Source organism: Micromonospora sp. NPDC023633 (genome assembly GCF_040640035.1).
In the GTDB taxonomy this organism is placed as follows: domain Bacteria; phylum Actinomycetota; class Actinomycetes; order Mycobacteriales; family Micromonosporaceae; genus Micromonospora.
This window is the reverse complement of record NZ_JBFABB010000043.1, coordinates 1-52,133: the sequence shown is the minus strand read 5'-3', so window position 1 is coordinate 52,133 and position 52,133 is coordinate 1. Positions and strand designations below refer to the sequence as shown.

Sequence of the window (52,133 nt, the reverse complement as noted above, 5' to 3'; positions counted from 1 at the left end):
CGCCGTGCTGGTCGTCGACAGCCGGGCCCCGCACCGGCACGCCGACGGCGAGTACGCCGCCCGCCGCGCATCCTGCGAGCCGGCCGACCCGCCGCCCCGCCCGGCCGCGCCGCCCGGCCACGGCCAGGGCGCGCTCTTCGACGCCCTGCCCGGCCCGCCCGGCCCCGGCATCGAGGCACTGACCCGCGTCTACGCCGACCAGCTCGCCCGGATCGCCGCGACCGAGCATCCCGGCCGGTTCCGGCTGCTGGTCGCCGCCGAGTCGGCCGGCGCGCTGATCGCGGTGGAGATGGGTGCCGCCGGGCTGCCCTGGCGGGCCGACGTGCACGACCAGCTCCTCGCCGAGCTGCTCGGCGAGCCGTCGCCGGTGGGCGGCCCGCCCCGCCGGCTGGCGGAGCTGGCCGCGCGGATCGCCGATGCGTTCGGCGTACGCCAGCTGCACGCCGACTCCCCGGCGGAGCTGTTGCGGGCGTTCGCCCGGGCCGGCGTGGAACTGCCCAACACCCGGGCCTGGGTGCTGCGCGGGGTGGACCACCCGGCGGTGCCGCTGGTCCTGGAATACAAGGAGCTCTACCGGATCTGGACGGCGCACGGCTGGGCCTGGCGCGACGCCTGGGTGCGCGACGGCCGGTTCCAGCCGGAGTACGTCCCGGGCGGGGTCGTCTCCGGCCGCTGGGCGACCCGGGGCGGCGGCGCGTTGCAGATCCCCAAGGTGATCCGCCGGGCGGTGGTGGCCGATCCGGGCTGGCGGTTCGTGGTCGCCGACGCCGGCCAGCTGGAGCCGAGGGTGCTCGCCGCGGTCTCCGGCGACGCCCGGCTCGCCGCCGCCGGTGGTGCCGGCGACCTCTACGCCGCCCTCGCCCAGGACGCCTTCGGCGGCGACCGGCCCCGGGCCAAGGTGGCGCTGCTCGGCGCGATGTACGGGCAGACCGGCGGGGCGGCCGTGCCGGCGCTGGCGGTGCTGCGGCGCAACTACCCGACGGCCTTCGGCTACGTGGAGGCGGCCGCCCGCACGGGGGAGGCCGGCGGGCTGGTGCGTTCCTGGCTGGGGCGCACCTGCCCGCCCGGCACCGCCGGGTTCGGCGACGCCGACGCCGACCTCCCCGACGGCGGCGGCGATCCGCAGTCGCCGCGGGCGCGGGCGGCCCGGTCCCGGGGGCGGTTCACCCGCAACTTCGTCATCCAGGCCACCGCCGCCGAGTGGGCCTCGACCCTGCTGGCGACGCTGCGCGGCCGGCTCGCCGGCACCGGCGGCGAGCTGGTCTTCTTCCAGCACGACGAGGTGGTCGTGCACTGCCCGGCGGAGCGGGCCGACGCGGTCGCCGACGCGGTCACCCGGTGCGGCGAGCAGGCCGCCGCGCTGATCTTCGGCGACACCCCGGTCCGCTTCCCGCTGGACCTGTCCGTCGTCGACTGCTACGCCGACGCGGCGTGACGGCTCCCGCCCGGGTCAGGAGACGCCGGCTCCGGGGTTGGCGGCGTCCCACGCGCGCCGCGACTCGGCGATGGCGTCCTTGTGCGCCAGCGACCAGTCGGCCAGCTGCCGGACCAGGTGGGTCAGGCTCCTGCCGCGCGCGGTCAGCTCGTAGGTGACGGTCACCGGGACGGTCGGGTACGCGGTGCGCAGCACCAGGCCGTCGCGCTCCAGGCGGCGCAGGGTCAGGGTGAGCATCCGCTGCGAGATGCCGTCGATGGCCCTTTGCAGCTCCCGGAACCGCCGGACGCCGGAGGAAAGCTCGACGATCGCGAGCACCGACCACTTGTCGCCGATGCGGTCGAGCACGTCGCGGATGCCGCAGTCCGGGTGCTCGGGCAGCCCGCACGGTTCGAGCGCGTCGGTTACCGCCGTGTGCCCTACCGACATCGAAGTGCCTCCTTGTGGCCGCTGCCGTGGTTCCCGACGATGAGGCTAGTTCCGATTCGGTACCACCGAAAGGCTCACCTGATGCTGCTCGTCACCGGCGCCTCCGGGCACCTGGGCTCCCTCATCCACGCCGGGCTGGTCGAGCGGGGCCTGGCTCCGCTCGCCGGCACCCGTACCCCCGGTCGCTTCGGCGCCGCCGGGCGGGTGGTGGACTTCGACGACCCGGCGGGGCCGGACCTGGCGGGCGTACGCGTGCTGGTGCTGGTCTCCGCCGGCTACGGCGAGGACGACGTCGTCCTCGCCCGCCACGACCGGGTGATCGCGGCCGCGGAGCGGCACGGCGTGGCGCACGTGGTCTACACGAGCCTGGTCGGCGCCGGCGACCACCTGGCCTTCGCGCTCGCGCACCGGTGGACGGAGCGTCGGCTGCGGGAGAGCCGGCTGGGTTGGACGATCCTGCGCAACGGGCTCTACGCCGAACTGTTCGGTCAGCTGGCCGCCCCGGTCGGCGGGGCGGTCACGGCCCCGTTCGGCACGGGGGCGCTGGCGGCGGTGGCCCGGCAGGACCTGGCCGACGCCGCCGTACGGGTCGCCGCCGACCCCGCCGCGCACCGCGGCCGCACGTACGAGCTGACGGGGCCCGTCGCGCTCACCGCGGCCGGTCTCGCCGCTGAGCTGGGGGTGCCCTACCGCCCGGTGTCGCTGGGCGAGCGGCGTTCCGCGCTGGCCGGCCCGGGACTGCTGCCGTTCCAGCCGGCCATGCTCATGTCCATCTACTCCGCCACGGCCGCCGGGTTCCTCGCGCAGACCCACGGCGACCTGGCGCGCCTGCTGTCGCGTCCGCCCCGCGACCCGATGCCGGCCGCGGTCGCCGCCGCCGGGGCGCCGTCCTGACCGTCCGCCCAGCCTCCCACGCGCGGCCCGGGGAGGTTCCGCCCCGGTAACAGTTGCACTATTTTCCCTTTTCGCCCCGCTACCCGGTCCGCCTTGTCCTCGTTGCTCCCGATGTCCGTACGACGGAGCGGGCCGTGCCCTCGCGCCACGGCCCGCTCCACGGTGGAGGGGGCCCAGCTGAACCGGATCGCAGGAATGATCATCGCCGCGGGCGGGGGGCGTCGCATCGGCGGCCCGGAGGCGCTGCTGCACCAGGGAAAGAAGCCCCTGGTGAACCAGATGATCGACACGATGACCGAGGCGGGCTGCGAGCGGATCGTGGTCGTGCTCGGCGCCGCGGCCGACCAGGTCCGCGAGACGGCGGACCTGAGCCGGGCCACGGTGGTGATCAACAGGGCGTGGGGGACCGGCGTCGGCTCGTCCATCCGGGCCGGCCTGGCCGCGCTCGACGACGAGGGCATCGAGGCGGTCGTGGTGGTGCCGGTCGACATGCCCGGCCTGACCGCCGCCGCCGTGCGTCGGGTGGTCGCGCTGCCGTACCCCGACGTGCTGGTGTGCGCGACCTACGACGGGCTGCGCGGCTACCCGATGCTGTTCGGGCGTCGACACTGGTCCGGCATCGCCACCCTGGCCAGCGCGGACGTCGGCGCCCGGCCGTACCTGCTGGCGCACAAGGACCAGATCGTCGACATCTCCTGTGACTCGGTGGCCGACGGCAGCCGGGTCGACACCCCGGAACTGATGGCGCTCTACGGGCTGACCGTCCCGCCCCAGCGCGTCGGCGTCTGACCCGCCCCCACGGCGGCTGGTCCCTCCGCTAGCGTCGGCGGGGCGCGGCACCCGTCGCCGCGCGCGACGCCGGCCGGCTGGTGGCCCGCCGGCCCCGGGGAGGCCCGCCGATGATCGGAACGTTGACCCGGCACGTCGCCGGGGCGGTCGCCGCCTGGCTGGTGTACGTCGCCGAGGGGTGGGTCGGCCTCTTGGCGCGGCTCGCGTTGGCCCTGGTCGCCGACGCCGGCCCGGGCGGGCCACTGGCCAGGCCCTTCATGGTGCTGGACGCCGCCCTGCCGGGTGCCGTCCTGGTGCTGCTCGTGGTGGTGCCGGCGGTCGTCATCGGCGACGTCGCCCTCGCCCGCCGTGGCGCGTTCGCCCGCACGCTGGCGGCCTGCGGGGTGGCCGTGTTCCTCGTCGGCCTGTACGTCGCCGGCATCGCGGCCGTCACCGGGGCGGTCGTCGCCGACGCGGCGCTGGCCTGGTCTCTTACGACGGCGGTCGTGCTCTGCCCGGTGGTGGTCCACGCGGCCGTGGTGCGGGGGTCGCGGGCGGCGACCGGGTGGCTGGCCCGCTGGCGCCGCCCCGGCCCGCCGGCCACGATCGCCCCGGCCGCGTCCCCGGTGGACCGTCCCGGCGGTGCCACGACCCCGTGACCGCGTCCCGCCCGCCGACCGACCTCGTCCCCGCCGACGTCCCGGCCGAGCAGCTCACCCACAACACGCTCAACGGGGTGACCGGCGGCATCTGGCGCACCCGCCGCGACGGCCGGCCGGCCGTGCTGAAGCTGGTCACCCCGCCGGGCCGCCCCGGGCCGGCGCACTGGGCCGGCAGCGACGAGCCGGGGCACTGGAACTACTGGCGCCGCGAGGTCGAGGCGTACCGCAGCGGCCTGGCCGCCGCCGCGTACGCCGACGCCGGGCTGGCCGCGCCGACGCCGCTGGCGGTCGACGAGCGGCCGGACGGCTCGGTGGCGCTGTGGCTGTCCGAGGCGGTCGGCCGGCCGGGCGTCGCCTGCACGCCCGCCGACCTCGGCGAGGTGGCCGTCCGGCTCGGCGCCGGGCACGCCCGCCGGCTCGGCGACCCCGAGGCGCGGGACCTGCTGCCCGGCGGTCGCCCGCCGGGCTGGTTGGCGCGCGACTGGCTGCGCGACTACACGCTGAGCCGGCCGGTGGCCGCGCCGGTGCCGTGGGAGCACCCGGTCGCCGTCGCCGCCTGGCCGCGCCCCCTGCGCGACGTGCTGCGGGCGCTGTGGGAGCGGCGGCACGAGGTGCTGGCCGCCACCGACCGGCTGCCCCGTACGCTCTGTCACCACGACTGCTGGCCGATGAACCTGGTGTTCGCCGCCGGCGGCCCGGTGCTGCTGGACTGGTCCGGCGTCGGCCCGGGGCCGGTCGGCGAGGACGCGGCCAACCTGGTGCTGGACACCTTCCTCGACGGGCTGGTCGACGTCGCGCTGCTCGACGAGGTGGCCGCCACCGTGGTCGACCGCTACGCCGAGGGGCTGCGCGGCGCCGTCGCGTCGGAGGCGGTGGCCCGGGCCGTCCGGCTCACCGGTGCGGCCAAGTACTTCTGGCTGGCGCCCCTGATGCTCGGCCGGCTCGGCCGCTCCGCCATCAGCGCCAACTACGACGCGCGCGACGAGGCCGGCATGATGGCGGGCCGCCGGCCCGTGCTGGAGCTGCTGGCCCGCTGGGCCGCCGAGGCGTGGGACTGACCGGCCGGGGAGAGCCGTCAGACGTCGATGTTGAAGCGTTGCAGCACCGACGGGGCGACCAGCCCGGCCGCCGCGAGCACCGAGATCGCGGTCAGTACGGCCCGGACGACCACCACCTCGGTCTTGCTGCCGGCCCGCAGTGCGATCTTGTTCGGCAGCCCGATCGGCGTCCACATCCGGCGCTTGATCGGGATGGGCCAGAGGATGGGCACCCCGGCCCGGGTGATCATGTCGCCGAGGATATGTACGAAGCAGCCCACCCCGACGGCGGTGCCGATCAGCGGATAGCCCCGGCCGCCGGGCAGGTTGGCGAAGGTGTACCAGGCGGCGGCGGCCGACGCGAGGGTCACGATGACCCAGCCGGCGCGTTCCGCCCACTTGTCGAACAGGCCCCGCAGCGCCAGCCCGAACATGAAGAACAGGATGCCGATGACCGCCCACTTGCCGTACGCGGCGCAGAGCGTGGTGGTGCCCCAGCCGACCAGCAGGGTGAACGGGATGGTGTGGGTCAGCGTCCGGTGGCCGTTGTTGCGGCGCGGATCCTTGCTGAGCTTCGTCGCGTAGTAGACCCCGAGCGAGATTTTCTCCATCACCTCGGCGATGAAGAGCGAGAACACGCCGAAGGTGCGGGCGACCGTCGCCCCGCCCTGGTTGCGGGTCACCTTGCCGGACAGGTCGAGGTCGGGGAAGAGCGCCCCACCGGCACAGACCGCGGTGCCGACGGCGAGCTCCAGCGGGGACTGGTGGTAGTCGGCGAAGTGCTGCAGCGCCCAGGACCCGGCCAGCCACACCGCCGCGCCGGACAGCGCGTGGGACGGTCCCATCATGTCGGCTCACCCTCCCCAGGGATCTTGAGCGCCAAAACTACGCCACTGTAGTTCGCCGGTGCGGCGCAGGGGCATCGCCCGGACGGTCCACGAGGGACGGTGGCGGGGAGGGGGTGGGTGGCTCCGCCGCACCGGCAGGAAGTATGCCGTGCCGGGCGGCGGACGGGGCCGGTCTGTCGGCCACCGGACTGCGGAGGCGGCGCGGGCCGCTCAGCAGGCGCCGCCGACGGCGAGCAGGTTGCCCTCGGGGATGGTGATCTTCTGACGGGCCCCGCCGAGCCGGGCGGCGGCGCGTCGGGCCTGCGTCGGGCCGTGCTCGCGGCACGCCGTCGCGTACGTGCCGGCGGTCCGGGCGGCGATCGTCGCCCAGCCGTACCGCTGGCCGACCATGGTGCGCGCCCGCCGCGCCACCCGCCTGGCGAAGACCTCGTCGCCGAGGAGCTGGTCGACCGCCTCGCCGAGGGCGCCCGGATCGCTGTGCGGGAAGGTCACCCCGGTCACGCCCGGTTCGACGATCTCCGCGAGGCCGCCGGTGCGGGCCACGGCCAGCGGCGCGCCGGCCGCCGCGGCCTCCAGGGCCACCATCCCGAACGGCTCGTAGAGGCTCGGCACCACGGTCGCGTCGGTGGCGCCGAGCAGCGCCGGGAGCCGGGTCGAGTCCAGGAAGCCCGCGAAGCGTACGGTCTGCCCGAGCGCGAGGCGGCGGGTCTCCTCCTCCAACTCGGCGCGGTAGGGGCCGTCGCCCGCGATCACCACCCGCAGCCCGGGGTGCCGGTCGCGCAGGTACGGCACGGCGCGCACCAGGTGCTGCACGCCCTTCTCGTAGACCAGCCGGCCGGCGTACCCGACGAGCGGGCCGTCGCCGGCGAACCGGGCCCGGGCGGCGGTGACCGCCCCCGGCCGGGCGCGCCAGGCCCGGTCGTCGACGCCGTTGGGCACCACGTCGATCTGCCCGGCCGGCACGTCGAAGAGCGTGGTGACCTGGTCGCGCATGTAGCCGGAGCAGGCGATCACCCGGGCGGAGGCGTTGCTCAGCCAGTGTTCGACGCCGTGGATGGTGCGGTTCATCTCCTCCGGCAGCCAGCCCTGGTGCCGGCCGGCCTCGGTGGCGTGGATGGTGGTCACCAGGGGCAGGTCGAGGTGCTCGCGCAGGGTCGTCGCGGTGTGCGCGACGAGCCAGTCGTGGGCGTGGATGACGTCGTAGGAGCCGGCCTCGGTGGCGCGCAACGCGGCGCGGGTGAGGGTGTGGTTGAACGCCATGGTCCAGGCCAGCAGGGAGGAGGTGGCCAGCGGGAAGGTGACCGGGTCCTCGGCGGCCCGCAGGATCCGGACGCCGTCGGCGTACTCCTCCAGGGGTGCGCCCTCGCTGTGCCGGGTGACGACGGTGACCTCGTGCCCGGCGGCGGCGAGGGCGACCGACAGGGCGTGCACGTGCCGGCCGAGGCCGCCGACCAGGACCGGCGGGTACTCCCAGGAGAGCATCAGCACCCGCTGCGGCCGGGCGGGATGGATGTCGATCACGTCGGCGTCAGGTGACATGCGGCCCCCTTTGAGTTGTCCCCGAGTGCGCGCCGACGGCACGGGAGCGGTGCCCGTGACCGGTCGCGACTGGATCGGGACCCATCCTGCTGGTGGCTGGCTAACCAGCGGAGACGACGCCGTTGCGGTCGTGTAAAGCGCTACCGGCCATTCCTGCGGGCGCGCAGCAGCTCGGCGACCGACCACGCCTGGAACGGGCATCCGGTAGCGGCGTGCGGCGCGAGGCCGTCGGCCGTCTCACTCACCGATCCTAGGCCATATTCGGTCAGATGGGCCTCGATGCCGACGAAAAGGTCATCGACCGGCATCTTGGCCCGCCGGGCGGCGTCGGCGTACGGGCCGAGCAGCCAGGGCCAGACGGTGCCCTGGTGGTAGGCGCCGTCCCGCTCCGCCGGACCGCCCCGGTGCCGCCCGACGAACTCGGGCGAGTCGGGGGAGAGGCTGCGCGGGCCCAGCGGGGTGAGCAGCCCGCCGGCGACCCGGCGCAGGGTGGGCTCGTCGGGCTCCAGCGGGGCGTACGGCAGCGACCAGGCCAGCAGCTGGTTGGGGCGGAGCAGGTCGTCGTCGTGGTGCGCGGCCCCACCCAGCGGGTACGCCGGCGCGGGCGCGTCCACCACGTCGTGCAGCCAGCCCGTCGGGGCCGGGAACCGGTCCCGGAAAGCGGCGCGGGCCCGCTCGTGCAGTCGCCACAGGTCGCCCGCGTCCCGCCCCGCGAGTTCGGTCAGCTCGGCCAGGCCGGCCAGCCCGTTGATCCAGAGCGCGTTGACCTCCACGGGCTTGCCCGTGCGCGGAGTCACCGGCACCCCGTACACCCGGGCGTCCATCCAGGTCAGCGCCGTGCCCGGGGTGCCGCCCTGGGTGAGCAGCCCGTCGGCCGGGTCGACGGCGATGCCGAACCGGGTGCCGGCCAGGTGCGCGTCGACCACCCCGTGCAGCGCGGGCAGCAGCTCGTCGCCGAGGTCGGTGTCGCCGGTGACGGTGACGTGCCGGCTGACCGCGTGCAGGAACCACAGGGTCGCGTCGACGGTGTTGTACTCCACCCGCCCGGTGTCGGCGGTGTTGGCGAGCATCCCCTCCGACAGCGTCGCCGCGTACGCCCGCAGCAGCTCCCGGCCCTCGTCGGCCCGGTTCGTGCAGAGGAACAGCCCCTCGTAGGAGATCATCGTGTCCCGCGACCAGGCGCCGAACCACGGGTAGCCGGCCACCACGTCCGGCCCGGTGGCCGTGCCGACCACGAACGCGTCGGCGGCCAGCGCGAGCGTCGCCTCGACCGGGTCGACCGGCTTCGCCGCGGCCACCACCCGCCGGTTGCGGGCCCGGGCCGCCGCGACCACCTCGGTCGCCGGGGGCGGCTTCTCGGTCAGCTCGCCGGCCCAGGCGAGCACCGACACCGTGTCGCCCGGGCGCTCCAGCCCGCCGGAGAACCGGCCCGCGTACCAGAGGTCCTCGTCGGGGTTCAGGCCCCGCGCCGCCTCCTCCCGGTGGTGCGCGCCGAGCCACCACTGGCCCTGCGGGGTCCAGTCCGGCCCGGCGAGCCGGAACGCGCCCTCGACCACCGCCCCGCCCGGCACCGGCTCCACCCGTGGGGCCGGGCCGTCGGCGCGCCGTTCGCCGTGCGCGTCCCGCCAGGTGCAGACCGCCGCCAGGTCGAGGCGCACCGGCCCGCCGGAGACCAGCCGGTGCACCACGGCCACGCAGGAGCGACCGTGCGTCATCGCCAGCTCCCGCTCGATCACCACGTCGCCGATGCGCCAGCGCCACCGGGGCAGGCCGTCGGTCAGCTCGAACCGCTCCAGCAGCTCGAAGCCGCGCGGGTCGACGTCGCCGGAGGCCCACTCGTGCGCGCCCAGGCGCACCCGGGCGCCGGAGGGGAACAGCACGGCCGGGTCCAGGCCGACCAGTCCCACCCGGCGGGACGCCGGCGTCTCGCCGGCCACCACGAGCAGGCCGTGGTACCGGCGGGTGCGCAGCCCGCTCACCGTGCCGGTGGCGTAGCCGCCGAGACCGTCGGTGACCAGCCACTCCCGGGCGGCGCCGCCGCTCAGGTCGCCGCAGACCTGCGGACCGAAGCGAATGTCGATCAACTTTCCTCCACCGGCGGCGGGGTGCAACACGCCACGACGAGAATGGCTCCTGTGGTGAAGTCCCCCGGTGGCGTCGAAGATGTGCGAGTGATCACCGACGTGCCACCCCCCGACGACTCCGCGCCCGACCCCGAACGGCTCCGGCTGACTCAGGCCGACGCCGGGGAGCAGGACTGGCGCGCATGGGGTCCCTATCTGTCCGAGCGGGCGTGGGGGACGGTACGGGAGGACTACAGCGAGCACGGTACGGCCTGGGACTACTTCCCGCACGACCACGCGCGGTCCAGAGCCTACCGGTGGAGCGAGGACGGCATGGCGGGCGTCTGCGACGACCGGCAGACGTTCTGCTTCGCCCTCGCCCTGTGGAACGGGAAGGACCCGATCCTCAAGGAGCGGATGTTCGGCCTCGGCGGCGACGGCGGCAACCACGGCGAGGACGCCAAGGAGTACTGGTGGTACGAGGACTCCACCCCCACCCACTCGTGGATGCGCTGGCGGTACCACTACCCGCAGGCCGCCTTCCCGTACGACGAGCTGGTCGCCGTGAACGCGCTGCGCGGCCGGGACGACACCGAGTACGAGCTGGTCGACACCGGCATCTTCGACGACGACCGGTACTGGGCGGTGACCGTCGACTACGCCAAGGCGACACCGACGGACATGTGCGTCGTCGTCACCGTCGCCAACCGGGGCGACCGGGCGGCCACCCTGCACGTGCTGCCCACCCTGTGGTTCCGCAACACCTGGGCGTGGGGGCTGCCCGGCGGTGAGCGGGTGCCCCGGCTGGTCGGCGAGGGATCGCGGCTCGTCGGCGAGCACCGGGTGCTCGGCCAGCTGCTGCTCGAGGGCGACGGCGAGCCCACGCCGCTGCTCTGCGACAACGACACCAACGCCGAGCGGCTCTGGGGGCTGCCCGGCCGCTCCCCGTACCCGAAGGACGGCATCAACGACCACGTGGTCGACGGGGCCCCGACGGTCAACCCGGCCCGGGAGGGCACCAAGGGCGCGCTGCACTACGTGCTGGACGTGCCGGCCGGGGCGCAGCGGCGCATCCGGCTGCGGCTGACCCGTACCGCCCCGCCGCCCGGCGGCACCCCGCCGCCGCCGGCGGACCTGGGGGACGGCTTCGACGCGGTCCTCTGGGCCCGGCGGGCGGAGGCGAACCGGTTCTTCGCCGGGGTGATCCCGGCCGCCGCGACCCCGGACGAGGCACTCGTCGCCCGGCAGGCGATCGCCGGGCTGATGTGGGGCAAGCAGTTCTACCACTTCGACGTCAAGCGCTGGCTGGAGGGCGATCCCGGCTCCGCGCCCCCGCCCTCCGGCCGCCGGCACGGGCGCAACAGCGCCTGGCGGCACATGACGAGCTTCGACGTGATCTCCATGCCGGACCCCTGGGAATATCCCTGGTACGCGGCCTGGGACCTGGCCTTCCACTGCGTCAGCATCGCCCGGGTCGACCCCGGCTTCGCCAAGGAGCAGCTGCTGCTCCTGCTGCGGGAGTGGTACCTGCACCCCAACGGCCAGATCCCCGCGTACGAGTGGGCGTTCGGCGACGTGAACCCGCCGGTGCACGCGTGGGCGGCGCTGAAGGTCTTCGAGATCGACGGCAGCCGGGACCACGACTTCCTGGCCCGGGTGATGCACAAGCTGCTGCTCAACTTCACCTGGTGGGTCAACCGCAAGGACACCGGCGGCAACAACGTCTTCGAGGGCGGCTTCCTCGGGCTGGACAACGTCGGCCCGTTCGACCGGTCGGCGGCGCTGCCGGTGGCCGGGGTGCTGGAGCAGTCCGACGGCACCGGCTGGATGGCCATGTACGCGCTGAACCTGCTCGACATCGCCGTCGTGCTGGCCGAGCACGACCGCACCTGGGTCGACACCGCCACCAAGTTCTTCGAGCACTTCGCCTACATCGCCGCCGCCGCGTACGAGCAGGGCCTGTGGGACGCCGAGGACGCGTTCTTCTACGACGTGCTGCGGCTCGCCGACGGCACGAAGGTGCCCCTGAAGGTCCGCTCGGTCGTCGGCCTGCTGCCGCTGGCCGCGACGACCCGGCTCACCGCCCGCACCCTGCACCGGCTGCCCGAGCTGCACGCCCGGCTGCGCTGGTTCCTCACCAACCGCCCCGAGTACGCCGACGTCATCGGCGCCCGGCGGCTCGGGCCCGACGGCCGCCAGCACCGGCTGCTGTCCATGGTCGGCCCGGAGCAGATCGTCCGGCTGCTCGCCCGGATGCTCGACACCGACGAGTTCCTCTCCGAGTACGGCCTGCGCACGCTGTCCCGGGCCCACCTCGACAAGCCGTTCTCGGTGACCCTCGGCGGCCAGGAGTTCAGCGTCGGCTACGAGCCGGCCGAGTCGACCAGCGGCCTGTTCGGGGGCAACTCGAACTGGCGCGGCCCGATCTGGATGCCGACCAACTTCCTGCTGATCAGCGCGCTGCGCGACTACGCCGCCTTCTTCGGCGACGACCTCCAGGTGGAGTATCCGACCCGCTCCGGGGTGAAGCGGACCCTCGACGAGATCGCCGACGACCTCTCCGCGCGGCTGATCTCGCTGTTCACCCGCGACGGCTGGGGCCGTCGGCCGATCTACGGCGCCGCCCAGCTCTTCCAGACCCACCCGGACTGGCGGGACCTGATCTGCTTCCCCGAGTACTTCCACGGTGACAACGGCGCCGGGCTGGGCGCCTGGCACCAGACCGGCTGGACGGCCCTGGTCGCCGACCTGATCCTCACCCTGCGCCGCTGAGGCCGGGACGCCCCCGACGGCGGGCGGCCCCGGCCGGGGCCGCCCGCCGTCGGGCCGGAGCCGTCGTGTCCGAGAAGCACCTGCCGGAGAGTCGCCAATCCGTCGCGAGCCCGGCACGGGCGGTGACGCTCACTAGCATCGGCGGGGTGTCGCCAGCAGACGGAGCAGACGCCGAAGCGGCCGAGCGTGAGCGCGTCGTCCTCGCCGCCCGGGAGCTGGCCGAGGCCGAGGGGTGGGCGGCGGCGACCCACCGCCGGCTGGCCGAGCGGACCGGCGTCGACATCGAGGCCCTCTACCGCCGTTTCCCGGACCCGGCCGCGCTCATGTCCGCCGTGGCGGTGCGCGGCTTCGCCGACCTGGCCGCCGCGCTCGCCGCCGCCCGGGCCACCACCACCGGCGGGGCGGACGGCGGCGACTGGCCGGCCGTGGTGGCGGCCTACCTAGACTTCGCGTACGCCAATCCCGAGGTCTACGACGCGATGCTCGCCCACACCTCGGACCTCACCCTGGGCCGCGACCCGGGGCCGGGCGCGCCCGGGGCCGCCTTCGCCGAGCTGCGCGCCGCCCTGGCGCCGCTGGCCGCCGGCCGCGATCCCGACACGCTCGCCGAACTCGGCTGGGCGCTGCTGCACGGCACGGTCATGCTCACCCGGGGCGGGCGGCTGCGCCCGGACAAGCAGGAGCAGCGCGAGGACATGATCATGGCCAGGCTGCTCGCCGGCCCGTGAGCCCGGACATCCGGCGGCTCGCCACCGGCGCCCCGCCAGCCGACCCCGACGACCCGCCGCCGCCCGCTCGGACGGCGCCTGTCGTCACCGTGCTGCCGGCCACTCGGTCGGCGTCCGACGCGGCCGGCAGGGGCGTGCGGGCGGCCGCGGCGAGCGGAGGCGCGGCCCCCGCCGAAACCCGGCTGACCGGGCCGGCGGGGCCGCAGTACCGTGGCCCCCGGCCACCACGGGGAGGACAAGTCATGGGGAACACGACCCGTCGCCGCGACGGGCAGGTGCTCGTCTTCGACGCCGACGACACGCTCTGGGAGAACAACGTCCTGTTCGAGCGGGTGATCGACGACTTCCTGGAGTGGCTGGACCATCCGACCCTCGACCGGGCCGAGACCCGGGCCATCCTGGACGACATCGAGCGGGCCAACGCGGTGGCGCACGGCTACGGCAGCAAGGTGTTCCTGCGCAGCCTGGGGGAGTGCCTGGAGCGGCTTCGGCAGCGGCCCGCCACCGAGGCGGAGCGGCGCGAGATCGAGGACCTGGCGGCGGCCCTGGTCGCGCACCAGGTGGAGCTGATGCCCGGGGTGGCCGAGGCGCTGGACGCCCTGGCCACCCGACACGAGCTGTTGCTGCTGACCAAGGGCGACCGCGAGGAGCAGCAGCGCAAGCTCGACGCCTCCGGGCTGCTGCACCACTTCCGGGCCGCGCACATCGTGCGGGAGAAGGACGTCGACACCTACCGGTGGCTGACCCGGGAGCACGGCGTCGACCCCGCCGTCACCTGGATGATCGGCAACTCGCCGAAGTCCGACATCCGGCCCGCCCGCGCCGCCGGGCTGAACGCCGTGTTCATCCCCAACGAGAACACCTGGGTGTTGGAGCACGACGAGCTGGATCCGGCCGACCCGGGGGTGCTGCGGCTGTCCGCCTTCCCCGATCTGCTGCGCCACTTCTGAGCCCGTGCCCGCGCGTGGGGGAGCGGCGCGGGGCGCACCGAACACAGTGGCCGCCTCGACCGGAAACAGCGCTTCTCCACAGGGCCGCGTTACGTCGACATGCCGCTTTTTCACCTTGACATCAATCACCCTGGGTCGGCCCCGGTCGTCCTTGTCGGGGCCCCGGCGGCACGCCTAGCCTGATTCGGCGCTCACGGCTCTTCGGGGTGAGTCGGGAGCGTGCCGAAGTCCGGCAGGTGGGCACCATGGAGCTGAGTGCAGGCGGCAGGCTCGCCGCGTTGAGCCCGGCGTGGGCGGCGTGCCACGCCCACGCGCTCATCCGGTGCGTCCGCTACCACGCCGGACGGCTGGGGGCAGGACCGGGGAGTTGCGGCCCCGGTCCTGACACCCTCGGCGGATCGCCCCTCCGCCACGCCGCCTGACGGCGGAACACCTGCTGCCACCGGAGCGCGCGCCGGCCGCCCGCTGGCCGGAGAACCTCCGGCCCGCCGACCTGGTGATGCCAACCGTCGATGCCCCGGCGACGCGTGACCGGGGAGGCCGCGGAGCGCCCACCGCGGGCGTCGCCACTTCGTTCCGGCGGTCGTGGACCGACCGATCCTCCCGGTAGCCGGACGATAGCTTTTGGTATGCGCGGCCCTCCTAGCTTCTACCCGTCGTATTGGCCCCCGACCGGAGGGTGACGGGTGAAGAGGAAACTGCGAGGGCCGCTGATCGCGGGCCTGGTGGTGGCGTTGGCCGCCACCGTGGGCGGGACCCAGGTCCTGTCGGACCGGAAACCGGAGAAGGCCGCGACCGCGGCGAAGGACGACGGCCTGCTGTCCCGGCTCGGCGGCGCGGCGAAGGGGCTGGTCGACAGCGGCTCGCGCCCGGCGAGGCCGGAGGTGGGCGGCGCCGGCCTGGCGGTGCAGGAGAAGGCGCCGCAGGCGAAGGTCTGACCCCGCAGAAGCGGGTCAGGGAGCTCCCCGGCAAGCGCTCTAAATGGACAGGATGTACGTCCGGGCTACAACTTCTTCAGTCAGGTGGCGGCCTACGGGATGTCCCTTGGTCCGGCGAGGCCCTGCTCCGGATGCCTGATCATGTGAGGGCGCTGTCGGGATGGCGGGTCATCTCGGCATCGCTGCTGGTGACGTCGTTGGGGTTGGCGGCCTGTCAGGCCGCCACCCGCCCCAGCGAGAGCGTGCAGCGGTGTGCCCGAGGGCTCACCATCGACGAATATGCCCAGACGCAGCAGTACGAGGACCGGACCTGGTTGGAAGTGGGATTCGTTGTCCGGCATCGACAGGCGGAGCGGAGAAGGTGAGGCTCGATCCGGCCGGGGAACTGTCACTGGCGCCGGTTCCGCAGCGGCCGAGTGGCCCCTATGTGGTGATTGCCGAAGGCGAGGTGCGGTTGGCGGCCGACACTTGCTCGGTCACCGTGAAGAAGTTGAAGCAGGGTCTCGAACCGCCGGGACACCTGGGTCTCTCACCGGCGCAGTCGGCTGCCGTGGCTGGCGGGGAGAGCGAGATGATCATCTTGATGATCGGCCCGGAGACGACCTGACGAGATGACCTCTCGAAGTGCTCTGGAGTTGGTCGGTCGGGTGGTGGCGTACATCTTCGTACGCCACTACCCGCTCCATAGGATGCGACCCCGGGGCCCACGTTCTGACGTGTAGCAGGAAGGAGGGCCCATGGGCGAGGGCGAGGGTTCGGCGGCCGGGTACCCCGGTTTCGTCGTGATGCGACCGGCTCGCCTTCTGCCGAACGTCGGCACGCTCAAGCGCATCGCCGTGGCAAAGCTGGCCGGCATTCGGATGGTCAGCGCCTCCTTCTCGGGGGACCGACTCCTGTTCCAGCCCTGGCTGACGGCCATGATCGATGAGGGCCCGCGTGTTTCCGTCACGGGGGTCTACCGGACCGACTCCCTGCCGGGACAGGAGTCGGAAGAGACCGGACCGACCTTCTGCTTGAGAAAGTCCACCTGGCTGCGCGACGCCGACCTCGCCTCGGCGAGGAAGGCAGCCGACCTCAGGTCGTATCTGTCGAGCGATGGGCAGGTGGAGGACGTCTTCACATTTGTCAACCGCAGTGCCGGTCTCGAGGTGATCCGTGACACGGAAGCATTCATCGCTGCCGTGAATGAGGCGGAGTTGACCCTGCGTGCCGTCGACCGGGCCGATGCCCGGTGGGAGTTCGTCGGCATCAAGGTGGCTGGCGAGGTTCGTGCCCTCGGCGTCGAGTACTCGCCGCTGACGACATCCATCGATCTGATCGAGTCGGCGCTTCCGGGATGGTTGGCGTCGGTCGACCGGGCTGTGGGTGTTCCGGGATTCGAGCCGGACGGTCCGCTCACGATCAGCATCGACCGATCGGTGCCGGAGCTCGTGGGCCAGACAGGATGACCGGACCGTTGTGACCCAGAGGGTGGGCTCGCCGCTGCGGTGGGCCCACCCTCATGTTTCGTCGTCGGACGGTTCCTGGCGTGACAGGCTGAGCGGGGTCGAGGCACCTCCATCCAGCGGACGGCTGTTCCCCGAACGACTGCCGGTGACCCGCCGGGGCCGGTGGGTCACCGGCGGTCCTTCAACATAACTGTAAACAACGTTCCCGGAAGCCAGGTGGCCTGTTGAGTTTGCGAGAATTGGAAGAAGCTCTCCCGGCCTTGCAGTGTATCCGGACAGATGGCCGTCGGTTCATTGACTGGGAGTTCATCCGACGCGAGGTGGGTGCTATTTTCCCCTCGGACTTCGTTGCCCTCGCGGAGGCCTACCCGTCCTTCACGGTAGACGACTTCCTGGGCCTGCACATACCGTCCCCCGGAGAGGAGAGATACTTTATTCGCGGCATGCAGGAACTGCTACGTAACCTGGCTGGCTTGCATGACGCCGGGATGTCGCACGGGTATGTTCCATTCCCCGCTCCCAATGGTCTTATCCCATGGGGCGACTCGGCAGAAGGTGACGTCTTCTACTGGCGGACAGTAGGCATCGACCCAGAGTTGTGGACTGTCCTCGTCAGCGGCCATAACGATGACTGGAATGAATACAATGGGAGCCTGACCCGCTATCTCGCAGGGAAGATACGCGGGGACATTCCCCCGGAGGCGGACGGTCTACCGCCAAATTTTCCCAACCCATCGCCGGTCATCGAGGCTGACGCATAATTGGCTTCAACGGGTCGAGTCGGCGTGCACTCGTCGTAGTTCGGGCCGTAAGGCAATGGTCAGTCGGAGAAATGCCGGCGGTTCACAAGTCGCTAGTGCCTCGTCATGCAGCCTTGAACGGGTAATCTGGGTGGCGGATCTTGGAGCCGGTGGCGAATCCGGATTTCGGTTTGGCGCGGTGGTTGCGCCAGCGGATGTAGTCGCCGATGGCGAGATGACGCCGGGTGAGGTGCTGGCCCGGGTGCTGCGCGCGATCGGGGTCACCCGCGCCGCCCAGGTCCTCCCGCTGCTGCCGGCCGGGCCCGGACCGGGCCTGGTCGTGGTCGGACAGCGCCGGCTGGGCAGCCTGGACGGCGTACGGCGGGTGACGCTGCGCCCGCTCGCCGCCCCCGGCGCGCGCGAGCTGCTGGCGGCGCTCGCCGCAGCGGAGCGGCTGGCCGTCGACCCGGCCGCCACCGGCGAGCTGGTCCGTCTCTGCGCCGGATCGGTGCTCGCGCTGCGCGTCGCCGGCACGCGCCTGGCGGCCCGACCGGGCATGTCGGTGGACGCCCTGGTCGGTCAGCTCGCCGACGGGCGGGAGCGGCTGGACCTGCTGGACTACGAGGACCTGTCGGTGCGGGCCAGCCTGACCACCGTCGTCGCCGCTGTCCGCGCCGACGACGAGGTGGCCGGCCGCATTCTCGCCCTGCTCGGTGCGACGCCCGACGCCCTGCTCCAGCCCGAGCGGGTCGCCCGGCAGCTCGGGATCTCCGCCGCGCGGCTGCACCGTACCCTCGACGACCTGGCCGACGCGCACCTGGCCAGCCGGGACGAGCACGGGGTCCACCGGCTGCCGGCGCTGGTCCGGGAGTACGCCGCCGAACTGGCCGGCGAGCCGGCCCTCCCGGCGCACCCGCTGACGGCGTGGCGGGGCGACCCGGTCGCCGCCTGAGGGGCCGCCGGAGAGTCCTGGCGCCCGTGCCTCAGGAGACCTCGCCGCGCACGATCGCCACGGCCACCCGGCAGAACTCGTCCATGTCCGGGTTGAAGCCGGCGGCGATGTCGGGGTGCAGCCCCGAGCGCGTCTCGTCGAGCAGCCGCTGGCAGATCTGCTCCACCGGCTCGCCGGCGTAGCTGGCGCTGATCCGCTCCGTGGCGGCCTGCAGCGCCGAGGTCAGCTGGTCCTCCAGCGGGCCCTGCAGCTTCTGCTGCACGGGATCGAGCCCGCGAGGGTTCAGCGTGACATGTGGCTCCGACATCGGCGCTCCCTTCGTCGGCGTCCGCGGTACCCCACCGCGGCCGTCGGTCAAACCACGTGCGGTACGGCGGCCACCCGGACCTGGTACGAGAAGTCCTCCGCCGGCTTCTCCGCGTACGACAGCCGGCGGATCTGCCGGTCGTCGTCGTAGAGGGCGACGTCCACCAGGACGCCGAGGTGCGCCAGGCCGATGCTGGCCACCCGCTTCTTGTCCTGGAGCACCGCGCACACCCCGCCGAGCAGGCTGCTGGCGTCGGAGGTGCGGTGCCCCGGCGGGCAGCGCAGCACGAGGTCCACCTCGACCGGCCCGGACAGCGGGGTCCAGCCGGCGCGCTGGGCCGCGGCGCAGGCCGCCTGGAGCAGGGCGCGGACCCTCGTCGCCTGCCGGTGCCCGGCGGCGAAGATGGACAGCGCCTCGGTCCTGACCGGCGGCAGGCCGCCCACCTCGAACGTCAGGGCGAGAGCGCGGGTGTCCTGCACGACGGCACCTCCTCGTTGGGGACGATCCTGCCCAACCGGTCCGGCGGCGGAGGGGGATTCCCGCGAGAACCCACCGATCGGGGCGCTCCGCCCGCCCCTGGGTGGCCGCCCGCCCACCCCCGTTGTCGATCATGAGGTTGGCCGGGACGAAACGGACGAGACGCACCGCCAACCTCATGATCAACGAGGTGGGGCGCGATCTTGTTACGGTGGGGCCGTGGCGGATGGGGCGACCAACTGGGCGATGAGGTTCCTGCTCTGGCTGGGGCTTCCCCTCCTCGCACTCCTCGGGCTGGCCCTCGGCGTGCCCGACGTCGCCCCGGCCTGGCAGGCGAAGTCCGGTGGCGGCACGGCGGGCACCTTCACCGCGCTGCACGAGAGGTGCGGCCGCAACTGCGTCTGGCACGGCGACTTCGTCCCGGACGGGGGCGGGACGCCGCGGCACGACGTCGTCGTCTACGACGGGCCGGAGAGGCTGACCCCGGGGGCCACCGTCGCGGCCCGCGACACCGGCGCCCGCAGGGGCGTCTTCGCCGCCCGGGGCGGCGACACCTGGTTGCTCTTCACCGGGCTCGCGGCGGCCGGCGCGCTCGCCCCGATCGGCTGGGTGGTCCTGCTGGTACGCGCCATGACCAACCGGCGCCGGGTCAGGCCCGGGCCGGGGGCAGCCGGTCACCCCGTCTCGCGCGGGTAGGGCGCCCCCGACCGGGGATGGCCACGACGGTGTCGGCGAAGGGTCAGTGGCGGGCGCGCTTGACCTCGTGGAAGGCGGGCATCCGGATGAGGGGGAGCAGCGAGTCCCAGATCGTCAGGGCGTCGTCGGTGCCGGGGACCTCGGTCAGGATCGGGCCGTGGATGCCCCGCTCGGCGCCCGGCACCATGAGCACCGGCGCGCCGATGTCCGGGCCGGCCGAGGCGTACGCCAGGGCGTGCGACTCGCGTACCGCCTCGTCCCAGCGGTCGTCGTCGAGTGCCGGCGCGGCGGCACCCAGGCCCGCCGCCTCGACGGCCGCGTCCACGATCGCCGCCGACAGCGGATTGCCCGCGTCGTGGCTGCGGGCGCCGATCTCGGCGTAGAACCGCGCGGCGTCGTCGTTGCGGCCCTCGGCGCGCAGCGCCTCCACCAGGCGCAGCGCCCGGCTGGAGGCGGCCATCGCCTCGGCGTGCTCCGGCGGCACCCGCCCCGAGTTCAGGATGGCCAGGCTGAACGCCCGCCACTCGATGTGCAGGCCCCGGGCGTCGGCGACGGCGACGAGCCAGCGGGAGGTGCGCCAGGTCCACGGGCAGGCGGGGTCGAGGAAGAAGGTGGCGTCCATCGGCCGAGCCTACGGTCGGCCGGGCCGGCCCGCACGGCGTGATCCGCGCCACACCCGGCGATGTCGGCGCCGTCCCACCAGCGTCAGGTTTCGCAACTTCGCAGGTCGGGCAGTGTGTGGCCACGAAACGTCCGGGGCGACGGAACCGCTGGTCAGACGGCCCGAACGGCTTGCCGTGCGCCGGGGCGCGGAGCCTCACCCCGGCCTTTGGCCGACACGAGGGGAGGGGTGATGAGCGACCCTGACAAGGCCCGACGCCGACGGCGGCCGCGCGTGCGCGCGGTGGCCGCCGCCGCGGCGTTGACGCTGGTGGCGCCGATGGCGGCCGCCTGCGGTTCCGGCGGGGACGGCGGTACGCCCACGATCAACCTGTACTACCCGCCGGAGCAGAACCTGCAGAAGGTCGTCAACGACTGCAACGCGCAGGCCCGGGGGCGCTACGAGATCGTCTACCGGGTGCTGCCCCGGCAGGCCGACGACCAGCGGGTGCAGCTGGTCCGCCGGCTGGCCGCGCAGGACAGCGGGATGGACGTCCTCGGCCTCGACGTCACCTGGACCCAGGAGTTCGCCAGCGCCGACTGGATCAGGGAGTGGACCGGGCAGGACCGGGCCGAGGTCGAGCAGGGCACCCTCGCCGGCCCGCTGGAGACCGCCCGGTACGCCGACAAGCTCTACGGCGCCCCGAAGAACACCAACGTCCAACTGCTCTGGTACCGCAAGGACCTGGTGCCGCAGCCGCCGAAGACGTGGGACCAGATGATCTCCATCGCCCAGGAGCTGAAGCAGCAGGGCAAGCCGTACCAGGTGCTCACGATGGGCGCCCAGTACGAGGGGCTGGTCGTCCTCTACAACACCCTCGCCGAGAGCGCCGGCGGCAAGATCCTCAGCGACGACGGCAAGCAGGCCGTGATGGACGCGGGCACCGTGCGGGCGCTGGAGCAGCTCCAGCGCTTCGCCACGTCGGGCGTGACGTCGCCGTCGTTCAGCAACGCCACCGAGGACCCGGTCCGGCTGGAGTTCCAGTCCGGCGACGGCGCGTTCCAGGTCAACTGGCCGTTCGTCTACCCGGCCATGCAGGAGGCCAACCCGGAGCTGGCGAAGCAGGTCGGCTGGGCCCGGATCCCGGGCGTCGACGAGAACACCCCGAGCAAGGTCACCATCGGCGGCATCAACATGGCGGTCAGCGCCTACTCCAAGCACCCCGAGGAGTCCTTCGAGGCGGCCCGGTGCATCCGCAGCGAGAAGAACCAGAAGTTCTCCGCCGTCAAGGACGGGGTGCCGCCGACCATCGAGAAGGTCTACGACGACCCGGAGATGGCCGAGGCGTACCCGATGAAGGACACCATCCTCGAGGAGCTCAAGGAGCCGGCCGTCCGGCCGCTGACCCCGGCGTACCAGAGCATCTCCACCGTCATGTCGGCGATCCTGTCGCCGCCGTCGGCGATCCGGCCCGAGCAGACCGCCGACGAGCTGCGCGACGCCATCGCCGACGCCCTCGAATCGAAGGGGGTCCTGCCGTGAGCGAGCGCACCCCGCGCCTCGACGCCGACCGCCGGGAGGTGGCGGCATGAGCGTGAACGCCACGCCGGCGGGCGCCGACGTGACCGCCGACGAGACCGCCGCCCGGTCCGGCCAAGAGGCCAGGGTGCCGGCGCAGCGCGCCGGTCGGGGCGGCAAGGCGCCGCTGAGCGAGAACAAGAAGGCCGAGCGCCGGCTGGGCTGGCTGCTCTGCGCGCCCGCCGCGCTGGTCATGGTGCTGGTGACCGCGTACCCGATCATCTACTCGGTCTGGCTGTCGCTCCAGCGCTACGACCTGCGCTTCCCCGCCGAGCGCGAGTTCGTCGGGCTGGAGAACTACGTCACCGTGCTGACGAACGAGTTCTGGTGGACGGCTTTCGGGGTCACCGCGCTGATCACGGTGGTCACCGTCGCCGTCGAGCTGGTGCTCGGCATGGGACTGGCGCTGATCATGCACCGCACGCTGGTCGGCCGGGGCATCGTGCGCACCGCCGCGCTGATCCCGTACGGCATCGTCACGGTCGTCGCGGCCTTCTCCTGGCGGTACGCGTGGACGCCGGGCACCGGCTACCTGGCCAACCTGTTCAGCGACGGCGCGCCGTTGACCGAGCGGGCCAGCTCGCTGGCGATCATCATGCTGGCCGAGATCTGGAAGACCACGCCGTTCATGGCGCTGCTGCTCATGGCCGGCCTGGCCCTGGTGCCGGAGGACCTGCTCAAGGCCGCCTCCACCGACGGCGCCACCTCCTGGCAGCGGTTCACCAAGGTGATGCTGCCGGTGATGAAGCCGGCGATCCTGGTCGCGCTGCTGTTCCGCACCCTGGACGCGTTCCGGGTGTTCGACAACATCTTCGTGCTGACCGCGGGCGGCAACGAGACCTCCTCGGTGTCGATGCTCGCCTACAACAACCTGATCCGGGGCCTGAACCTCGGCATCGGGTCGACGATGTCGGTGCTGATCTTCCTCACCGTGGCGGTCATCGCCTTCGTCTTCGTGAAGCTGTTCGGTACCGCTGCCCCCGGCAGCGACGACGGGGAGAGGCGTTGAGATGGCTGACACCACCACCCGGGCCAAGCTGCGCTGGGGCCTGCTGGACGCCATCGTGGTCGTCTTCGCGCTGGTGCCGGTGCTCTGGATCATGTCGTTGTCGTTCAAGACCCCGGCGACCCTGACCGACGGGAAGTTCATCCCGCAGGAGTGGACGCTGGACAACTACCGGACGATCTTCTCCACCGACCAGTTCGTCCGGGCCCTGGCCAACTCGATCGGCATCGCGCTGATCGCCACCGTCATCGCCGTGGTGCTCGGCGCCATGGCCGCGTACGCGATCTCCCGGCTGGACTTCCCCGGTAAGCGGCTGCTGGTCGGGGTCTCCCTGCTGATCGCGATGTTCCCGCAGGTGTCCCTGGTGTCGCCGCTGTTCGAGATCGAGCGGCAGCTCGGCCTCTTCGACACCTGGCCGGGCCTGATCCTGCCCTACATCACCTTCGCGCTGCCGCTGGCGATCTACACGCTGTCGGCGTTCTTCAAGCAGATCCCGTGGGACCTGGAGAAGGCGGCGAAGATGGACGGCGCGACGCAGGCCCAGGCGTTCCGGCGGGTCATCGCCCCGCTGGCCGCGCCGGGGCTGTTCACCACGGCGATCCTGGTCTTCATCTTCTGCTGGAACGACTTCCTCTTCGCCATCACGCTGACCTCCACCGAGCGGGCCCGCACGGTGCCGGTGGCGCTGTCGTTCTTCACCGGCGAGTCGCAGTTCGAGGACCCGACCGGGGCGATCTGCGCCGCCGCCGTGGTGATCACCGTTCCGATCATCCTGTTCGTCCTCTTCTTCCAGCGCCGCATCGTCTCCGGCCTGACCTCCGGCGCAGTCAAGGGATAGGTGGTACTCATGGCTGACATCGTGCTCGACAAGGTGAGCAAGAAGTTCCCGGACGGGACCGTCGCGGTGGCCGACGTCGACCTGGAGATCGCCGACGGCGAGTTCGTCATCCTGGTCGGCCCGTCCGGCTGCGGGAAGTCCACCACCCTGAACATGATCGCGGGTCTGGAGGACATCAGCTCGGGCGAGCTGCGCATCGGCGGCCAGCGGGTCAACGACAAGGCCCCCCGGGACCGGGACATCGCGATGGTGTTCCAGTCCTACGCCCTCTACCCGAACATGACCGTCCGGGAGAACATGGCGTTCCCGCTGCGGCTGGCGAAGCTGGACAAGGAGACGATCCACCGGAAGGTGGAGGAGGCGGCGAAGGTCCTGGAGCTCTCCGCGCTGCTGGACCGCAAGCCGGCCAACCTCTCCGGCGGCCAGCGCCAGCGGGTCGCGATGGGCCGCGCGATCGTCCGGCAGCCCAAGGCGTTCCTGATGGACGAGCCGCTGTCCAACCTGGACGCCAAGCTGCGGGTGCAGATGCGCACCGTGGTGTCGCGCCTGCAGAAGAAGCTCGGCACCACCACCGTCTACGTGACCCACGACCAGACCGAGGCGATGACCCTCGGCGACCGCGTCGTGATCATGCGGGGCGGCGCGGTGCAGCAGGTCGGTCCGCCGCAGGAGCTGTACGACCACCCCCGCAACCTCTTCGTCGCCGGCTTCATCGGCTCGCCGTCGATGAACTTCCTGCACGCCGCGGTCGAGGACGGCCGGCTGCGTACGGCGCTGGGCGACGTGCCGATCGGCGAGCGGATCCGGCGTGAGCTGGAGGGGGCCGACGCCCCGCGCGAGTTGATCCTCGGCATCCGGCCGGAGCACTTCGAGGACGCCGCGCTGATCGACGACGACACCCGCGGCCGGGGTCTGGAGTTCGACGCGCCGGTCGACATCGTCGAGTCCATGGGCTCCGACAAGTACGTCTACTTCAGCGTCGAGGGGGAGCGGGCCAGCGCCGCCGAGCTGGAGGAGCTGGCGGCCGACGCGGGAGCCGACTTCAGCGGCGGTGGCGCCAGCCTGGTGACCCGGCTGTCGGCCGAGTCTCCGGTCGAGGAGGGGCAGACCCGGCGGGTCTGGTTCAACCTGGAGAAGATCCACCTGTTCGACCCGACCAACGGGCGCAACCTGACCCTGCACGAGGGCCGGGCGGCCGGCGCACTCGGCGACTGAGGTACGACGGAACGGGTGGGTGGGTCGTACCGACCCACCCGCCCGTCTGCCGTCTCAGCGGTCAGCGACGGCGCCGGCTCCGCTCCGGGATGTCGGCGTCGACCCGCTCCCGGCGGATCTGGTCGTCGATGGCCTGCTGCTCGACGACCTCGTCCTTGGCCAGGTGGACCCGCTCGACGGGCACCGTCTCCTTGCCGACCACCGGCCGCTCGGCCCGCAGGGTCATCTCCTGCTCGGCCTCGCCGATGTCGGCGCGGACGCCACGCGCGTCACGGGCGGCGATGGGCTCCCGCTCCACGTACACCTCGTCGTGCTCGACCGGCACGGTGGTGTGCACGTCCTCGGTGACGACGTACTTGCGCAGCCGTGCCGTACCGGCGGGCTGGCTCTCCGTGCCGACCCGCATCCGCTCCTCGGACCGGATCAGGTCCTCGCCGGCGGCCGGCGCCCGTCCCCGACCGGCGGTCGGCGGGGGCTGCGGAGCCCGCGGGGCCTGCGGCGTCAGGCGGTAGTGGGCGTAGAGCTGCTCGATCTGCGCCGTGTCCAGCGGCTGGTCGGTGCCGGCGTCCACGGCAGGAGCGTCCTTCACGGTGGACTTGTCGTAGTCGACCGCGAGCCCACTGTCGGTGATCCGGGCCTTCTCCAGCGGAGCCATCGACTCCTTGTGGCCCATCAGACCGGTCTTCACACTGACCCAGGTCGGCTCACCGGCGGCGTCGGCCCAGATCTGGCCCACGCTCCCGATCTTCGACCCCGAGCGGTCCTTGACGTCCTGTCCGTACAGCGAGTTGGCCTGCTGTTCACTGAGCCTCATGGTCGTCTACCTCCCTCTCGGTTCACGGCCCGGATACCCGTCCGGCCGGGACGGATTCGTCGACGGCCCGCCGAATAGGAGCAGCACCGGGAGCCGAGCGGACGCGGTGGGGCGACTGGGACCGGCGGGATCCGTGGGACCACTGGGACGGCCCCGCGGCCGGCCGGTCAGCCCGCCCAGTCGACCTGGGGCGGCAGGCCCAGGAAGCCGGCGTAACGGCCCAGCGCGCCCGCCACGCGGGCCCGGGTGCGCTCGTCGAGGGGCGCCAGCGGGAACACCGTGACCGTCACCCGGGTCCTGCCGACCACGCGCTTCCAGGTGCCCACGACCCGCCCGTCGCGCACGACCGTGGCCTGGAAGACGCCGTTGCGGCCCGGCACGATCGCGTCGGCGTGGTCGGGATCCAGCATCAGCGAGCGGTCCTTGAAGCCCAGCAGGTACTCGTCGAAGCCGGGCAGGACCAGCAGGTCGTCGACCGGCTCGCGGGGCGCGTCCAGCAGGGCGGCGTCGACCAGCGCCTCCTCCCCGTCGACGCGCACCGCCGTCAGGGCGTCGCCGGCCGCCGCGAAGCCCCGGCGCGCGTCGGTGAGGGTGAGCCCCGTCCAGCCCGCGAACTCCCGGGCGGTGACCGGCCCGTGGGAGCGCACGTAGCGGTGGGCGAGGATCGCGAGGGCCTCGTCGCGCTCCGGCCGGTGCGGGTCGGGCACCCACTCGTCGAGCAGGGCGAAGGTCTGCTCGGTGCCGACGTTGGGCGCGAGACAGGTGACGCCGCGGACGCTGGCGTACCAGAGCAGGTGGTAGCCGCGCTGGTCGCCGGTGTCGAGGCCGGCCGCCCGCAGCGCGGCCAGGCACCGCGCCCGGGTGAGCCGGCCGCCGCCGGCCAGCGCGGCGCCGAGCACGTCGACCGCGCGGTCCGCGTCGGCCTCGGTCAGCCCGAGCTGCGCGCGTCGGGTGGCGCCGCCGGCCAGCGAGCGTACGCCGGTCAGCTCCAGCATCCACCGGGCGTCGCGGGGCGGCACGAGGTGCACGGTGCCCCGCATCGGCCAGGTGCGCAGCGCCTCCCGGCGTTCCAGCGCGGCGTGCACGTCGGCGTGGCCGAGCGCGGGCAGCCGCACCCCGAGCGACCACATGCCGCTGGCCAGGTCCTGCGCCTGCATGGCCCCGAACCACTCCACCACGCCGGCCACCCCGCCCGGGCGCACCGTGGGGTGCGGGCGGAGCAGCAGGCTGGTCATCCGCAGCGCGAGCGCCTCGCGTCGGCCGAGGTCCACCGTCATCGGGTTCCCTTCACAAGAGGTCGGCGCCAGCCTAGGACCGCCCACCGACCCGTCGACGCGCATAGGGGCGGCCACAGTGGGAAAGCGGTCGGCCGAGATACGCGCAACGGTGCGCGTGGAGGGAGCGACATGACTGCGTCCAGTGAGCCGTCCCGGCGCGGCGCCGTACCGCTGCATCCCGGCGAGGGTCGGGCCGGCACATCTGCCAAGACCAGCGCCGCCGCCGCCTTCGCCCTGGTCTTCGGAGTGGCCGCGCTGATCAGCGTGCTGACCGTGATCCTGTCCTGGATCGGCCTGCTGCTCGGCATCATCGGCGTGATCCTGGGCATCGTCGGGCTCAAGATGGCCGGTCGGCCCGGGGTGACCGGCCGGGGCGTGGCGATCGGCGGCCTGGTGCTCAGCGCCCTGGCGGTGCTGATCGGGCTCGCCTTCGCCGCCGGGATCACCACCTTCCTCAACGACGAGGGCGGCGTGGACCGGATCCAGCAGGAGGTCGACGACCTGCGCGACCGCCTCGACAACTGACCCGGCGCCCACTGCCGCCAGCCGGGTCGCCCGGCCCGGGCCGCGCCCGCCCGACTAGGGTGGGCGCGTGCTCCGAGAGGTCTGCGGGATCCGGTACGTCACCCCGCTGCGCGAGGGCGGCTCGCTGCCCGGCGTGGTGGAGGCCGACGACCTCGGCACGTACGTGGCGAAGTTCCGGGGCGCCGGGCAGGGCCCCAAGGCGCTGGTCGCCGAGGTGATCTGCGGCGAGTTGGCCCGCCGGCTGGGCTTGGCGGTACCGCCCCTGGTGGTGCTCGAGATCGACCCGGTGATCGGGCGGGCCGAGCCCGACCAGGAGGTGCAGGAGTTGCTGCGCAACAGCGGCGGCGCCAACCTGGGCATGGACTTCCTGCCCGGGGCGCTGGGCTACGACCCGGTCGCCCACCCCGTCGAGCCGGCGCTCGCCTCCCGGGTGCTCTGGTTCGACGCCTACGTGGAGAACGTCGACCGCAGCTGGCGCAACCCCAACCTGCTCGTCTGGCACCGCGAACTCTGGCTGATCGACCACGGGGCGTCGCTGTACTTCCACCACAACTGGCCGCGCGCCCAGGCGGCGGTGCACCGGCCGTACCGGGCCGACGACCACGTGCTGGCGTCCTACGCCACCAGGGTGGCCGAGGCGGACGCCGAGTTGGCCCCCCGGGTGACCCGGGACCTGCTCGGCGAGGTGCTGGCCCTGGTGCCCGACGGCTGGCTGACCGGCGCCGATTTCGACTCCGCCGACGCGGCCCGCGCGGCGTACGTGGACCATCTGGCCCGCCGGGTCGCGCGCACCGCCGACTGGCTGCCGCAGGGGGGCGCGGCGTGAGGGAACCCTTCGAGTACGCCGTCGTCCGGCTGGTGCCCCGGGTGGAACGGGGCGAACAGGTCAACGTCGGCGTGCTGCTCTACTGCCAGCGGCGGGACTTCCTCGGCGTGCGTACCCATCTGGACGCCGGCCGGGTGCGGGCGCTGGCCCCGGAGGTCGACCTGGCCGCGGTGGCCGCCGTGCTGGATTCCTGGGACCGGACGTGCGCCGGCGACGGCCCGTCGGGCGGGATGCGGCTGGGGGAGCGGTTCCGCTGGCTGGCCGCTCCGCGCAGCACGATGATCCAGACCGGGCCGGTGCACACCGGCCTGACCGCCGACCCGCCGGCCGAGTTGGAGCGGCTGATGGACGCGCTGGTGCGCTGAGCCCCTGATCGCGCTTCGCCGGCGACGCTGCCGGCCGGAGCGCGATCCCCCGTTCAGGGTGACCGGTGCCGGTCGGCTGCCGGTCCGCCGGCACCGGTGCGACCAGCATCGCCGGCCGGCGGTCGGACCGGCCACGGAACGCATCGAAACTTGCGGACATCTTGAGCTACCGCCGGCAGCGGGATCCCTACAGCCGGCGGTGCATGACGAGCAGGTCCACGAAGCCCCGGACCGGGTGCCGGAATCCCTCCGGCACCCGCCCGACCACCTCGAAGCCGAGGGACCGCCAGAGCGCCACCGCCCGGGTGTTGGTCGCCACGACGGCGTTGAACTGCATGGCCCGGTAGCCCTCGGCGCGGGCGAGCCCCAGCACGTGCTCGCCGAGGGCGCGCCCCACCCCGCGCCCGCCAGCCGCCGGGGCGACCATGAAGCTGGCGTTGGCGACGTGGTCTCCCGGCCCGAGCTGGTTGGGCGCCAGCTTCGCCGAGCCGAGCACCGTGCCGTCCGGGTCGACCGCGACGACGGTGCGGCCCGGCGGCGGCACCAGCCACATCGTCCGGGCCCGCCCCTCGTCGACGTCCCGGGGCCAGGTGTACGTCTCCCCGGCGGCCACGATCTCCCGTAGGAAGGGCCAGATCAGCGGCCAGTCGTCGGCCGTGGCGGCTCTGATCTCCATGTCCCCAGCATCGCTCGCGGCGGGTGGTCCGGGGCACGCAACCCCGGATGACCGTTTGACGGCGCAAACGTCGGGTAGTCGCCGGAGCTGACCGACATGAGGAGGGAACACCCGATGGCTGCCCAGACCAAGGTCGCGGTGATCTACTACAGCGCCACCGGCATCACGTACCAGATGGCGCAGGCGGCGTGCGAGGCCGCCGGTGAGGCGGGTGCCGAGGTACGGCTGCGCAAGGTGCACGAGCTGGCGCCGGACGAGGCGATCCGCTCCAACTCCGGCTGGGCGGCGCACGCCCTGGAGACCCAGGACGTGCCCGAGGCGCAGCTGGACGACCTGTCCTGGGCCGACGTGGTGGTCTTCGGGACCCCCACCCGGTACGGCGTGATGGCCGCCCAGCTCAAGCAGTTCATGGACACCACCGGGCCGCTGTGGTCGCAGGGCGCGCTGGCGAACAAGGTCTATTCCGCGTTCTGCTCGACGGCCACCTCCCACGGCGGGCAGGAGGCGACCCTGCTGTCGATGTTCAACGTCTTCTACCACTGGGGCGGGGTCGTGGTGACCCCCGGCTACACCGACCCGAGCCAGTTCGTCGCCGGCAACCCCTACGGCGCCTCGCACACCAGCAACAACGGCGAGACGGCGCCGGACCACGTCGCGCTCGGCGCCACCGCGTTGACCGTCAAGCGGGCCGTGCAGATCGGTGCGGCGCTCAAGGCGGGCCTGGCCGGCTGAACCGGCGGTGCCGGCTGAACCGGCGCTGCCGGTTGGTGGCTGAGTCGCCGCGACCGGCGGCCCGGGCGGGGGCTCTCGACCCGTCCGGACCGCCGGTCGCAGCACCCCTACCCCCGATCGGGTCGACTATGCACGCTCGGTCGCCCCCGAGAACCTCCCGGCCGCCGTCGACGCAGCCCCGCCCGAGGCCGGCAGCAGCCCGCCCAGCAGGTCCGCGAGGACGGCCACGCCGTCGGGGCTGAGCACCGACTCCGGGTGGAACTGCACCCCCGCGAAGCCCCGCCCGCGCAGCGCGTGCACCGCGCCGTCCGCCTCGTCCCGGGCCAGCTCCACCGGGCCGTACGGGGTGGCCAGCCGGTCGGCCTCGGCGCGCGCCGTGAAGGTGGAGTAGAAGCCGACCCGGCGGCGCGTGCCGAAGACGTCCACCTCCCGCTGGAGCCCCTGGTAGGGCGCGTCCCGGCGGTGCGGCGCCAGCCCGAGCAGGCCGGCGAGCAGCTGGTGGCCCAGGCAGACGGCCAGGGTCGGCCGGCCCTCGGCGAGCAGCCCGGCGAGCAGCCCGCGCATCGTCCGCATCTTCGGCTCGGTGGCGCTGCCCGGGTCGCCCGGACCGGGGCCGACCACCACCAGGTCGTGGGCGTCCACCGGGCCGGCGGCGTGCCACGGCCGCAGCGTCACGGCCAGGCCGAGCGCGCCCAGCTGGTGGGCCAGCATGCCGGTGAAGGTGTCCTCCCCGTCGACGATCATTGCCCGCCGGCCGGTCAGGCCGGGCAGGCCGCCGGCTCCCGGCGACCGCTGGTCGAGCCAGAACCGGGCCAGCGGCGCGTTGCGCGCGGCCAGCGCGGCCCGGACCTCCGGGTCGTCGGCGAGGCGTACGGCGGGCTCCGGGCCGCCTGCGGGCGCCTGCGGGCCGAGGCCCAGCGCGGCCAGCACGCCGGCGGCCTTGGCGTGCGTCTCGGCCACCTCGCCCTCGGCCGTCGAGTGCCGCACCAGGGTGGCCCCGACCGGCACCCGCAGCTCGCCGCCGGGAGAGATCTCGGCGGTCCGGATCAGGATCGGCGCGTCCAGGGTCTGCCGGCCGGCGTCGTCGCGCCCCAGCAGCGCCAGCACCCCGGCGTAGTAGCGCCGCCCGGTGCGCTCGTGTCGGGCGATGACCCGGCAGGCGTTCTCCATCGGACTGCCGGTGACGGTGGGCGCGAACATGGTCTCCCGCAGCACCTCCCGCACGTCCTTCGTGCCCCGGCCGGCGAGCAGGTACTCCGTGTGGGCCAGGTGGGACATCTCCTTGAGGTACGGCCCGACCACCTGACCGCCGTGCTCGGCGACGGTGGCCATCATCTTCAGCTCCTCGTCGAGCACCATGTACAGCTCCTCGACCTCCTTGGGGTCGGCGAGGAAGCGCAGCAGCGCGGCCCGGTCGGCGTCCCCGCCGGTGTGCCGGAAGGTGCCGCTGATCGGGTTCATCATGACCAGGCCGTCGTCGACGCTGACGTGCCGCTCCGGGCTGGCCCCGACCAGGATCCGGGTGCCGGTGTGCACCAGGAACGTCCAGTACGCCCCGCGCTCGCCCCGCAGCAGCCGACGCAGCGCGGCGAGCGCGGCGACCAGCGGCGGGCCCTGCACGGTGGCGCGCAGGCAGCGGTGGATGACGAAGTTGGCGCCCTCGCCGCGCCCGATCTCCTCGGCGAGCACCCGGCCGACGGTGGCGGCGTACTCGTCGTCGCTGACGTCGAAGCCGGCGTCGGCGGTGCGCACGGGCACGTCGGGCAGCGCGGCGAGCGCCTCGGCCAGGTCGATCCGCTCGTGCTGGGCGATCCGGAGGAACTCCAGCGGGACGCCGTCGTCGACGCAGGCGAAGCCCCGCTCGGTGACCTGCCGGTAGGGCACCAGCGCCAGGGTGCGGGGGCCGGGCGGCCCGTCGGGCAGCGGGAGGTCGGCGAGCCGGTCCGCCGTGCGTACCGTGCCGGTGAACAGCTCCAGGTGGGCGGCGCCCTCGCGGCGGACGAGCGCGAACGGGCCGGGGTCGCCGCCGCCGGCGACGGCGGCGAGCAGCTCGGTCAGGTGGGTCATGGGGTCTCCTCGGGCCGGGCGGCGCCCGGTGGGGGCGGCCGGGAGGGCCGGGGAGAGACCGGCGGCCGCCTCGTCGGGCGGCCGCGTGGGAAGCTACGCGCGGGGGATGGCCGCCGGGTCGGCGGGCCACCAGCAGGACAGGTGCGCGAGCATGTGGTCACCCTACGGTCCCCGCGCGGGGCCCGGAAAGCCGATCGGGCGTACGGCCCACCCGCTGGGACGCCGGAGCGCGGCACAGCGGGTAACTTGACCCGCGATGAACATTCTCGCGCTCGACCTGGGCACCTCCTCGGTACGCGGACTAGTGCTGGACACGGACGCCCGCCCGCTGCCCGGCGCGCTGGCCCGGCGCAGGGTGAGCCTCGTCGTGCGCGACGACGGCACCGGCACCCTGGACGGCCCCGGCTACCTGGCCTGCCTCGCGCAGTGCCTGGACGAGCTGGCCGCCGGCGGGCACCTGCGCGACGTGTCGTTGGTGGCGACGTCCGCGCAGTGGCACTCGGTGCTCCCGCTCGGCGCCGACGGCGCGCCCCTCGGGCCGGTGCTGACCTGGCTGGACACCCGCCCCGAGGTGCCCGCCGGGGCGGGCGGCCCGGCCGACCCGGTGGACTTCCACCGGCGCACCGGCACGTGGTGGCACCGCTGCTACTGGTCGGTGCGGCTGCCCTGGCTGCGGGAGCACACCGGCGGCCGGGTCGCCCGGTTCGCCGGCCTGGCCGAGTACGTGCTGGGCGAGCTGCTCGGCTCGGCACCCATGTCGATCTCCCAGGCCTCCGGCACCGGCCTGCTGGACCTGCGGACGCTGGACTGGGACGCCGAGGCGTGCGCGCTGGCCGGCAGCCGCGCCGACGAGCTGCCCGAGCTGGCCCCGACACAGTGGCGGGGTCGGCTGCGGCCCGCGTACGCGCGGCGCTGGCCGCAGCTCACCGACGCGCCCTGGGCCGGCCCCGTGGGCGACGGCGCGGCGTCGAACGTCGGCTCGGGCTGCGTCGAGCCGGGCCGGGTCGCGGTGACGGTCGGCACGTCGGCGGCGGTCCGGCTGGTGCAGCGCGTCCCGGCGGGGCAGGCCATGCCGCCGCTGCCCGAGGAGCTCTGGCGCTACCGGGTCGACCACGACCACGTGGTGACCGGCGCCGCGTACTCCTCCGGCGGCAACCTCTTCGCCTGGGCCGACCGGGAGCTGCGGCTGCCCGAGGGCACCGAGCTGGAGGCCGCCCTGGCCCGGGTGCCGCACGGCAGGGGCCTGCCGGTGAACGTCCGCTTCGGCGGGGACCGGCCGCCCGGGACGGCCCCGGCCGGCTCGGGCACGCTGGGCGGCCTGAGCTTCGGCACCACCGCGGTGGAGATCCTGGCCGGGCTGATGCGGGGCCTGTGCGACCTCGTCGCCGACGACCTCGTCGTGCTGGAGTCCAGCGTGGACGGGCCGGTCGAGGTGGTGCTCGGCGGGGGAGCGGTGGCGGCCTCGCGCTGGTGGCGTACGACGTTCGCCGCGGCCCTCGCGCCGCGGCCGGTCTGGTACGGGCGCAACCCGGAGGTCGGGGCGAGCGGCGCGGCGCTCGTGGCGCTGGGCCGCGTCGGTGACGCCTCCCGGCTCGCCGCCATCGTCCGGACGGACGAGGCCGCCTCACCCTCCTGAGTCGCACCTCAGCCCGCCCCGTTGACACAGCCTCCGGGCCTGGTTGGATGGACTCCGCTCCCCGGCTCGCGGCGGACGCGGGACAGGGGGAGGCAGGTGTGGCAGGTCCGGAACCGTCCGACGACGGGGTGTCGCAGCACCGCCGGCGCCGGTTCGACGTCCGGGTCGTGCCGCACCGCCGTCGCTCCCCGTTCCGGCTGCGGGACTGGCGGATGCGCACCAAGCTCGTCACCGTGCTGGTCATTCCGTCGGTCGCGTTCCTGGTGCTGGCCGGCGTGCAGACCCACACCCTGGTCGGCCGGACGACCGCGTTGGGCGACTTCGCCCAGCAGGTGGGCATCGGCCGGGAGATCGTCGCGCTGGTGCACCAGCTCCAGCAGGAACGCGACCGGGCCGCCGGTGAGCTGGGCGAGCTGCGCCGCGGCGGCGCGGGCGGCGACCGGGACGCGGCGATCATGGTGCTGAAGCCGTTGCAGGGCGCCACCGACCAGGCGCTGCGCGACCTGCGCCGGGCCGCCGAGCCGCTGGCCGACGCCGACGCGTCCTGGCGGGTCGCCTACTCGGAGGTGCTCGAGGCCTACGACCAGGTCGCCTACATCCGGGCCGCGATCTCCCCGGCGGTGCTGGGCAGCGACACCATCCTGAGCAACTACCACCGGGCCGTCGACGCGCTGCTCCGCCTCCTCGCCGAGCCCTCGCCGGGCGAGGACCGGCCCGCCCTCAGCGACGCGGTGCTGCGCTACGTGCAGCTCGCCCGGGTCAAGGAGCTCTCCTCGCGGGTCCGGGCCCAGCTCTACGAGGCCGCCCGCGCCGGCCGGTACGGCGTGGAGGACCAGGTGCTCCTGACCGACCTGCGTGCCCAGCAGCTGACCGCGCTGGGCGCGTTCCGGGTCGTCGCCACCGCCGACCAGGTCCGCCGCTACGACGAGGCCTCGGTGGACCAGGCCTTCCTGGCGGCCACCCGGCTGGAGGAGCAGAGCCTGCCGACCGGCGCCGCCGCGCCGACCGTGCTGCCGGCTCCACAGTGGTGGGCGGCCGGCGAGCAGCGTCAGGAGCTGCTCCGTCGGATCGAGGCGTCGGTGCTCGACGACGCCGTACGGCAGGCCGACGAGGTGAGCGCGACGCAGCTGCGGACCACGCTGCTGGTCGTCGGCAGCATCGTCACGGTGCTGCTGGTCGCCCTGCTCATCTCCGTCCTCGTCGGCCGCTCCATCGCCCGGTCGATGCGGCTGCTGCGCGGCCAGGCGCTGCGCATCGCCCAGCTGGAGCTGCCGGACGCCCTCGACCGGCTGCGTACGGTGACCGGGGGCGTGCCCGCGATCGAGGTCCCGCCGGCGGTGGTCCGCTCGCTCGACGAGATCGGCGAGCTGGCGGAGGCGTTCGTGGCGGTGCACCGCAGCGCGGTCAACGTCGCCGTCGAACAGGCGACCACCCGGCGCAACGTCAACGCGATGTTCGTCAACCTCGCCCGGCGCAGCCAGGTGCTCGTGGAGCGCCAGTTGGAGCTGCTCGACGACCTGGAGCGCGAGGAGAGCGACCCGGACCAGTTGGAGAACCTCTTCAAGCTCGACCACCTGGCCGCCCGCATGCGGCGCAACGACGACAGCCTGCTGGTGCTCGCCGGGAGCGAGTCGACCCGCCGGTGGAACCGGCCGGTGGGGCTCGGCGCGATGCTGCTCGCCGCCAGCGCCGAGATCGAGCAGTACCAGCGGGTGCGGCACGGGGCCGTCGCCGACCTGCACGTCGTCGGCCACGCCGTCGGTGAGCTGGTCCACGTCCTCGCCGAGCTGCTGGAGAACGCGACCTCCTTCTCCCGTCCGGACACGGTCGTGGCGGTCACCGCCCGGGCCGAGGGCGCCGGCGCGGTCATCGCGATCAGCGACCAGGGGCTCGGCATGACCCCGGCCGCCCTGGCCGAGGCGAACGCCGTCCTCGCCACCCCGCCGGCCGCCGACGTGGCGGCGGTCGAGCGGATGGGCCTCTTCGTGGTCAGCCACCTGGCCGCCCGGCTCGGCGTCGAGGTGCGCCTGGACGGCGGCGAGGACGGCCTCGTCGCCCGGGTGCGGCTGCCCGGCGACCTGCTGGCGGAGGCGCCCGCCCCGACCCGGATGCTGACCGCCGCGGCGGGCGGCGCGGCCTGGGACGGTGTGCCGTCGCCCGGCGAGCTGCCGGTGGCCGGGCGGCCGCCGGTGTGGGGCGGCGCGCGGCCGGCGCGCGAGCTGCCGGTGGCTGGGCGGTCCGACCTCCCGCCCCGGCAGGCCCGGTCGGTCCCGGTCCGGGCCGAGGACGTGCTCGCCCCGACCCGGCCGCCCGCGTCGACTGGTGGGGGCTGGTGGTCCCGGCAGGGGCCCTCGCCCGGTCCGGCACCGCAGACCTCGCCCACGCCGCCGGCCGTCCCGGTCACCGGCGGGACCAACGAGCGCGGCCTGCCCGTCCGGGTGCCCATGGCGCAGCTCTCCGCCGTCACCCGGCCGGGGCGGCCGGAGCAGCCGGCGGCGCGCCACGACCTGGACCCGGAGGCGGTCGGGGGAATGCTGTCCCGGCTCTACAGCGGGGTACGGCGGGCCGAGGCCGAGGACACCACGGATATTTCCACGCCGCCGGGCGGCGTACGCACCGAAGGGGGACAGCGATGACGACGTTGAGCCGGGAGGCCCGCGACCTGAGCTGGCTGGTCAGCGGGTTCGCGGAGCGGGTGCCGGGGGTGGTGCACGCCATCGTGGTCTCCTCCGACGGCCTGCTGGTCGCGATCTCCGACCACCTGCCCCGGGACCACGCCGACAAGCTCGCCGCGGTGACCTCGGGGCTGATGAGCATCACCGCCGGCGCGGCGCAGATGTTCGACGGGGACATCGTCAAGCAGACGGTCGTCGAGATGGGGCGCGGCTACTTCCTGGTCATGCAGGTGCGCGACGGGTCCATCCTGGCCACGCTGGCCGGCTCGGACGCCGACATCGGCGTGGTCGGCTACGAGATGGCGCGGCTGGCCAAGCAGGCGGGGGACATGCTCACCCCGGCGCTGCGGGCGGAGCTCCAGCAGGCCCTGCCCCGCTGACCGGATCGGCGCGCCCGCCCGGCGGGCGCGCCGGCACCGTCCACCCCGGCGGCGGGATGGACGGTGCCGGGACGGTCAGAGACCGTTGGCGGCGATGACCTGGCGGTACCAGTGCGCGCTGCGCTTGAGCACGCGCCGCTGGGTCTGGTAGTCCACGTAGACGAGGCCCCAGCGCTCGTCGTACCCCGCGTCCCACTCGAAGTTGTCGAGCAGGGACCAGACGTGGTAGCTCTCCAGCGGCACGCCGTCGGCGATGGCCCGGTGGACGGCGGCGAGGTGGTCGCGCAGGAAGGTCACCCGCCCGGCGTCGTCGATCGTGCCGTCGGCGGCGAGGGTGTCCGGGGTGGGCAGCCCGTTCTCGGTGACGGTCAGCGGGATCGGGCCGTAGTCGCGGGTCACCCGGGTCAGGATGTCGTACATCCCGTCGGGGTGGATCTGCTGCCAGGAGGCCTGGGAGGTGGGCCAGCGCCCGGTCGTCGCGCCGTCGCCGGTGACGTAGTACGGCGTGTAGTACTGCACGGCGAGCAGGTCGACCGGCGCGGAGATGGTCGCCAGGTCCCCGTCGCGGATGCCGCGCACCAGGCGGCTGTCGGGGCCGAGGTCGTCCAGCACGTCCTGCGGGTAGCGGCCGGTGAGGATCGGGTCGAGGTAGAGGCGGTTCTCGTAGCCGTCGTAGAGCCGGGCGGCGCGGGCCGCCTCAGGCGAGTCGTCGGCCGGGTAGCAGGGGTGCAGGTTGAGTGCCGGGCCGATCCGGCCGGAGCCGGTGGCGCGGTGCGCCGCGACGGCGAGCCCGTGGGCCAGGTGGAGGTGGTGGGCGACCAGGTACGCGGCGGCGGGGTCCTGCCGGCCCGGGGCGTGGTGCCCTTCGAGGTAGCCGTTCTGCACCACCGTCTTCGGCTCGTTGACGGTCAGCCAGACCGGCACCCGGTCGCCGAGCGCGCGGAAGACGATCTCGGCGTAGTCGGCGAACCGGTGGGCGACGTCGCGCGACTCCCAGCCGCCGGCCTCCTGGAGGGCCTGCGGCAGGTCCCAGTGGAACAGCGTCGCCATCGGCGCGATGCCCCGCTCGTGCAGCCCGTCGACGAGGCGGCGGTAGAAGTCGAGCCCGCGCTGGTTGGGTGCGCCGGTGCCGTCGGCCTGCACCCGTGGCCAGGAGATGGAGAACCGGTAGCTGCCCAGCCCGATGTCGCGCATCAGGTCCAGATCCTCTGCGTACCGGTGGTAGTGGTCGGCGGCGACGTCGCCGGTGTCGCCGTTGCGGGTGCGGCCCGGCGTGCGGCTGAAGGTGTCCCAGACGGACTCGCCCCGGCCGTCCTCCTTGGCCGCGCCCTCGATCTGGTAGGCGGAGGTGGCCGCGCCCCAGCCGAAGCCCGGGGGGAAGCGCAGCCCGCCGGCGGGCGTCTCGTCGGTCCGCGACGCGGGGGCGTCGGACGGGATCCCGTCGCCCGCCGCCGCGCCGGCGGCGTCCGGTCCGGTGCCGGTCGGGGCGGTGGCGGAGGGGGCGGCGCCGTGGGGCGGGCGCGGGGTGGGCATCGACATCGGTTCTCCTCATGGTCTGCGTGGCCACCGCGGGCCGGGAGCGCTCCCAGCATAGGGCAGGACCCGCCGGCCGGTCGCGTCCGCCCGGCCGACCGCGCGGACGCGACCGGGGATGGCGCAGGGGTGTGTCGTGCGCCCGTGGCGGCGGTGCGGGAGCGCGGGCTGGGGTGGGCGGCGCGCCGGCGCTCGGGTGGCCGGGCCGCGGGACGCCGGGGCGCCGGGGCGCGGGGCGTCGACCGGGCGGTACGGGCGGACAGCGGACGAGGCCGGTCGGAACGGCGACACGGCCAGTCCCGTCGGCCTCTTTTCCCATCGTGAAAGGGGGTTTAGTGTGGGGACGGGGGAGGGCAACCCCCGTCCCCACCGTTGCTGCACGCGCACGGGCGGAATTGGCGTCCTGTCGTGCGTGTCGCGCGGGAGCCGGGCCACGCGAGTGGCTAGAGGATCCACCTCCCTCCATGTTGGCGGGGATGGCTGACGGCGGTGTCCGGGCTGGCCCGCCGTCAGCCCTCGGGCTGACTCCCCGGGCTCCGCGTCGACGGGCCCCGGGTGATCTTCTAGTTGGAACTCCGTCGATGGAAGCGCTCCCATCGACGATGCTGCGACTGTAACGCCCGTCACGGCTTTGTGAAAGCCCCAGAACGAGATCGAAACATGTTGCTGCTTTAGTCCGTCGTCGCCCATTGTGGGAGCGCTTCCATGCGTGGCACACTGTCGCCACCGCGACGCGGAGCCAGATCGCGCAAGCGTGGGTCGCCGAGGGCAGCCGGTGTCTCCGGTACGGCATCCGACGCAGTCGGCGGAGTCGCCGCCCCGCAGGGGCGCCGCCCGCCGCACCCCGGCCTCGGGCCGGGGCGACCACCATCCCGGGCGCCCGGGACCCCGTTCGCGGGAGGGCGCCCCGCCGGGGCCCTTCGTCCCCGGCCAGGTCCGAGGAGACACCGCGCACATGAGAAGACTGGCAAGACGTCGCCGCCTGGCGATGGTCGCCGCCGCCGCGCTCGTCGTCGGCGGGGTGACCCTGCCGGCCGGCGCCGCACAGGCCGCCCCCGCCTGCGACGTGGTCTACGCGACCAGCGACTGGAGCAACGGCTTCACCGCCAACGTCACCATCAAGAACCTCGGCGACCCGATCAACGGCTGGACGTTGAAGTTCGCCTTCCCCGGCGACCAGAAGGTGACCCAGGGCTGGTCGGCCAAGTGGAGCCAGACCGGCAACCAGGTCACGGCCACCAACGAGTCCTGGAACGGCGGCCTCGGCGCCGGCGCCTCGACCAGCATCGGCTTCAACGGCACGCACAGCGGCACCAACGCGAAGCCGACGTCCTTCTCGGTCAACGGCGTGACCTGCGGCGGCACGCAGCAGCAGCCGCCGACGGTCGGGCTGAGCGTGCCGGCCGGCCCGTTCGAGGCCCCCGCCGACGTGCCGCTGAGCGCCACCGCCAGCGACCCGGACGGGACGATCAGCAAGGTCGAGTTCTACCGCAACGGCCTGCTGGTCAACACCGACACCACCGCCCCGTACGGCTACACGCTGGAGGACCTGCCCGCCGGCGCGTACACCGTGCAGGCCAAGGCGTACGACAACGCGAACCTGACCGCCACCGCGGAGAAGTCCTTCACCGTCACGGCGGCGTCCGGGCCGGTGCTGGTCGCCACCCCGTCCGCGGTGAGCGTGGCCGAGGGCGGCAGCTCCACGGTCAACCTCAAGCTCAGCGCCGCGCCGGCGGCCAACGTGCCGGTCTCCCTCGCCCGCACCGGCGACACCGACATCACCGTCTCGCCGGCCTCGGCGACGCTGACCCCGAGCAACTGGAACACCGGGGTGAACGTGACCGTCGCGGCGGCGGAGGACGCCGACACGCTCGGCGGCACCGCCACCCTGACCGCCTCGGCCACCGGCTACGCGCCGCTGGCGATCACCGCCACCGAGATCGACAACGACAACGGCGGCGGGGACGACACCTACGTCAAGCGGTTCCTCGACCAGTACGGCAAGATCAAGAACTCGGGCTACTTCAGCCCCGAGGGCGTGCCGTACCACTCCATCGAGACGCTGATCGTCGAGGCGCCCGACCACGGCCACGAGACGACCTCCGAGGCGTTCAGCTTCTGGCTCTGGCTGGAGGCCCAGTACGGGCGGGTGACCCAGAACTGGGCGCCGTTCAACAACGCCTGGACCGTGATGGAGAAGTACATCATCCCGTCGCACGCCGACCAGCCCACGGCGGGCGCGGCCGGCACCCCGCAGTACGCCGCCGAGCACGACCTGCCCAGCCAGTACCCGTCACAGCTGGAGCCGTCCGTGCCGGTCGGCCAGGACCCGCTGCGCGCGGAGCTGCAGTCCACCTACGGCACCGGCGACATCTACGGCATGCACTGGCTGCTCGACGTGGACAACACGTACGGCTTCGGTCGCTGCGGTGACGGCACCACCCGGCCGGCGTACATCAACACCTTCCAGCGGGGCACCCAGGAGTCGGTGTGGGAGACCGTGCCGCAGCCGTCCTGCGACACCTTCGCCCACGGCGGCTCCAAGGGCTACCTCGACCTGTTCATCAAGGAGGCGAACGCGCCGGCGAAGCAGTGGAAGTACACCAACGCCCCCGACGCCGACGCCCGCGCCGTGCAGGCGGCGTACTGGGCCCTGACCTGGGCCAAGGAGCAGGGCAAGGAGGCCGACGTGGCGGCCACCGTGGCCAAGGCCGCGAAGATGGGTGACTACCTGCGCTACGCCATGTTCGACAAGTACTTCAAGAAGATCGGCAACTGCGTCGGGGCCGCCGCCTGCCCGGCCGGCACCGGCAAGGACTCGGCGCACTACCTGATGTCCTGGTACTACGCCTGGGGCGGCGCGTACGAGCCGAACCAGAACTGGTCGTGGCGGATCGGCTCCAGCCACAACCACTTCGGCTACCAGAACCCGTTCGCGGCATGGGCGCTGACCAACGTCAGCGAGCTCAAGCCGAAGTCGCCGACCGCGGTCACCGACTGGACCAAGAGCCTGGAGCGGCAGCTGGAGTTCTACACCTGGCTCCAGTCCGCCGAGGGCGGCATCGCCGGCGGCGCGACCAACAGCTGGGGCGGCAATTACGGCCAGCCCCCGGCCGGCACGTCGACCTTCTACGGCATGTACTACGACGTCGACCCGGTCTACAACGACCCGCCGTCGAACCAGTGGTTCGGGATGCAGGCCTGGTCGATGCAGCGCATCGCCGAGCTGTACCTGGAGACCGGCAACGCCAAGGCCAAGGCCCTGCTGGACAAGTGGGTGCCGTGGGCCATCGCCAACACCACGCTGGGCACCAACTGGTCGATCCCGTCGGACATGAAGTGGACCGGCCAGCCGACCACCTGGAACCCGGCCAACCCGCAGCCCAACACCAACCTGCACGTCGAGGTCACGGTGAAGGGCCAGGACGTCGGCATCGCCGCCGCCTACGCCCGCACCCTCATCGCGTACGCGGCGAAGTCGGGCAACGTGGCGGCGAAGAACACCGCCAAGGGGCTGCTGGACGCGCTGCACGCGGCCAGCGACGCCCAGGGCGTCTCCACGGTGGAGAAGCGCGGCGACTACCGCCGCTTCGACGACGTCTACGACGCCAGCACCGGTCAGGGCCTCTACGTGCCGCCCGGCTGGACGGGGACGATGCCCAACGGTGACGCCATCGCCGCGGGCAAGAGCTTCGTCGACATCCGCTCCTTCTACAAGAACGACCCGGCCTGGCCGAAGGTCCAGGCGTACCTGGACGGCGGCCCCGAGCCGGAGTTCAAGTACCACCGGTTCTGGGCCCAGGCGGACGTCGCCATGGCGTACGCCGACTACGGCAAGCTGTTCCCCAACGGCTGACCCGACTCCTCCGGGTGGGCGGCGCGGCCCGCCCACCCGGGGACCGACCGGGCCTGGGGGAACGCAGACGCCCGGTCGGCGGACGGCCTGACTCCCACGGTCAGGCCGGGGTGGGCCGGTCAACCGGCCGACGCAGCGGGGCAGCCGGCCCACCCCACCACACCCGGATATGCACCGGGCGCGAAAACGCCCGAAAAACCGGCCACCACGGGATCACGCGCGGGGCCGGGACGGAGTAACGTACGTCACCGGAGAGGCCGCTCCCCCCGTGGCGGCCTCTCCCTTACTTTCCCGCCGGCTCCGCCGCAGCCGGGGCCGGGACGACCGGGTGACGCAGCCCCGGATGACCCGCCGGCAGCGACCGGCGCACCACCACCCAGCTCACCGCGAGCACCGCCGCCACCAGCGGCCAGGACAGCGCGACCCGGGCCACCGTCAGCGCGACCACCTGGCCGCCGAGCCACAGCGGCAGGAACACCGCCACCCGCAGCACGTACGACGCCGCCCAGACCCAGCTACCCCGGCCGTACGCCCGCAGCAGCGCCGGATCCCGCCGCCACCGGGTCCGCTGGCCCAGCGCGGCGCCCACCACCACCCCGAGCAGCGGCCAGCGCACCACGACGCTGACCACCCAGGCGAGGGTGCTCGCCGCGTTGGACAGCAACTGGACGAGGAAGAAGTCCTCGGCGCGACCGGTGCGCAACGCGACCAGCGCGGCCACGCAGACGGCCAGCAGCCCGACCAGCACCGAACGCGGCCGGTCGCCCCGGCGCAGCCGCCAGCCGGCCAGCGCGGCGCCGGCCACCACCGCCGCGCCCACCCCGCCCCACAGCGAGTGCCCACCGAGCAGCCAACCGATCGCGAACGCCACCGGCGGCAGGCTGGCGTCGACCGCGCCCCGGCGCCCGCCGAGCAGGTCCGCGAGCGTCTCCGGCCGGTCCGTCGGGGCCGCCGCACGCTCCGGTGTACGCGTCACCGCACCCTCCTCACGTCCGCCACCAACCTAGCCGTCCCCGAACGACAGGCCACCCGCCGACCGGGCCGCGCCTGCCGCTACGGTGTGCGGGTGCGAGCGACGCCGAGGGGTTGGACCGCGGTCTGGTTGGTCGTCCTGGCGATCGTCCAGGCGGCGGCCTTCATCGCGGTCTGGCGGGTCGCCGTGCACGTCGAGATCGGCCAGTGGATCGACACCGTCGCCCTGACCGGCAACCGGATCGGGCAGGACCGCATCGACGGTCCGGTGGACCGGATCCTCAACGCCATGTCGGTCGTCTCGCTGCTGGCGGCGACCGCGGTGATCGGCTTCATCGCCCTGATCCGGGGCCGGATCGCCCTGGCCGTCACGGCCACCCTGCTGATCGCCGGCGCCAACGCCACCACCCAGCTGCTCAAGTTCGGCCTGGCCCGGCCCGACTTCGGCATCGACCCCGAACGGATCTACGCCGGCAACAGCCTGCCCAGCGGGCACGCCACGGTCGCCGCGTCGGTCGCGGTGGCCCTGGTGCTCGTCCTGCCGCGCACGGTACGGGTCTTCGGCGCGTTCCTCGGCGCCGGCTACGCCGCGATCGCCGGGGTGGCCACCCTCTCCGCCGGCTGGCACCGGCCCAGCGACGCGGTGGCCGCGTTCCTGGTGGTCGGGGTCTGGGCGGCGCTGGCCGGGCTGGTGCTGCTGATCACCCAGCGGGAGCAGGCGCAGGTGGAGTCGGCCGACGCCCACCGGGTCGCCGCCACGGTGCTCGGCGTCGGCGGCGTCCTGGCGGTGGTCGCCTGCGGCTTCGCCCTCGCCTGGCTGGTCGACCTGCGCGGCACCCCGCCCAGCGAGCTGGCCCGCCGGCCGCTCCTCGTCGGGTACGCCGGCAGCGCCGCCGGGATCGCCGGCACGATGGGCGTGGTGATGGCGCTGGTGCTCGCGGCCGTGCACCGGCTGGTGCCCCGGGTCAAGGGCTGACCCGCTCAGCGGGAATAGGTGCCCACCATCGTCCCGCTCGCGAGGTCCCGCTCGACGAGCAGGCGGTGCACCTCGTCCGCCCGCGGCGTCTCGGGCAGCTCCAACGGCCGGTCCAGCGCGTAGAGCCGGAAGAAGTACCGGTGGGGATCGTCGCCCTGGGGCGGGTGTGGGCCGCCCCACCCGGTCGTGCCGAAGTCGTTGGGCCACTCGCGACCGCCCAGCGGCACGCCGCCCTCCGGCGCCCCGTCGGCGCTCGGCGAGATGCCGGTGACCAGCCAGTGCAGGAACGGCGTCCGCCCCGCGTCCGGGTCCTCGACGAAGAGGACCAGCTCGGCCGCGGACTCCGGCACCTGCGCCCACTGAAGCGGCGGCGACACGTTGCCGCCCTCCTTCGAGAAGCGGCTCGGCAGCATGTCGTGGTCGTTGAACGCGGTGCTGCGCAGCATGATTCCGGCCATCCCTGGCGCTCCTCTCGTCGGCCCGGCCGCGCGTACCCGCCGGGGCGACGCCGAAACGGGCGAACCCCGGTGTGAGAGGGTCGATGGCGGAAGGTGCGGGACGGGGGAGGACCGTGGAAGGCGTACGGACGGCGTTCCGCGACGAGTGCGAGCGGCTCGGCGAGGTGCTGCGCGGTGTCGGCGAGGCGGATCTCGACCGCCCGACCGCCTGCCGGCCGTGGACCGTACGCGAACTGCTGGCCCACGTGCGCACCGGCGCGGGCCGGCTGGTCGACATGCTCGCCGCGCCTGCTCCGCCCCGCGCGCAGGTCGACGCCGCCGCCTACTACGGCGCTGCCAAGTTCACCGCGCCGGTGGACGCCGCCCGCGTCGACGCCGGCCGGCGGGAGGCCCGGGAACTCGACGGTCCGGCCCTGGTGGCCGACTTCGACCGGGCCTGGCGGGCCGCCCTCGACGCCGTCGACGCCGCACCGCCGGGTCGGGTGGTACGCACCCGCCACGGCGACGCGATGGCGCTCGGCGAGTTCCTGCGTACCCGCGTGGTGGAGGTCGGCGTGCACGGCCTGGACCTGGCGGCGGCGCTCGACCGGCGGCCGTGGCTGACGCCCGGCGCGGCGGAGGTCGTCGCCGACCTGCTCACCGGCGGGCGGGCGGTTCCGGCCGGGCTGGGCTGGGACCGGCTCACGCTGATCCGCAAGGCGACCGGCCGGGCCGGCCTCACCGACCGCGAGCGGGCCGTCGTCGACGCCGCCGGCTTCCGCTGGCTCTCCTTCGGCGGCTGATCCCGGCAGGGCTCGCGAGCCTGGCCCGCGGGCCGCCCGGGTTCGTGCCCGCCGCGCGCACGGCAATGCCCGGCGCGGCCCCCTGGCGGAGGTCAGGCGTCGGCGCCCAGCGGGTCGGCCTCCGGGCGTGGGGCGGGCACGTGCGGGGCGGCCCTGCGCAGGTGCTCCAGCACGACCGGGTCGATGCGGCCGGGCACCAGGCGCTCCTCCAGGTTCTCCAGGCCGGCCCAGGAGAAGAGCGCCTCCTCCGGTCGCGCCGGGTCGACCGGGTGCCCGAGCGCGGCCAGCAGCGCGCCGACCTCGGCGGCGACCGCGCCCGTCAGGTCGAGCAGGGTGGCCGGGTCGGGCCGGCTGAAGAGCAGCGTGTGCACCGCGAGCAGCCGGCCCAGCTCGGTCACCGGATCGGGGTGGTCGTCGACCCGCAGGTCGACCAGGACGTCGCCGGTGCCGTCGTACCCGCCGCCGCGCTCGACCACCAGCAGCCCGGCGCTCTGCCGGCCGCGCCGGTCGCCGCCGGCCTGGTCCCCGGCGCGCAACGCGGCGAGCAGCCGGTCGGGGAACGGCAGCGTCGCCCCGCCCAGCCAGGCGTCCCGGACCGCGTCGATCACCTGCGGGCCGGCCAGGATGTTGCCCTGCGTCGCCCAGCCGTCCCCGGCCTGGCCCCCGGCCCAGGGGTGGCAGGCGGGGCCGGTCCAGGTCGCGCCGGCGCCGGTGGCGGCGACCACGCCGAGCTGGCGATGGTCCCGGTCGGGGTCGGCGGCGACCAGCCCGGCCACCACGTCGGCCGCGGTCACCCCGGTGCGCAGCAGCGTCAGCCCCTGCGGGCGGTAGGCGAGGTTGACGTGGGCCTGGGTGGCGAGCGCGCCGACCTCGGCCTCGGCGGCCGGGACCAGCGCGCCGGCGGCCAGGAACCGGCTGGCCACGACGACGCCGTGCCGGCGGCCGTCCGCCGAGCGGGCGACGAGCGAGAAGGTCACGCATGGAGAGTAGCTCCCGCCGCTGCGTACACATCCCTCAGCTTCGATGCGTGTGGGATCCCCGACGGGATCTTGCTCTGCGCCGCGCCGAGCGGGCACGATCGACCGATGACGACGCGTTGGGGCATGACCGTGCCGCTGGACGGCATCCCGCTCGCCGAGCACGCCGCGCTCTACGCGGCCCTCGACCGGGCCGGTTTCACCGACGTCTGGTCCTCCGAGGTCAACGGGGCGGACGCGTTCACCCCGCTGGCGCTCGCCGCCGCCTGGCAGCCCCGGCTGCGCCTGGGCACCGCGATCACGCCGGTCTTCACCCGGGGCCCCGGCCTGCTCGCGATGAGCGCGGCGGCGCTCGCCGACGCCGCCCCCGGCCGGTTCGCGCTCGGCATCGGCGCGTCCTCGCCGGTCGTCGTCCGCAACTGGAACGCCGTGCCGTTCGACGAGCCGTTCTGGCGCACCCGCGACGTGCTGCGGTTCCTCCGCGCCGCGCTCTCCGGGGCGACCGTCGACGAGGAGTACGACACCTTCACCGTGCGCCGCTTCACCCTCGACCGGAAGCCGGCCGTGCCGCCGCCGGTGCTGCTCGCCGCGCTGCGCCCCGGGATGCTGCGGCTGGCCGGCGCCGAGGCCGACGGCGTGATCCTCAACTGGCTCGCCGCCGCCGACGTGCCGCGGGCGCTCGCCGAGGTGGGCGAGCGGCGACCCGGCTTCGAGGTGGTCGCCCGGATCTTCGTCTGCCCGACCGAGGACGCCACGCACGCCCGCGCGCTGGGCCGCCGGCTGATCACCAGCTACCTCACCGTCCCCGCGTACGCCGAGTTCCACCGCTGGCTGGGCCGGGATGAGGTGCTCGGGCCGATGTGGCGGGCCTGGGCCGCCGGGGACCGGCGCGGCGCGGGCGCGGCGGTGCCCGACGAGGTGGTCGACGCGCTGGTGCTGCACGGCTCGCCGGAGCACTGCCGCGAGCAGGTCCGCCGCTACGCCGACGCCGGCGTGGACGTGCCGGTGCTGGCTCTGCTGCCCACCCCCGAGCTCGCCGCCGGTGGCGCGGCGGCGCTGGGCGACCTGATCACGCGACTGGGTGGGGGTGAGGCGCGGTGAACCTCACCGACCGGGTCGTCGTGATCACCGGTGGCGCCGGCGGCATCGGCTCCGCACTGGCCCGCCGCTTCGCCGCCGAGGGCGCCGCCGCCGTGGTGGTGGCCGACCTCGACGCCGACGCGGCCCGCGTGGTCGCCGCCGGCCTCGGGCCGCTCGCCCACGCCGTCCGGCTGGACGTGACCGACGAGGAGCAGGTCCGCGCGCTGGTCGCCGACACCGAGCAGCGGTACGGGCGGATCGACCTGTTCTGCGCGAACGCGGGCGTCACCTCCGGCGGCGGGATGGAGGTCGACGACGCCGGTTGGGACCGCGCCTGGCGGGTCAACGTGCTCTCCCACGTCTACGCGGCCCGCGCGGTGCTGCCGGCGATGCTCGCCCGGGGCGGCGGCTACCTGCTGCACACCTGCTCGGCGGCGGGCGTGCTGACCTCGGTCGGCGACGCCCCGTACGCCACGACCAAGCACGCCGCCGTCGGCTTCGCCGAGTGGCTCTCCGTCACCTACCGCGACCAGGGCGTCCGGATCAGCGCGTTGTGCCCGCAGGGGGTGGACACGCCCATGCTCGCCGACGGGCTGGCCGCCGGGCACCTGGGCGCCCGCGTGGTGGCCGCCTCCGGCGCGGTGCTCACCGCGGACCAGGTCGCCGACGCGGTGGTCGCCGGCCTCGCCGAGGAGCGCTTCCTCATCCTCCCGCACCCCGAGGTCGCCGCCTACGCCCGCCGCAAGGCGGAGGACCCGGACGGCTGGCAGTCCGGCCTGCGCAAACTCGTCCGCCGCCTCCGTTCCTGAAACCCCGGCCGGGCGGATCCGGTTCGCCGCCCCACCGCCCGCGCAGCTCGGTTGCGCGGCGCTAGAAGCTGCTGACCAGCTTGACGAACGCGTCGTCGATCTTCGCCGGGTCGCGGGCGTCGAACGCCTTGCCCGCGGACGCCTTGGCGATGCGGTCCAGCGTCCCGAAGTCGGACTGCTCGTCGAAGGCGATGCAGAAGATCTTGATCGGTCGTTCCGGGTCCAACGCGACGTCCTTGAGCAGCCGGGCGAGGTCGTTGTCCTTGTTGTACTCGTTCTTGCCGTCCGTCAGTACGACCACCGCGTTGATCCGGGACTGGTCGTAGTGGTCGAGCATGTGCCGGTGTGCCGCCCGTACGGTGGCGTACAGCGCGGTGCCGCCCTCGACGTGGAGATTGTTGATCTCACTGCCGAGCGCCTTCTGGTCGAAGGGCGACAGCCGGACCTCCTGGCTGTATGGCGACTTCGGCCGCTGTGGGGTCTCCGACGAGAACGACCAGAGCGCGACCTTGTCCTCGGAGTTCAGGAGGCCGAAGCCCTTGGCGGCGGCCCTGGTCGCCACCTGGAACCTGGTCCGGTCGCCGATTCTCGCGTTCATCGAACCGGACGTGTCGACGGCCACGAGGATGTTGGCCTTCTTGCGGAGCGTGCCCCAGCCGGTGAGGATCGCCTTGACCACGGCGGGATCCGGCGGGTCGAAGTAGGTGAGGTTCTCGGCACCCCGCGCGCCGACGGCGGCGATCAGCGGGCCGGACGCGTTCCGCTCGTGGTCGCGGAACCCGTGCCGGCTGAAGCTCTGCTGCTGCGGCGGCTCCTGGAGGAACGCCAGGAAGTCGGCGGCGGCGTCACGCTGCTCCGGGCTGGCCGAGGGGAGGACCACGTACGGGTGGTCGAGGTTGAACGTGCCCTCCTTCGGATACAGCGCGACCAGCGGGACCCTCGGCTTCTCGCCCCTGGTGGGGCTCAGCTTCCCCTCGTTGTACTGGTAGACCAACTCCTCCTGCGTCACCACCGCGCTCATGTCCGTCGGGGCCTCGGCCCCCGACAGGTCCGCCTCGGCGCGGTCCTTCAACAGGTCCACGATGTCGTCGCTGTAGTGGGACACGTTGGCCTCGATGCGGCGGACGTACTGGGTCACCGCCGGATTCGCGAGGTCGCTCTCGGTGAGGTCGCTGGCCCGGTTGATGGCCGCGTAGTACGACGCGATCGTGGCCGCCAGCCCGGAGGTGGACAGGTTCGGGTTGACCTTGCCGAAGCTGAACCGCCCCCAGTCGGGGCGACCGAAGGCGGCCCAGCCCGTTCGCCCGGACGAGCCCAGGACCTCACCCCAGCCGAGTGGACCCTGTTGCTGGAGGAGCTTCCCCTTCGGCTGCGGCATGGCGATCACCAGCGGGCTGTTGGCGATCGACGGGTATAGGCCGGGGGTCTGCGCCGGGCGTCCGGCGGCCTCGTCCAGCAACTTCAACTGCCCCGTCCACAGGCTCGACGTCGGCAACCACACCTGCGGCCGTGGCAGGTTGGGCTGCTTGACCGCCCAGTCGCCGGCCAGCGCGTCCGTCGAGGCGCCGGAGGCGAGGCCGTGCACGGTCACCACGGCGCACCGGCCGCCGAACCGCCGATCGCTCTTGTTGTAGCGTTCCGCCAGCTCGCCGAGCAGCACGTCCTTCTCGATCGACGAGCTGACCTCCAGCGGCGTGCACTCGGCGTCCGCCGCCGGCCGGACGATCAGGTAGGCCGCCGCGATGACCGCGAATCCGGCCACGATGGCCGCGGTGTACGGCAACCACGGCCGGGCGGTCGGTCGACCTGAAACCATCTGGTCCCTCCAGGGTGTCGGCTGACGGCGTCGACATCAGCCATCGCTGCCTCTGTCAGCCCAGCCGGGGTGACTCCGGAAACATCGACGAGCCGCGACGGACGACAGAGGTATGGTGTCACGGCCCGCCAGCACGAAAGCCGTTCGCCTTCCGGCGTGTCGTGCTGCCCCGGGGCCGGAACCGGAAGCAGCGATGGCGGTGGATCCCGCCGCGTCGGGGGGCAGGCTCATCGGCGCCAGCGCAGCGGACCGGGGCGAACGGACCAGACCAGGCGGCGCCACCAGGGGCGGGCGGCGCGCAGGGCCGCCACGTAGTCGCTGGCGGTCGTGACGGCCCGGGCGGCCTGCTCCGCAGTGGCCGTGCCCGGGGCGAACGCCGTCTGGTTGAGCAGTCCGGCCAGTTCGTCCACCCGCGCGTCGAGGTTCCCGACCTCCGCCGTGGTGCGCGGCAGGCGGGCGTCGGCCGGGGCGGGCGGGGAGCCGGGCGTCGCGTCGCGGGCGTCGGCGACGGCCCGGCGGGCGTGGGCGGCGACCTCGGAGGCGGAGAGGTCCCCACCGACCGGGTGACCGGCCAGCCGCAGCGCGTCGGTGACCTCCCGCCAGGCGCCGGCGATCCGCTGGCCGGGGTCGCCCCGCTCCAGCCGCGCCCGGGTCCGCGCCCGGCGCATCAGCAGCAGCGTGAGCAGCGCGGCCACGATCAGGAGCAGCATGCCGCCCGTCCCGCTGCCGACCAGCAGCGCCGCCGACGGTCCACCGGAGTCGGCCGGCCCGCCCGGCGCGGCCACCGGCTCCGGAGACGCGGTCGGCTCGACCGTCGGCTCCGGCACCTCCGACGGGGGCGGATCCTCCGGGGCGGGCCGGAAGTCCTCCTCCACCGGGCGGGGCTCCTCGTCGGGCCGGGGCAGCGGATCGAACGGCACCCAGCCCAGCCCCTCGAAGAGCACCTCCGGCCAGGCGTACGCGTCGCCGGCCCGGACCGGCCCGTCGCCGGCGGCGCGGAAGCCCACCACCACCCGGGTCGGCAGCCCGGTCAGCCGGCCCAGCACGGCGAACGCCGCCGCGAACTGCTCGGAGGTGCCCCGCTGGCCGCCCGCGTCGCGGGGCCCGAAGAGGAAGAAGTTCAGGTTCGGGTACGCGTGCCCGCTCGGCGCGTCCGCGACGAGGCGGTAGTGCTCGGCGAGGAACTGCTCCACGGCGGCGGCCCGCGCGTACGGGGCGCCGTTGGACTCGGCGAGCTGGGCGGCGAGGCGGCGCAGCGGATCGGGCACCCCGTCGGCGACCCGGAGCACCCGGGCCACCTCCTCGCCGGCCGGCACGTCCGCCGTGCCGAGCAGGTTGGCGTCCGGCGTCTCCATCGCCGACGTCACGCTGTAGCGCAGCCCCGGGGTCAGGCCCTCCGGCCGGATCAGCGTCCCGGTCGTCGGGTCGTACGCCACCCTGGCGCCGGTGACCTCGCGCGGGGTGGCGACGGCGGGCAGCAGCCGGCCGCTCAGCCCGGCGACGCTGATCTCCTGCCGTACCGTCTCCACGGTGCTGTCCGGGGCCGGCGCCGTCGCGGGCAGGATCCGCCCCGCGTTGCGGTACGTCGCGCCGACCCGCCAGGTCACCCCGTCGTAGTCGCTGAGCACGGCCAGCCGGATCGGCACCGGGCGGTCGGCGGCGCCCGGCCCGGGGGTCGCCCCCGGTTCCGGGGCCGGTACGGGACCCGGCGGGCCCGACCGTCGCGTGCGCACGTCGAGCAGCTGCTGCCCCGGGTTCAGCGCCCAGCCGGAGATCCGGATGAGCGGGTTCTCGTCCAGCGTCTCGACCTGCGGCGGCTCGACGTACCGCCGCGGGTCAACCGGCCGGCCGTCCACCTGGCCGGCGAGCAGCGGACCGAGCAGCGCGACCAGCCCGACCACCACCGCGAGACCGGCGGCGGAGGCGGCGGCGAGCCGGGCCCGGGCGGCGGCGCGGACCGCCGGGTCCAGCCCGGCGGCC

46 protein-coding genes and 1 pseudogene are annotated in these 52,133 nt (G+C 74.1%); 29 read left to right on the top strand and 18 right to left on the bottom strand.

All coding sequences use genetic code 11. The features are described from left to right. On the top strand, positions 1-1,435 hold a 1,435-nt coding region (locus AB0G13_RS15830), incomplete at its 5' end, for a bifunctional 3'-5' exonuclease/DNA polymerase (RefSeq protein WP_357874466.1). A 15-nt stretch (positions 1,436-1,450) separates the two neighbouring features. Here the strand turns inward: AB0G13_RS15830 and AB0G13_RS15825 are convergent. Continuing rightward, a complete protein-coding gene (locus AB0G13_RS15825) occupies positions 1,451-1,864 on the bottom strand; it encodes a helix-turn-helix domain-containing protein (RefSeq protein ID WP_357874463.1) in 414 nt (137 codons plus the stop codon). A gap of 81 nt (positions 1,865-1,945) precedes the next feature. On the opposite strand from AB0G13_RS15825, the gene AB0G13_RS15820 reads away from it, so the two are divergent. From AB0G13_RS15820 to AB0G13_RS15805, 4 genes are all read left to right on the top strand, one after another. After that, entirely contained in the window at positions 1,946-2,758 is an 813-nt protein-coding gene (locus AB0G13_RS15820) for an NAD(P)H-binding protein (RefSeq protein ID WP_357874461.1), read from the top strand. Between the two features lie 195 nt (positions 2,759-2,953). Then, the gene (locus AB0G13_RS15815) at positions 2,954-3,547 is read left to right on the top strand and encodes a nucleotidyltransferase family protein (protein WP_357874458.1); all 594 of its coding nucleotides are present in this window, start codon (positions 2,954-2,956) and stop codon (positions 3,545-3,547) included. Between the two features lie 110 nt (positions 3,548-3,657). After that, positions 3,658-4,185, top strand: a complete 528-nt coding sequence (locus tag AB0G13_RS15810) for a hypothetical protein (RefSeq protein WP_357874455.1) — start codon at positions 3,658-3,660, stop codon at positions 4,183-4,185. After that, positions 4,182-5,246: a phosphotransferase gene (locus tag AB0G13_RS15805; protein WP_357874452.1), complete on the top strand. Its 1,065-nt coding sequence runs from the start codon at positions 4,182-4,184 to the stop codon at positions 5,244-5,246. Before AB0G13_RS15810 ends, AB0G13_RS15805 begins: the two co-directional genes overlap by 4 nt. Positions 5,247-5,263: 17 nt before the next feature. Here AB0G13_RS15805 and AB0G13_RS15800 read toward each other — a convergent pair whose 3' ends face one another. The 3 genes from AB0G13_RS15800 to AB0G13_RS15790 form a co-directional block, all read right to left on the bottom strand. Then, complete coding sequence (locus AB0G13_RS15800) at positions 5,264-6,073, bottom strand: metal-dependent hydrolase (protein ID WP_357874450.1); 810 nt, start codon at positions 6,071-6,073, stop codon at positions 5,264-5,266. Positions 6,074-6,283: 210 nt separating this feature from the next. Next, a complete protein-coding gene (locus tag AB0G13_RS15795; protein WP_357874447.1) occupies positions 6,284-7,612 on the bottom strand; it encodes a glycosyltransferase family 4 protein in 1,329 nt (442 codons plus the stop codon). Positions 7,613-7,752: 140 nt separating this feature from the next. After that, positions 7,753-9,696, bottom strand: a complete 1,944-nt coding sequence (locus tag AB0G13_RS15790) for an amylo-alpha-1,6-glucosidase (protein WP_357874445.1) — start codon at positions 9,694-9,696, stop codon at positions 7,753-7,755. 42 nt (positions 9,697-9,738) lie between these two features. On the opposite strand from AB0G13_RS15790, the gene AB0G13_RS15785 reads away from it, so the two are divergent. From AB0G13_RS15785 to AB0G13_RS15760, 6 genes are all read left to right on the top strand, one after another. Next, a complete protein-coding gene (locus AB0G13_RS15785; RefSeq protein ID WP_357874442.1) occupies positions 9,739-12,447 on the top strand; it encodes a glucosidase in 2,709 nt (902 codons plus the stop codon). 146 nt (positions 12,448-12,593) lie between these two features. Further along, entirely contained in the window at positions 12,594-13,175 is a 582-nt protein-coding gene (locus tag AB0G13_RS15780) for a TetR/AcrR family transcriptional regulator (protein ID WP_357874440.1), read from the top strand. Between the two features lie 242 nt (positions 13,176-13,417). After that, positions 13,418-14,125: an HAD family hydrolase gene (locus AB0G13_RS15775; RefSeq protein ID WP_357874438.1), complete on the top strand. Its 708-nt coding sequence runs from the start codon at positions 13,418-13,420 to the stop codon at positions 14,123-14,125. 686 nt (positions 14,126-14,811) lie between these two features. Next, positions 14,812-15,063 (top strand): hypothetical protein, encoded by a 252-nt coding sequence (locus AB0G13_RS15770; RefSeq protein WP_357874435.1) that lies wholly within the window; start codon positions 14,812-14,814, stop codon positions 15,061-15,063. Between the two features lie 361 nt (positions 15,064-15,424). Beyond that, complete coding sequence (locus AB0G13_RS15765) at positions 15,425-15,670, top strand: hypothetical protein (protein ID WP_357874433.1); 246 nt, start codon at positions 15,425-15,427, stop codon at positions 15,668-15,670. A 130-nt stretch (positions 15,671-15,800) separates the two neighbouring features. Further along, on the top strand, positions 15,801-16,511 hold the full coding sequence (locus tag AB0G13_RS15760) for a hypothetical protein (protein WP_357874430.1): 711 nt from the start codon (positions 15,801-15,803) through the stop codon (positions 16,509-16,511). A gap of 864 nt (positions 16,512-17,375) precedes the next feature. Here the strand turns inward: AB0G13_RS15760 and AB0G13_RS15755 are convergent. Continuing rightward, a pseudogene (locus tag AB0G13_RS15755) lies at positions 17,376-17,483 on the bottom strand (IS630 family transposase); the annotation flags it as partial. A gap of 3 nt (positions 17,484-17,486) precedes the next feature. Between AB0G13_RS15755 and AB0G13_RS15750 the strand changes: the two are divergent. Then, a complete protein-coding gene (locus AB0G13_RS15750) occupies positions 17,487-18,203 on the top strand; it encodes a hypothetical protein (protein WP_357874475.1) in 717 nt (238 codons plus the stop codon). A 31-nt stretch (positions 18,204-18,234) separates the two neighbouring features. On the opposite strand, the gene AB0G13_RS15745 is transcribed toward AB0G13_RS15750, so the two are convergent. Both AB0G13_RS15745 and AB0G13_RS15740 read right to left on the bottom strand, forming a co-directional pair. After that, positions 18,235-18,510, bottom strand: a complete 276-nt coding sequence (locus tag AB0G13_RS15745; RefSeq protein ID WP_357874428.1) for a hypothetical protein — start codon at positions 18,508-18,510, stop codon at positions 18,235-18,237. A gap of 47 nt (positions 18,511-18,557) precedes the next feature. Continuing rightward, the gene (locus tag AB0G13_RS15740) at positions 18,558-18,989 is read right to left on the bottom strand and encodes a hypothetical protein (protein WP_357874425.1); all 432 of its coding nucleotides are present in this window, start codon (positions 18,987-18,989) and stop codon (positions 18,558-18,560) included. A 217-nt stretch (positions 18,990-19,206) separates the two neighbouring features. Between AB0G13_RS15740 and AB0G13_RS15735 the strand changes: the two genes are divergently transcribed. Beyond that, positions 19,207-19,683, top strand: a complete 477-nt coding sequence (locus AB0G13_RS15735) for a hypothetical protein (protein ID WP_357874422.1) — start codon at positions 19,207-19,209, stop codon at positions 19,681-19,683. Between the two features lie 43 nt (positions 19,684-19,726). On the opposite strand, the gene AB0G13_RS15730 is transcribed toward AB0G13_RS15735, so the two are convergent. After that, positions 19,727-20,305: a DsbA family protein gene (locus AB0G13_RS15730; protein ID WP_357874420.1), complete on the bottom strand. Its 579-nt coding sequence runs from the start codon at positions 20,303-20,305 to the stop codon at positions 19,727-19,729. Positions 20,306-20,536: 231 nt separating this feature from the next. On the opposite strand from AB0G13_RS15730, the gene AB0G13_RS15725 reads away from it, so the two are divergent. Genes AB0G13_RS15725 through ugpC form a run of 4 tightly spaced genes read left to right on the top strand, consistent with a single transcriptional unit; the run spans position 20,537 to position 24,921 of the window. After that, positions 20,537-21,826, top strand: a complete 1,290-nt coding sequence (locus AB0G13_RS15725; protein ID WP_357874417.1) for an ABC transporter substrate-binding protein — start codon at positions 20,537-20,539, stop codon at positions 21,824-21,826. A gap of 46 nt (positions 21,827-21,872) precedes the next feature. After that, positions 21,873-22,871, top strand: a complete 999-nt coding sequence (locus AB0G13_RS15720) for a sugar ABC transporter permease (protein ID WP_357874414.1) — start codon at positions 21,873-21,875, stop codon at positions 22,869-22,871. Between the two features lies 1 nt (position 22,872). Beyond that, the gene (locus AB0G13_RS15715; RefSeq protein WP_357874412.1) at positions 22,873-23,706 is read left to right on the top strand and encodes a carbohydrate ABC transporter permease; all 834 of its coding nucleotides are present in this window, start codon (positions 22,873-22,875) and stop codon (positions 23,704-23,706) included. A gap of 9 nt (positions 23,707-23,715) precedes the next feature. Further along, a complete protein-coding gene (gene ugpC / locus AB0G13_RS15710) occupies positions 23,716-24,921 on the top strand; it encodes a sn-glycerol-3-phosphate ABC transporter ATP-binding protein UgpC (RefSeq protein WP_357874409.1) in 1,206 nt (401 codons plus the stop codon). A 61-nt stretch (positions 24,922-24,982) separates the two neighbouring features. On the opposite strand, the gene AB0G13_RS15705 is transcribed toward ugpC, so the two are convergent. Further along, positions 24,983-25,735, bottom strand: a complete 753-nt coding sequence (locus AB0G13_RS15705; RefSeq protein ID WP_357874406.1) for a YsnF/AvaK domain-containing protein — start codon at positions 25,733-25,735, stop codon at positions 24,983-24,985. 167 nt (positions 25,736-25,902) lie between these two features. Next, a complete protein-coding gene (locus AB0G13_RS15700) occupies positions 25,903-27,012 on the bottom strand; it encodes a winged helix DNA-binding domain-containing protein (RefSeq protein WP_357874404.1) in 1,110 nt (369 codons plus the stop codon). Between the two features lie 129 nt (positions 27,013-27,141). Here AB0G13_RS15700 and AB0G13_RS15695 point away from each other — a divergent pair, with 129 nt between their 5' ends. From AB0G13_RS15695 to AB0G13_RS15685, 3 genes are all read left to right on the top strand, one after another. Beyond that, complete coding sequence (locus tag AB0G13_RS15695) at positions 27,142-27,537, top strand: DUF4190 domain-containing protein (RefSeq protein WP_357874401.1); 396 nt, start codon at positions 27,142-27,144, stop codon at positions 27,535-27,537. Positions 27,538-27,604: 67 nt separating this feature from the next. Beyond that, positions 27,605-28,363 (top strand): HipA family kinase, encoded by a 759-nt coding sequence (locus AB0G13_RS15690; protein ID WP_357874398.1) that lies wholly within the window; start codon positions 27,605-27,607, stop codon positions 28,361-28,363. Further along, entirely contained in the window at positions 28,360-28,728 is a 369-nt protein-coding gene (locus AB0G13_RS15685) for a DUF3037 domain-containing protein (RefSeq protein ID WP_357874395.1), read from the top strand. The genes AB0G13_RS15690 and AB0G13_RS15685 overlap by 4 nt, the downstream gene beginning before the upstream one ends. A 187-nt stretch (positions 28,729-28,915) precedes the next feature. Here AB0G13_RS15685 and AB0G13_RS15680 read toward each other — a convergent pair whose 3' ends face one another. Continuing rightward, the gene (locus AB0G13_RS15680; protein ID WP_357874393.1) at positions 28,916-29,404 is read right to left on the bottom strand and encodes a GNAT family N-acetyltransferase; all 489 of its coding nucleotides are present in this window, start codon (positions 29,402-29,404) and stop codon (positions 28,916-28,918) included. Positions 29,405-29,518: 114 nt separating this feature from the next. Here AB0G13_RS15680 and wrbA point away from each other — a divergent pair, with 114 nt between their 5' ends. Beyond that, the gene (wrbA, locus tag AB0G13_RS15675; protein ID WP_357874390.1) at positions 29,519-30,136 is read left to right on the top strand and encodes an NAD(P)H:quinone oxidoreductase; all 618 of its coding nucleotides are present in this window, start codon (positions 29,519-29,521) and stop codon (positions 30,134-30,136) included. Between the two features lie 126 nt (positions 30,137-30,262). On the opposite strand, the gene AB0G13_RS15670 is transcribed toward wrbA, so the two are convergent. Beyond that, positions 30,263-32,203, bottom strand: a complete 1,941-nt coding sequence (locus tag AB0G13_RS15670; protein ID WP_357874387.1) for a chorismate-binding protein — start codon at positions 32,201-32,203, stop codon at positions 30,263-30,265. Positions 32,204-32,459: 256 nt separating this feature from the next. Between AB0G13_RS15670 and AB0G13_RS15665 the strand changes: the two genes are divergently transcribed. The 3 genes from AB0G13_RS15665 (at position 32,460) to AB0G13_RS15655 (ending at position 36,894) form a co-directional block, all read left to right on the top strand. Next, positions 32,460-33,839 (top strand): gluconokinase, encoded by a 1,380-nt coding sequence (locus tag AB0G13_RS15665; protein WP_357874384.1) that lies wholly within the window; start codon positions 32,460-32,462, stop codon positions 33,837-33,839. Between the two features lie 98 nt (positions 33,840-33,937). Continuing rightward, positions 33,938-36,475, top strand: coding sequence for a nitrate- and nitrite sensing domain-containing protein (locus AB0G13_RS15660; RefSeq protein ID WP_357874382.1), 2,538 nt, complete (start codon positions 33,938-33,940; stop codon positions 36,473-36,475). 5 nt (positions 36,476-36,480) lie between these two features. Then, entirely contained in the window at positions 36,481-36,894 is a 414-nt protein-coding gene (locus tag AB0G13_RS15655) for a roadblock/LC7 domain-containing protein (protein ID WP_357874472.1), read from the top strand. 75 nt (positions 36,895-36,969) lie between these two features. On the opposite strand, the gene AB0G13_RS15650 is transcribed toward AB0G13_RS15655, so the two are convergent. Further along, entirely contained in the window at positions 36,970-38,433 is a 1,464-nt protein-coding gene (locus AB0G13_RS15650) for a GH1 family beta-glucosidase (RefSeq protein ID WP_357874379.1), read from the bottom strand. A gap of 958 nt (positions 38,434-39,391) precedes the next feature. Between AB0G13_RS15650 and AB0G13_RS15645 the strand changes: the two genes are divergently transcribed. Next, the gene (locus AB0G13_RS15645) at positions 39,392-42,283 is read left to right on the top strand and encodes a glycoside hydrolase family 48 protein (RefSeq protein WP_357874470.1); all 2,892 of its coding nucleotides are present in this window, start codon (positions 39,392-39,394) and stop codon (positions 42,281-42,283) included. 283 nt (positions 42,284-42,566) lie between these two features. Here the strand turns inward: AB0G13_RS15645 and AB0G13_RS15640 are convergent, their stop codons facing one another. Continuing rightward, the gene (locus AB0G13_RS15640) at positions 42,567-43,259 is read right to left on the bottom strand and encodes a DUF3159 domain-containing protein (protein ID WP_357874376.1); all 693 of its coding nucleotides are present in this window, start codon (positions 43,257-43,259) and stop codon (positions 42,567-42,569) included. Between the two features lie 84 nt (positions 43,260-43,343). Between AB0G13_RS15640 and AB0G13_RS15635 the strand changes: the two genes are divergently transcribed. Then, positions 43,344-44,231 (top strand): phosphatase PAP2 family protein, encoded by an 888-nt coding sequence (locus AB0G13_RS15635; protein ID WP_357874374.1) that lies wholly within the window; start codon positions 43,344-43,346, stop codon positions 44,229-44,231. A 5-nt stretch (positions 44,232-44,236) separates the two neighbouring features. On the opposite strand, the gene AB0G13_RS15630 is transcribed toward AB0G13_RS15635, so the two are convergent. Continuing rightward, entirely contained in the window at positions 44,237-44,689 is a 453-nt protein-coding gene (locus tag AB0G13_RS15630; protein WP_357874371.1) for a YbhB/YbcL family Raf kinase inhibitor-like protein, read from the bottom strand. An 83-nt stretch (positions 44,690-44,772) separates the two neighbouring features. Between AB0G13_RS15630 and AB0G13_RS15625 the strand changes: the two genes are divergently transcribed. Beyond that, positions 44,773-45,471 (top strand): maleylpyruvate isomerase N-terminal domain-containing protein, encoded by a 699-nt coding sequence (locus AB0G13_RS15625; protein ID WP_357874369.1) that lies wholly within the window; start codon positions 44,773-44,775, stop codon positions 45,469-45,471. A gap of 92 nt (positions 45,472-45,563) precedes the next feature. On the opposite strand, the gene AB0G13_RS15620 is transcribed toward AB0G13_RS15625, so the two are convergent. After that, positions 45,564-46,448 (bottom strand): DUF1028 domain-containing protein, encoded by an 885-nt coding sequence (locus AB0G13_RS15620; protein ID WP_357874367.1) that lies wholly within the window; start codon positions 46,446-46,448, stop codon positions 45,564-45,566. A gap of 126 nt (positions 46,449-46,574) precedes the next feature. Here AB0G13_RS15620 and AB0G13_RS15615 point away from each other — a divergent pair, with 126 nt between their 5' ends. Together AB0G13_RS15615 and AB0G13_RS15610 are read left to right on the top strand one after the other, a co-directional pair. Then, entirely contained in the window at positions 46,575-47,549 is a 975-nt protein-coding gene (locus AB0G13_RS15615) for an LLM class F420-dependent oxidoreductase (protein ID WP_357874468.1), read from the top strand. After that, a complete protein-coding gene (locus tag AB0G13_RS15610; RefSeq protein ID WP_357874364.1) occupies positions 47,546-48,337 on the top strand; it encodes an SDR family oxidoreductase in 792 nt (263 codons plus the stop codon). The genes AB0G13_RS15615 and AB0G13_RS15610 overlap by 4 nt, the downstream gene beginning before the upstream one ends. A 61-nt stretch (positions 48,338-48,398) precedes the next feature. Here the strand turns inward: AB0G13_RS15610 and AB0G13_RS15605 are convergent, their stop codons facing one another. Together AB0G13_RS15605 and AB0G13_RS15600 are read right to left on the bottom strand one after the other, a co-directional pair. Then, positions 48,399-50,153 carry an extracellular solute-binding protein gene (locus tag AB0G13_RS15605; RefSeq protein WP_357874361.1) on the bottom strand — a complete coding sequence of 585 codons (1,755 nt, stop codon included), beginning with the start codon at positions 50,151-50,153 and terminating at the stop codon, positions 48,399-48,401. A gap of 227 nt (positions 50,154-50,380) precedes the next feature. Further along, positions 50,381-52,133 (bottom strand): transglutaminaseTgpA domain-containing protein (locus AB0G13_RS15600; RefSeq protein WP_357874358.1); only part of this gene is annotated, 1,753 nt, incomplete at its 5' end.

Bases quoted from the DNA above. Each gene is read 5' to 3' on its own strand.
- AB0G13_RS15825 (WP_357874463.1), bottom strand. From the start codon at position 1,864: ATGTCGGTAGGGCACACGGCGGTAACCGACGCGCTCGAACCGTGCGGG.
- AB0G13_RS15820 (WP_357874461.1), top strand. From the start codon at position 1,946: ATGCTGCTCGTCACCGGCGCCTCCGGGCACCTGGGCTCCCTCATCCAC.
- AB0G13_RS15815 (WP_357874458.1), top strand. From the start codon at position 2,954: ATGATCATCGCCGCGGGCGGGGGGCGTCGCATCGGCGGCCCGGAGGCG.
- AB0G13_RS15810 (WP_357874455.1), top strand. From the start codon at position 3,658: ATGATCGGAACGTTGACCCGGCACGTCGCCGGGGCGGTCGCCGCCTGG.
- AB0G13_RS15800 (WP_357874450.1), bottom strand. From the start codon at position 6,073: ATGATGGGACCGTCCCACGCGCTGTCCGGCGCGGCGGTGTGGCTGGCC.
- AB0G13_RS15795 (WP_357874447.1), bottom strand. From the start codon at position 7,612: ATGTCACCTGACGCCGACGTGATCGACATCCATCCCGCCCGGCCGCAG.
- AB0G13_RS15785 (WP_357874442.1), top strand. From the start codon at position 9,739: ATGGCTCCTGTGGTGAAGTCCCCCGGTGGCGTCGAAGATGTGCGAGTG.
- AB0G13_RS15775 (WP_357874438.1), top strand. From the start codon at position 13,418: ATGGGGAACACGACCCGTCGCCGCGACGGGCAGGTGCTCGTCTTCGAC.
- AB0G13_RS15760 (WP_357874430.1), top strand. From the start codon at position 15,801: ATGGGCGAGGGCGAGGGTTCGGCGGCCGGGTACCCCGGTTTCGTCGTG.
- AB0G13_RS15750 (WP_357874475.1), top strand. From the start codon at position 17,487: ATGACGCCGGGTGAGGTGCTGGCCCGGGTGCTGCGCGCGATCGGGGTC.
- AB0G13_RS15745 (WP_357874428.1), bottom strand. From the start codon at position 18,510: ATGTCGGAGCCACATGTCACGCTGAACCCTCGCGGGCTCGATCCCGTG.
- AB0G13_RS15730 (WP_357874420.1), bottom strand. From the start codon at position 20,305: ATGGACGCCACCTTCTTCCTCGACCCCGCCTGCCCGTGGACCTGGCGC.
- AB0G13_RS15725 (WP_357874417.1), top strand. From the start codon at position 20,537: ATGAGCGACCCTGACAAGGCCCGACGCCGACGGCGGCCGCGCGTGCGC.
- AB0G13_RS15720 (WP_357874414.1), top strand. From the start codon at position 21,873: ATGAGCGTGAACGCCACGCCGGCGGGCGCCGACGTGACCGCCGACGAG.
- AB0G13_RS15715 (WP_357874412.1), top strand. From the start codon at position 22,873: ATGGCTGACACCACCACCCGGGCCAAGCTGCGCTGGGGCCTGCTGGAC.
- ugpC (WP_357874409.1), top strand. From the start codon at position 23,716: ATGGCTGACATCGTGCTCGACAAGGTGAGCAAGAAGTTCCCGGACGGG.
- AB0G13_RS15705 (WP_357874406.1), bottom strand. From the start codon at position 25,735: ATGAGGCTCAGTGAACAGCAGGCCAACTCGCTGTACGGACAGGACGTC.
- AB0G13_RS15700 (WP_357874404.1), bottom strand. From the start codon at position 27,012: ATGACGGTGGACCTCGGCCGACGCGAGGCGCTCGCGCTGCGGATGACC.
- AB0G13_RS15695 (WP_357874401.1), top strand. From the start codon at position 27,142: ATGACTGCGTCCAGTGAGCCGTCCCGGCGCGGCGCCGTACCGCTGCAT.
- AB0G13_RS15680 (WP_357874393.1), bottom strand. From the start codon at position 29,404: ATGGAGATCAGAGCCGCCACGGCCGACGACTGGCCGCTGATCTGGCCC.
- wrbA (WP_357874390.1), top strand. From the start codon at position 29,519: ATGGCTGCCCAGACCAAGGTCGCGGTGATCTACTACAGCGCCACCGGC.
- AB0G13_RS15670 (WP_357874387.1), bottom strand. From the start codon at position 32,203: ATGACCCACCTGACCGAGCTGCTCGCCGCCGTCGCCGGCGGCGGCGAC.
- AB0G13_RS15665 (WP_357874384.1), top strand. From the start codon at position 32,460: ATGAACATTCTCGCGCTCGACCTGGGCACCTCCTCGGTACGCGGACTA.
- AB0G13_RS15650 (WP_357874379.1), bottom strand. From the start codon at position 38,433: ATGTCGATGCCCACCCCGCGCCCGCCCCACGGCGCCGCCCCCTCCGCC.
- AB0G13_RS15630 (WP_357874371.1), bottom strand. From the start codon at position 44,689: ATGGCCGGAATCATGCTGCGCAGCACCGCGTTCAACGACCACGACATG.
- AB0G13_RS15625 (WP_357874369.1), top strand. From the start codon at position 44,773: ATGGCGGAAGGTGCGGGACGGGGGAGGACCGTGGAAGGCGTACGGACG.
- AB0G13_RS15615 (WP_357874468.1), top strand. From the start codon at position 46,575: ATGACCGTGCCGCTGGACGGCATCCCGCTCGCCGAGCACGCCGCGCTC.
- AB0G13_RS15605 (WP_357874361.1), bottom strand. From the start codon at position 50,153: ATGGTTTCAGGTCGACCGACCGCCCGGCCGTGGTTGCCGTACACCGCG.